54 protein-coding genes and 1 pseudogene (1 of these 55 cut by a window edge) are annotated in these 56992 nt (G+C 64.1%); 31 read left to right on the plus strand and 24 right to left on the minus strand.

Going from position 1 to position 56992, the window contains the following annotated elements:
• From GEV06_10115 to GEV06_10125, 3 genes are all read left to right on the plus strand, one after another.
• On the plus strand, positions 1–314 hold a 314-nt coding region (locus GEV06_10115; protein ID MPZ18252.1), incomplete at its 5' end, for an FtsX-like permease family protein.
• A gap of 270 nt (positions 315–584) precedes the next feature.
• Positions 585–911 (plus strand): type II toxin-antitoxin system RelE/ParE family toxin, encoded by a 327-nt coding sequence (locus GEV06_10120; GenBank protein ID MPZ18253.1) that lies wholly within the window; start codon positions 585–587, stop codon positions 909–911.
• Positions 908–1195, plus strand: coding sequence for a helix-turn-helix domain-containing protein (locus GEV06_10125; protein MPZ18254.1), 288 nt, complete (start codon positions 908–910; stop codon positions 1193–1195). Before GEV06_10120 ends, GEV06_10125 begins: the two co-directional genes overlap by 4 nt.
• A 151-nt stretch (positions 1196–1346) precedes the next feature.
• Here the strand turns inward: GEV06_10125 and GEV06_10130 are convergent, their stop codons facing one another.
• Genes GEV06_10130 through GEV06_10145 form a run of 4 tightly spaced genes read right to left on the minus strand, consistent with a single transcriptional unit; the run spans position 1347 to position 3248 of the window.
• Complete coding sequence (locus GEV06_10130) at positions 1347–1568, minus strand: hypothetical protein (protein ID MPZ18255.1); 222 nt, start codon at positions 1566–1568, stop codon at positions 1347–1349.
• On the minus strand, positions 1540–2007 hold the full coding sequence (locus tag GEV06_10135) for a hypothetical protein (GenBank protein ID MPZ18256.1): 468 nt from the start codon (positions 2005–2007) through the stop codon (positions 1540–1542). Before GEV06_10135 ends, GEV06_10130 begins: the two co-directional genes overlap by 29 nt.
• The gene (locus GEV06_10140) at positions 2008–2424 is read right to left on the minus strand and encodes a hypothetical protein (protein ID MPZ18257.1); all 417 of its coding nucleotides are present in this window, start codon (positions 2422–2424) and stop codon (positions 2008–2010) included. It lies immediately after the preceding gene.
• Entirely contained in the window at positions 2421–3248 is an 828-nt protein-coding gene (locus tag GEV06_10145; protein MPZ18258.1) for a Dam family site-specific DNA-(adenine-N6)-methyltransferase, read from the minus strand. Before GEV06_10145 ends, GEV06_10140 begins: the two co-directional genes overlap by 4 nt.
• Before the next feature lie 287 nt (positions 3249–3535).
• Between GEV06_10145 and GEV06_10150 the strand changes: the two genes are divergently transcribed.
• On the plus strand, positions 3536–3736 hold the full coding sequence (locus GEV06_10150; protein MPZ18259.1) for a hypothetical protein: 201 nt from the start codon (positions 3536–3538) through the stop codon (positions 3734–3736).
• A 71-nt stretch (positions 3737–3807) separates the two neighbouring features.
• On the opposite strand, the gene GEV06_10155 is transcribed toward GEV06_10150, so the two are convergent.
• Positions 3808–4674, minus strand: coding sequence for a hypothetical protein (locus GEV06_10155; protein ID MPZ18260.1), 867 nt, complete (start codon positions 4672–4674; stop codon positions 3808–3810).
• 441 nt (positions 4675–5115) lie between these two features.
• Here GEV06_10155 and GEV06_10160 point away from each other — a divergent pair, with 441 nt between their 5' ends.
• The 6 genes from GEV06_10160 (at position 5116) to GEV06_10185 (ending at position 10441) form a co-directional block, all read left to right on the plus strand.
• Positions 5116–5862 (plus strand): hypothetical protein, encoded by a 747-nt coding sequence (locus tag GEV06_10160; GenBank protein MPZ18261.1) that lies wholly within the window; start codon positions 5116–5118, stop codon positions 5860–5862.
• Positions 5863–6411: 549 nt separating this feature from the next.
• Positions 6412–7230 (plus strand): PIG-L family deacetylase, encoded by an 819-nt coding sequence (locus GEV06_10165; GenBank protein ID MPZ18262.1) that lies wholly within the window; start codon positions 6412–6414, stop codon positions 7228–7230.
• Positions 7231–7317: 87 nt separating this feature from the next.
• Positions 7318–8355 (plus strand): gfo/Idh/MocA family oxidoreductase, encoded by a 1038-nt coding sequence (locus GEV06_10170; GenBank protein MPZ18263.1) that lies wholly within the window; start codon positions 7318–7320, stop codon positions 8353–8355.
• Between the two features lie 70 nt (positions 8356–8425).
• Entirely contained in the window at positions 8426–8680 is a 255-nt protein-coding gene (locus tag GEV06_10175) for a helix-turn-helix domain-containing protein (GenBank protein ID MPZ18264.1), read from the plus strand.
• Positions 8677–9495: a TIM barrel protein gene (locus GEV06_10180; protein ID MPZ18265.1), complete on the plus strand. Its 819-nt coding sequence runs from the start codon at positions 8677–8679 to the stop codon at positions 9493–9495. The genes GEV06_10175 and GEV06_10180 overlap by 4 nt, the downstream gene beginning before the upstream one ends.
• Positions 9496–9541: 46 nt before the next feature.
• Positions 9542–10441, plus strand: a complete 900-nt coding sequence (locus GEV06_10185) for an NAD-dependent epimerase/dehydratase family protein (GenBank protein ID MPZ18266.1) — start codon at positions 9542–9544, stop codon at positions 10439–10441.
• 155 nt (positions 10442–10596) lie between these two features.
• Here GEV06_10185 and GEV06_10190 read toward each other — a convergent pair whose 3' ends face one another.
• The 3 genes from GEV06_10190 to GEV06_10200 form a co-directional block, all read right to left on the minus strand.
• Positions 10597–11964 carry a PQQ-binding-like beta-propeller repeat protein gene (locus GEV06_10190; GenBank protein MPZ18267.1) on the minus strand — a complete coding sequence of 456 codons (1368 nt, stop codon included), beginning with the start codon at positions 11962–11964 and terminating at the stop codon, positions 10597–10599.
• A 214-nt stretch (positions 11965–12178) separates the two neighbouring features.
• Positions 12179–12934 carry a fumarylacetoacetate hydrolase gene (locus GEV06_10195; protein MPZ18268.1) on the minus strand — a complete coding sequence of 252 codons (756 nt, stop codon included), beginning with the start codon at positions 12932–12934 and terminating at the stop codon, positions 12179–12181.
• 276 nt (positions 12935–13210) lie between these two features.
• Positions 13211–13882: a hypothetical protein gene (locus GEV06_10200; protein MPZ18269.1), complete on the minus strand. Its 672-nt coding sequence runs from the start codon at positions 13880–13882 to the stop codon at positions 13211–13213.
• A gap of 341 nt (positions 13883–14223) precedes the next feature.
• On the opposite strand from GEV06_10200, the gene GEV06_10205 reads away from it, so the two are divergent.
• Positions 14224–15951: a CHRD domain-containing protein gene (locus tag GEV06_10205; protein MPZ18270.1), complete on the plus strand. Its 1728-nt coding sequence runs from the start codon at positions 14224–14226 to the stop codon at positions 15949–15951.
• An 84-nt stretch (positions 15952–16035) separates the two neighbouring features.
• Here the strand turns inward: GEV06_10205 and GEV06_10210 are convergent.
• The 3 genes and pseudogenes from GEV06_10210 to GEV06_10220 all read right to left on the minus strand — a co-directional run bounded on the left by GEV06_10210 (position 16036) and on the right by GEV06_10220 (position 17830).
• A pseudogene (locus GEV06_10210) lies at positions 16036–16551 on the minus strand (hypothetical protein).
• The gene (locus GEV06_10215; protein MPZ18271.1) at positions 16548–17444 is read right to left on the minus strand and encodes an ATP-binding cassette domain-containing protein; all 897 of its coding nucleotides are present in this window, start codon (positions 17442–17444) and stop codon (positions 16548–16550) included. The pseudogene GEV06_10210 and the gene GEV06_10215 overlap by 4 nt, the downstream one beginning before the upstream one ends.
• Positions 17441–17830 (minus strand): GntR family transcriptional regulator, encoded by a 390-nt coding sequence (locus tag GEV06_10220; GenBank protein MPZ18272.1) that lies wholly within the window; start codon positions 17828–17830, stop codon positions 17441–17443. The genes GEV06_10215 and GEV06_10220 overlap by 4 nt, the downstream gene beginning before the upstream one ends.
• A gap of 152 nt (positions 17831–17982) precedes the next feature.
• On the opposite strand from GEV06_10220, the gene GEV06_10225 reads away from it, so the two are divergent.
• The 3 genes from GEV06_10225 to GEV06_10235 all read left to right on the plus strand — a co-directional run bounded on the left by GEV06_10225 (position 17983) and on the right by GEV06_10235 (position 21630).
• Positions 17983–20547: an FtsX-like permease family protein gene (locus GEV06_10225; GenBank protein MPZ18273.1), complete on the plus strand. Its 2565-nt coding sequence runs from the start codon at positions 17983–17985 to the stop codon at positions 20545–20547.
• A 148-nt stretch (positions 20548–20695) separates the two neighbouring features.
• Positions 20696–21100 (plus strand): PadR family transcriptional regulator, encoded by a 405-nt coding sequence (locus GEV06_10230; GenBank protein MPZ18274.1) that lies wholly within the window; start codon positions 20696–20698, stop codon positions 21098–21100.
• Positions 21097–21630, plus strand: a complete 534-nt coding sequence (locus tag GEV06_10235; GenBank protein MPZ18275.1) for a hypothetical protein — start codon at positions 21097–21099, stop codon at positions 21628–21630. Before GEV06_10230 ends, GEV06_10235 begins: the two co-directional genes overlap by 4 nt.
• Positions 21631–21782: 152 nt before the next feature.
• On the opposite strand, the gene GEV06_10240 is transcribed toward GEV06_10235, so the two are convergent.
• Positions 21783–22778: an AAA family ATPase gene (locus tag GEV06_10240; GenBank protein MPZ18276.1), complete on the minus strand. Its 996-nt coding sequence runs from the start codon at positions 22776–22778 to the stop codon at positions 21783–21785.
• Positions 22775–23962: a transcriptional regulator gene (locus tag GEV06_10245; GenBank protein ID MPZ18277.1), complete on the minus strand. Its 1188-nt coding sequence runs from the start codon at positions 23960–23962 to the stop codon at positions 22775–22777. Before GEV06_10245 ends, GEV06_10240 begins: the two co-directional genes overlap by 4 nt.
• Before the next feature lie 329 nt (positions 23963–24291).
• On the opposite strand from GEV06_10245, the gene GEV06_10250 reads away from it, so the two are divergent.
• The 4 genes from GEV06_10250 (at position 24292) to GEV06_10265 (ending at position 30038) form a co-directional block, all read left to right on the plus strand.
• Positions 24292–26265 carry a DUF1080 domain-containing protein gene (locus GEV06_10250; protein ID MPZ18278.1) on the plus strand — a complete coding sequence of 658 codons (1974 nt, stop codon included), beginning with the start codon at positions 24292–24294 and terminating at the stop codon, positions 26263–26265.
• Positions 26262–27059: an FCD domain-containing protein gene (locus tag GEV06_10255; protein MPZ18279.1), complete on the plus strand. Its 798-nt coding sequence runs from the start codon at positions 26262–26264 to the stop codon at positions 27057–27059. Before GEV06_10250 ends, GEV06_10255 begins: the two co-directional genes overlap by 4 nt.
• Positions 27060–27195: 136 nt before the next feature.
• Positions 27196–29517, plus strand: coding sequence for a molybdopterin-dependent oxidoreductase (locus tag GEV06_10260; GenBank protein MPZ18280.1), 2322 nt, complete (start codon positions 27196–27198; stop codon positions 29515–29517).
• 59 nt (positions 29518–29576) lie between these two features.
• Entirely contained in the window at positions 29577–30038 is a 462-nt protein-coding gene (locus GEV06_10265; GenBank protein MPZ18281.1) for a DUF4440 domain-containing protein, read from the plus strand.
• Positions 30039–30147: 109 nt separating this feature from the next.
• On the opposite strand, the gene GEV06_10270 is transcribed toward GEV06_10265, so the two are convergent.
• The 3 genes from GEV06_10270 to GEV06_10280 form a co-directional block, all read right to left on the minus strand.
• On the minus strand, positions 30148–30774 hold the full coding sequence (locus tag GEV06_10270; protein ID MPZ18282.1) for an HAD-IA family hydrolase: 627 nt from the start codon (positions 30772–30774) through the stop codon (positions 30148–30150).
• 126 nt (positions 30775–30900) lie between these two features.
• Positions 30901–31554 carry a cyclic nucleotide-binding domain-containing protein gene (locus tag GEV06_10275; GenBank protein MPZ18283.1) on the minus strand — a complete coding sequence of 218 codons (654 nt, stop codon included), beginning with the start codon at positions 31552–31554 and terminating at the stop codon, positions 30901–30903.
• A gap of 140 nt (positions 31555–31694) precedes the next feature.
• Positions 31695–32930, minus strand: coding sequence for a hypothetical protein (locus GEV06_10280; protein MPZ18284.1), 1236 nt, complete (start codon positions 32928–32930; stop codon positions 31695–31697).
• A gap of 458 nt (positions 32931–33388) precedes the next feature.
• Here GEV06_10280 and GEV06_10285 point away from each other — a divergent pair, with 458 nt between their 5' ends.
• A complete protein-coding gene (locus GEV06_10285; protein MPZ18285.1) occupies positions 33389–33607 on the plus strand; it encodes a hypothetical protein in 219 nt (72 codons plus the stop codon).
• A gap of 21 nt (positions 33608–33628) precedes the next feature.
• Here the strand turns inward: GEV06_10285 and GEV06_10290 are convergent, their stop codons facing one another.
• The gene (locus GEV06_10290; protein MPZ18286.1) at positions 33629–34339 is read right to left on the minus strand and encodes a thioredoxin reductase; all 711 of its coding nucleotides are present in this window, start codon (positions 34337–34339) and stop codon (positions 33629–33631) included.
• Between GEV06_10290 and GEV06_10295 the strand changes: the two genes are divergently transcribed.
• The gene (locus GEV06_10295) at positions 34284–34748 is read left to right on the plus strand and encodes a tetratricopeptide repeat protein (protein MPZ18287.1); all 465 of its coding nucleotides are present in this window, start codon (positions 34284–34286) and stop codon (positions 34746–34748) included. The genes GEV06_10290 and GEV06_10295 overlap by 56 nt on opposite strands.
• Here GEV06_10295 and rocD read toward each other — a convergent pair.
• Positions 34731–35963 carry an ornithine--oxo-acid transaminase gene (gene rocD / locus GEV06_10300; protein ID MPZ18288.1) on the minus strand — a complete coding sequence of 411 codons (1233 nt, stop codon included), beginning with the start codon at positions 35961–35963 and terminating at the stop codon, positions 34731–34733. The genes GEV06_10295 and rocD overlap by 18 nt on opposite strands.
• 163 nt (positions 35964–36126) lie before the next feature.
• On the opposite strand from rocD, the gene GEV06_10305 reads away from it, so the two are divergent.
• Positions 36127–36684 (plus strand): hypothetical protein, encoded by a 558-nt coding sequence (locus tag GEV06_10305; GenBank protein ID MPZ18289.1) that lies wholly within the window; start codon positions 36127–36129, stop codon positions 36682–36684.
• 28 nt (positions 36685–36712) lie between these two features.
• Positions 36713–37108, plus strand: coding sequence for an amidohydrolase family protein (locus GEV06_10310; protein ID MPZ18290.1), 396 nt, complete (start codon positions 36713–36715; stop codon positions 37106–37108).
• Positions 37109–37141: 33 nt separating this feature from the next.
• Here GEV06_10310 and menC read toward each other — a convergent pair whose 3' ends face one another.
• On the minus strand, positions 37142–38320 hold the full coding sequence (menC, locus tag GEV06_10315; GenBank protein MPZ18291.1) for an o-succinylbenzoate synthase: 1179 nt from the start codon (positions 38318–38320) through the stop codon (positions 37142–37144).
• 308 nt (positions 38321–38628) lie between these two features.
• On the opposite strand from menC, the gene GEV06_10320 reads away from it, so the two are divergent.
• On the plus strand, positions 38629–39630 hold the full coding sequence (locus GEV06_10320) for a hypothetical protein (protein MPZ18292.1): 1002 nt from the start codon (positions 38629–38631) through the stop codon (positions 39628–39630).
• A gap of 61 nt (positions 39631–39691) precedes the next feature.
• Here GEV06_10320 and GEV06_10325 read toward each other — a convergent pair whose 3' ends face one another.
• Genes GEV06_10325 through GEV06_10335 form a run of 3 tightly spaced genes read right to left on the minus strand, consistent with a single transcriptional unit; the run spans position 39692 to position 40972 of the window.
• The gene (locus GEV06_10325; GenBank protein ID MPZ18293.1) at positions 39692–40009 is read right to left on the minus strand and encodes a hypothetical protein; all 318 of its coding nucleotides are present in this window, start codon (positions 40007–40009) and stop codon (positions 39692–39694) included.
• 4 nt (positions 40010–40013) lie between these two features.
• Positions 40014–40658 carry a hypothetical protein gene (locus GEV06_10330; GenBank protein MPZ18294.1) on the minus strand — a complete coding sequence of 215 codons (645 nt, stop codon included), beginning with the start codon at positions 40656–40658 and terminating at the stop codon, positions 40014–40016.
• A gap of 53 nt (positions 40659–40711) precedes the next feature.
• Positions 40712–40972, minus strand: coding sequence for a hypothetical protein (locus GEV06_10335; protein ID MPZ18295.1), 261 nt, complete (start codon positions 40970–40972; stop codon positions 40712–40714).
• Positions 40973–41202: 230 nt separating this feature from the next.
• Here GEV06_10335 and GEV06_10340 point away from each other — a divergent pair, with 230 nt between their 5' ends.
• Together GEV06_10340 and GEV06_10345 are read left to right on the plus strand one after the other, a co-directional pair.
• On the plus strand, positions 41203–41814 hold the full coding sequence (locus GEV06_10340; protein MPZ18296.1) for a LysE family translocator: 612 nt from the start codon (positions 41203–41205) through the stop codon (positions 41812–41814).
• Positions 41814–42506 (plus strand): methyltransferase domain-containing protein, encoded by a 693-nt coding sequence (locus GEV06_10345; protein MPZ18297.1) that lies wholly within the window; start codon positions 41814–41816, stop codon positions 42504–42506. The genes GEV06_10340 and GEV06_10345 overlap by 1 nt, the downstream gene beginning before the upstream one ends.
• A gap of 72 nt (positions 42507–42578) precedes the next feature.
• On the opposite strand, the gene GEV06_10350 is transcribed toward GEV06_10345, so the two are convergent.
• Complete coding sequence (locus GEV06_10350; protein ID MPZ18298.1) at positions 42579–42941, minus strand: hypothetical protein; 363 nt, start codon at positions 42939–42941, stop codon at positions 42579–42581.
• On the minus strand, positions 42838–44847 hold the full coding sequence (locus GEV06_10355) for a TonB-dependent receptor plug domain-containing protein (protein MPZ18299.1): 2010 nt from the start codon (positions 44845–44847) through the stop codon (positions 42838–42840). The genes GEV06_10350 and GEV06_10355 overlap by 104 nt, the downstream gene beginning before the upstream one ends.
• Positions 44848–45362: 515 nt before the next feature.
• Between GEV06_10355 and GEV06_10360 the strand changes: the two genes are divergently transcribed.
• The 6 genes from GEV06_10360 to iolD all read left to right on the plus strand — a co-directional run.
• Complete coding sequence (locus tag GEV06_10360) at positions 45363–48914, plus strand: hypothetical protein (GenBank protein MPZ18300.1); 3552 nt, start codon at positions 45363–45365, stop codon at positions 48912–48914.
• Positions 48914–49921: a tetratricopeptide repeat protein gene (locus GEV06_10365; GenBank protein MPZ18301.1), complete on the plus strand. Its 1008-nt coding sequence runs from the start codon at positions 48914–48916 to the stop codon at positions 49919–49921. The genes GEV06_10360 and GEV06_10365 overlap by 1 nt, the downstream gene beginning before the upstream one ends.
• Positions 49918–51507, plus strand: a complete 1590-nt coding sequence (locus GEV06_10370) for a tetratricopeptide repeat protein (GenBank protein ID MPZ18302.1) — start codon at positions 49918–49920, stop codon at positions 51505–51507. The genes GEV06_10365 and GEV06_10370 overlap by 4 nt, the downstream gene beginning before the upstream one ends.
• Before the next feature lie 59 nt (positions 51508–51566).
• Positions 51567–53408 (plus strand): CRTAC1 family protein, encoded by a 1842-nt coding sequence (locus GEV06_10375; GenBank protein ID MPZ18303.1) that lies wholly within the window; start codon positions 51567–51569, stop codon positions 53406–53408.
• Positions 53409–53478: 70 nt separating this feature from the next.
• Complete coding sequence (locus GEV06_10380; protein ID MPZ18304.1) at positions 53479–54891, plus strand: FAD-dependent oxidoreductase; 1413 nt, start codon at positions 53479–53481, stop codon at positions 54889–54891.
• Positions 54892–55125: 234 nt separating this feature from the next.
• Positions 55126–56992, plus strand: partial view of a 3D-(3,5/4)-trihydroxycyclohexane-1,2-dione acylhydrolase (decyclizing) gene (gene iolD / locus GEV06_10385; protein MPZ18305.1) — the 5' portion only. The gene runs 59 nt beyond the window's last position; the window shows 1867 of its 1926 coding nt (coding positions 1–1867); the start codon lies at positions 55126–55128; its stop codon lies beyond the right edge, outside the window.

Consider the following 56992-nt stretch of genomic DNA (forward strand, 5'->3'; position numbering starts at 1 on the left):
TGGCGTTCCAGGTCGCGCGGCGCACGAACGAGCTTGGCATGCGGATGGTCCTTGGTGCCAGCCCACGGTCGATGATAGGCCTCGTCCTGAGGGATGTCGTGGGAATGCTCGTGCCTGGTGTCGTGATCGGCGCAGTCGTTGCTCTCATGCTGACCGGCCTCGCCCGCGGGATCCTGTTCGGCCTCACGCCAAGCGAGCCCGGCGTATTCGTCATCGCCGCGTCCGTCCTCGCGTTCGCCGCGGTTCTCGCGGCTTGGCTGCCGGCCCGTCGCGCCTCGCGCGTGAATCCGCTTGAGGCACTTCGCCACGAGTAGTGCGGATCAGCTGTCTGGACCGACGCGGGCCGGCGCTCGTTGCGCACCTGTCGTGGCCGGATGAGGTGCAGCGCCGCACGGTTCGATCAACTCTTGGGGATCGAGGTTCCGATCGTGCGGAATCGACAGCGTTGGAGCCGGTGAGCCGCATTTTCGCGAGTTGGAACCAGCTCGACGGGTGGCTGCGGCAGGTTGAGGCGCTGCGACGGGCGGCGTAAGCCTTCCGGTCCTTCTCGTGGCAGTCGATACCATATCTGGTATGATGCTCGAGTGGCCTGGAGCGTCGAGACTCTGAACGTGACCGTCGATGCCGAGCTGGCAGAGCTGCCGCCGGACATGCGAGCGCGACTCGTTCGGATTGCAGAGCTGATCGAATCGGTCGGCCTGCCGAACGTGAAGGAGCCGCACGTTCGCCACATCCGCGGGCCGCTTTGGGAGATTCGCCTCAAGGGGAAAGCCGGGCTTGCCCGCGCCCTCTACGTCACCGCCCGGGAGCAGCGTGTTGTCATCCTGAGAGCCTTTGTCAAAAAGACCGAGAAGACGTCGCCCGGCGAAATCGAGTTGGCGCTGCAAAGGACCAAGGAGCTGAAGCCATGACGAAGATCAGCGAGCTCCATCGCCGCTGGAGCAAGGACGCCGACTACAAGGACGCCTACGAAGGCCTGAGTGAGGAATTCGACCTCGCGCGGGCACTGATCGAGGCGCGGACGGCCGCGGGGCTGTCGCAGTCACAGCTCGCGCGGCGCATGAAGACCTCGCAGTCCTACATCGCACGGATCGAAGGTGGGAAGGTAAGGCCATCGACGGATGCGCTGGAACGGTTCGCGGAAGCCACGCGCACGCGATTGCGGATCGTCTTCGAACCGCAGTCTGCGCGGTGACTCTCGCTTGGGCGTGAGATCGTAGCGTCGCCTACGTGGCGCACTGACCATCAAATAGATGGAGAGCATTTCACCGAGACGTGTGCGGACCGCCCTCTGCGATCAAGAGGGCTTCTACCCATTTCGCAGCCTCCTGGCCGGTACACTCTCCTCACTCGATGAGCTCGCCCTCGCCGAGCGATTCGCCAGAGCCGTTGCCTTCCACGACGCGATAGCGATGGAGGGGCAGCCGATGCCGGCGCCAGAGGAGGAGGAGGACTGGACCGACGACCAAATCGCGGCGGGCGGCAGGCCGGTCATCGTAGCGTTCATGCCAGTGCTGTCCGGGTACGGCGAGCTCTTTGTCAACAATCTTGGGCCGGACCCGCTGCATGGCAAGAAGCTAGAACTGTCCGACTCGCTGCGAGCGTTAGCGAGGGAAATGTCTGGCGCTGGACCTGGCGACCCCTATCACGATGCTCACGAGCGCTACCTGTACAAGCTGACCCAGACACTTCGTGAGGGTAGAACTCGTACACCACGACCTCGTCGAACACGGTCGGTTCGTAGCTCGCGGGCGCGGTCTTTACCTGCGTGACGAGATTCTTGAACTTGCGCCAGTCCGTATAGAGACGGAAGCGCTCGCGCATGCGGAACGTGCTGTCGCCAGCCGGCTCGATGATGTTCTTGAACTGCTTGGACCAGTACGCGTCGGCACTGGTTTCCGCCCAGCCTGTCGCCTTCCTCACGTCCTCCTTGGTGAAGGTCTCCAGTGTCCGTAGCTTCTCCAAGAAGAACGCATGGACCTTTCGCTGGGTCGTCTCGTCCGCCATCTACAGCTTCCCGGCGTTCGCCTTCGCGACGAACGCCTCAAGGGTCATCACTTCCACCGACTCGGCGTGATTCAGGTACTTGTGCAGCCCGCCATCGGTGTAGAACTTCCGAAGCTTCCAACCTTCGCCGCCGAGCACGAGGTACGCCTTCTGATAGGCGCCGGTGGCAACGGCCTCCATCAGGCAGATCACCTCGAACGGCACCTTCTGCTCAGCCGTGCCGGACACCTGCTGCCACTTCATCGAGACAAGCACAGTGCGCCCGTCTCTTTCGGCGACGACGTCAACCTTGTGCGCCCCGAGACCGAGCCTCTTGCCGATGCGCTCCTGAACCTTGAACGCCCAGCCGCCGTGGCGCAGTGCGGGCAGCACCATGTCTTCCAACACGCCACCCGTGCGCGTGTTGCCAGGGCTCATCGCAGGTTACGGGTGGCGAGCACTTCCGGTGCCGGCGTACGATCGCCGGTGCAGCTGATGCGCCGGGGCGCATTGAGGAACTCTAGGTTGAACTTCAGTGAGCGGTACAGCTTCACGATGCGCGGTGTCGCCTGGTTCGACAGGATGACCGGCCCCTTGTGCCTGGCGAGCCACTCGGCGGCGCGCTGCTGTTCGTCCCAGTCGAAGCCGCCCTTCGAGTACTGCGTGAACGGGACATCGTACGGCGGGTCGGCGTACACGAAGTCGGACGGCTCGATCTCAAGCTGCTCGAAGTCCATGCACGTGAACATCCACCCGCGGAAAGCCTCGCGGTACTCCGCGAACTCCGTCCGGTAGTTGATGGTCCTGTACTTGCCAAACGGCACGTTGAAGCCGCCCTTGCTGTTGAAGCGGCAGAGGCCGTTGTAGCCGGTGCGGTTCAGGTAGTAGAAGAGCGTGGCGGCCTCGGCGGTCTGGCTCTTGCCTGTCGAGAGCAGGTCGTTGAACCGTTCGCGCCCGCGGTAGTACGCGCGGGAGTCGTTCACCATCTCGACGTCGCCGGGCAGGCCCTTCTTGAGCCATTGGTAAAAGTTGATGACGTGCGGATTGACGTCATTGAGCAATGCCCGGTCCGGCACCAGGCCCGTGGCGACGGCCAGCCCGCCGCAGAATGGCTCGACAAGCCGGCGCGACGAGTGCGGCAACCAGTACGGCACGAGTTCGGGGAGCTGCCAGCGCTTGCCGCCCGCCCACTTCAGCGGGGGCTTGACGGGCTCAGGCTCCGGCTGTGGCTCGGGACGGCGGAACGCGCGAACTACGCCCATATCAGGTGCTCAACATAGCATATGGGGTGCCACGCGGAGGGCCACACCAGAAAGTGTGGTGCGGGTGAGGCCGCCGTTTAAGACAAGCGGCAGATCCGCGAGTCGCGAACCGCGACTTCAGCCCATCGCGCCGCAATGCACCCGGATACAAGTGAAGTCGCCACGCACATGCGCGAGTTCGGTATGGCCATCGTCGGTCGAGCCGTCTACGACCTGACGCTCTCGGAAATGATGGCGCCGTACAAGCACTCGATGGCGGCCGGGATCGCTGCACACGGGCCGAAATCGTGATCAAGGCGCGCATCGCTCAGGAGCACCCACTCCTCCTGTTCAACCAGCCGCTTGTGCGTACGTTCTGGAACGAGTCAGTCGTTCCGTACGCGGCCGTCTGGGACGAGTACGTCTGGGAGCACGACGGCCTGAAGATGCAGTTGGAGCGTGGTCGACTTCGCGCTCGCGGCTCACGCCAGTTCGCCAGCTGCCTCTAACCTCTCACTCCTGTGAACGCCAGCTCAAGCAGGTTGCCCGACCCGACCGTGACAAATGCGTGGACCGCTCGTCAGCGCCAGCGCAACTGCGGCCTGAAGCGCCCAGCCCGTCGTCGTCGTTCGTTGTCGTAGGCCGCGGAGACTGGCCGCCAGCGGCCGCGATGGTCCCAGAGCCGCCGGCCGATCTCCTCTGGTCCCAGTTCGCGGAGACTGTTGTCGGTGAGCAGGCCTTGTGCCGCGTCGGCGATCTGGCGCACGACGACCGGATCCGTCATGCGGACCAGGGCCTCCACGTTGAGAAAGAAGCCTGACTTCGTGAAGTTCGCCGACCCAACGTACGCGACGGCTTCGTCGATCACATAGAGCTTCGCGTGCAGCATGGGCGTGAAAGACGGATCACCCTCCGAACGTGCGGCGATCGTCCGCTGCGCCGCGAAGCGCCAGTGATACTCGTAGCGGTACGGGTGTAGGTACGCCGCGTACGCGAGTCCTGCGGCTGCGAGCAGAATGCCGCCGCTCAACTCCAGGACGGGCGCCAGAGCCGAGACTCCCTGCGCGACGCTGAGCCAGGCGGTGCACAGCACGCCGACGAAGAGGCTCACACACGCGACAGTGGCTCGCCAACGCTGCACGCCTGGCCGGACGTGCCGGTCCTGCCGGAGCAAAGTGGCCGCCAGGGCAGGCTGCTCGCAGATCGCATCGCTCGCGATGAGGGTGATCCGAACGCCCGCCTGATGCCGCGGCTCGAGCTGCTCGACGAGCTCTCTGGTGAGGAACGGCGAGACGACGATGATGCTGGTCGTGGCGCCTTGAATCTCACGCCATGCGCGATCGCCGGCGCGGCGGCCGAAGATGAATTCCACCGCCGGACCGCTGGAGAACCGGCCGCGGCCCTGCTCGTCGCGTGACGGAGTGACGTGCATAGGGTTCGTCCCCATGACCCTCGTAATACGTAACAGGGTGCACGAAATTCCACGTCTTCGCCAGTCCTTGTCCTTTCGACTCCGGAATTCACATCTGAGTCAAGTTTCCGGGCTCGCAAGTGAGCGTCGGGGAGCGCGGCCGGAGGCCGCGGTCCGCTAGAACGAGAATCGGAACTGCAACTGCACTGAGCGGAGCGGCAGGGCATCGGTTGCCGCACCGAACCCGGCGGTCGCTGGCCTCAGCCGATCCTGGTTGACGGAGCCGTCCTCGTTGTCTGCGAGACAGGGAATGTCCTGCCTCGATTGTCGGCGTCATCGCAGGTGTCGCCGACGGCTTCTATCGTCTCCGGTGTCCACATCGCCGTAGCAGCCGCTCATTACAGTATTCCGTCGCCTGTGACAAAGCTTTGGTCGCGGCCTGGCGTCCCGCGTACGCTGCGCGAAAGGAATCCTGAAATGAGACCAATCAAACTCTTCACTCTCGTTTTCAGTCTTTGGGCAGGCATCTGCGCAAATGCTCAAACCCCCACACCGGCTAAATACCGCATCTGTATGGACGTTGCGCACCAGCAGAGATTCTGGCACGACCCCGCAGATATGGCAGGAATGGACGTGAAAGTGATCGAACGAGTGAAATACATGACGGGAGAGTTTGTAGAGACCGCCACCTCTGTAGACGCGAGCTTGTCCTACCTGAAAGAAGAAATAAAACCCAAAGACCTGGAAGAATGCGACCTGCTGTTCATCCATACTCCTTCGGCGAAGTACACACCCGGTGAGGTCAGCGTCATATCGAAACACGTCGGCAGCGGCGGTTCGCTCTTCCTGGTGATGGATCAGGACATGTGGTCGACCCTGGAGCAGACCAATGTGAACGACCTTATCCGTTCGTTCGGCATACAGTTCGGTGGCGAGAGTCCCGATTCGCTGGCGGGCGGTCACACCAGAGCAGGCCTCATTACCGATAAGAGCTTGAAGATCTCTTATCACGGCGCGAGGACGGTCACCGGTGGCACCCCGTTTTGCTTCAACGACCGGCCTGATGCCCATCCCTTCGGCACATTCATGGAGGTGGAGAACGGCGGGAAGATCATCGTGATGGGCGACGGTATGGTTTCGTTGTACATGACGAGCTGGGAAGGCGTTGACGATTATCAGTGCCAGGAATTCATGCAGGATGTGTTTCGGTGGTTGCTGAAGTGATCCTGTAAGGTTCTGTCTGCTATCTTCACGTGGTTGCAAACCGCTCGCGCGAAGTACCGGGTCCAACAACATCTGCAGGCGAGAGGCTGGAACGGTACTGTTCCGATAGGTCAGGTGCGACGCTTCTTCAGACCGTCTCTTTCCATCCGGTTCCTTCAATCTCCCACGGCATAGCTCAACTATGCCATGGGAATAATAATGCTGTAATGGTTATAAATGGTCGCCGCGCTGACCGCGCCATGTCTAGCTTGTCGTGCCAGTGGCGAGCCCTACCACTGCACCGCCGGGGCGGGATTCGGGCACTTGCCGACGGTCTTGCAGATGAACGCAAGGACAAAGATGCCCTCGTCTGGCGTCGGGCTCTTCCAGAGCGCCCCGACTGTCATGGAAGCTGCACCGATTGCCGCAAGGAATCACGTATGCTGAAGCGTTCGAGATCAATCAATATGGCCGCGTGCCCACCGATGCCGAGATTCGCGAGCTGTTTCCCTTCTTTCCTGCGGAGCCGTGAGACCATTCGGTGACGGCGACGCTGTTCGAGATAGCCCTATGGCGGAACAACATGCTCGTGTGCTGACCGTGATGGCGCACCCGGACGATGTGGAGATCCTAGTTGGAGGTATGCTGTTGCATCTCACGGGAGCCGGTTGGGAGGCTGCCGTCATCACCATGACGGCGGGCGATTGTGGATCGAGTGAGACGCCAAGCAAAGACGAGATCTCGCGCATCCGATATGCCGAGGCCGAGGCGTCGGCGGCGTCCATCGGTGCTCGATATGCGTGTGCAGGGCTCGCCGATGTGGAAGTCTTTGCCAATGCAGAAAGTGTGCGCAGAGTCGTCGAGCTTCTTCGGACATTTGTGCCGGACGTCGTGATCACGCACTCGCCGTCGGACTATATGCTGGATCATGAAGAGACTGCTCGCATTGTTCGGGGCGCCGTCTTTGCGGGGGCGATGCCCTTGTATCAAACGAGACATGCGCCGCCAGCAGCACCGCTGCCCTCGACGCCGGCTCTTTACTATGCAGATCCCGTCGAGGGCCTGGACCCAATGGGGCGGCGTGTCTACCCAGACTTCTACATCGACATTAGTGAGCAGATAGAGGGCAAGCGCAAGCTACTCGCTCACCATGTTTCACAGCGTGCCTGGCTGCGGCGTCAGCACGGTGTCGACGAATATCTTGAACGCATGACCGAGTGGGCCGCCATCTACGGCCGGGAGTGCGGCGTGGCGCATGCGGAGGGCTTCCGCCAGCACCTTGGTCACGGCTATCCTCGGGAGCCGAGGCTTCAGGACGCGCTCAAGTCGCATCTGCGTACACGCACGGATCATCGCGCAGGTCTGCTTGATCGTGACCAGGTGTCGTGACCTGGCAACGAGGCGCGTTCGCAGATGGTCGAGAGGTTCTGGCTGTGGCGGTTCATCCGATGCCGCCAATCCGTGGAGACGACAAGGATGAGTGATCTCAAGGTAGGTGTTGTTGGGCTCGGCTGGGTGGCAGGTGCTCACATCGAGACGTTCAGGAACATCGACGGTGCCGATGTGACGGCGGTGTGCACACGACGTCACGTCGATGAGGCGGAGCTAGCGAAGCAGTTCGGGATCCCGGTGAAGATGTACCGGAACTACGACGAGATGCTCAATGATCCGTCACTAGACGTCATCGATATTTGCACGCCTCACTCGCTGCATCCTGGCCAGGCGATCGCCGCTGCCCAGGCGGGGAAGCACCTGCTCATCGAGAAGCCGATCGCGCTCACCTATGAGGACACGAAAGCCGTCGGGGCCGCGGTTCGCAAGGCAGGAGTCAAGACGTGCGTCTGCTTCGAGCTCCGCTTCAGCGGCCAGGGCATGGCCATTCGCTCGATGCTCGACCAAGGCCTCGTGGGCAGCGTGTATTACGGAGAGGTGGATTACTATCACGGGATCGGCCCCTGGTACAAGCAGTTCTCTTGGAACGTCAAGAAAGCCATGGGAGGCAGTAGTCTGCTGACAGCGGGGTGTCATGCGCTCGATCTGTTGCTCTGGTACATGGACGGGCCGGTGGAGGAGGTGTCGAGCTACAGCACCAAGACGACGAGCCCTGACTTTCGAGACTACGAGTACGACACAACGTCGGTGACACTGCTGAAGTTCGAAGATGGCCGAGTGGGGAAGGTCGCCTCCGTGATCGATTGCCAGCAACCTTACTACTTTCACATCCATCTGGTGGGGAGTGAAGGAAGCGTGCTGGACGATCGATTTTACAGCGCCAAATTGAAGGGTACGACGAAAGACCGCTGGAGCCGCGCGGCCGTCCCGTTGATCGACTCGGGAGACGTTGCACACCATCCATACCAACCGCAGTTCCAGGCCTTCGTGGACAGCATTCGACGAGATGAGCCGATGCCGTTGACGGACTTCGACACCGCGTGTGCGTCACACAGGGTCGCGTTTGCTGCGGACCGGTCGGCTCAGGAGCGCCGCGCGGTCAAGCTGTCCGAGCTGGACTGACCTGTTTTCCGGAGGCGTGGTTCACTGTTGACACCATGCCGAGCAGATAAGCGTCGCGCAGGCTGCCCGTATGGTCGGGATGAGCGGATCGCGGTTCATGAAGTTCTTCAAGCAGGCGACCGGCCGCACGTTCGTCAGCTATGTCACGCACGTCCGCCTGGCGCAGGCGTGTGAGATGCTGCGACACACCGATCGCAGCGTGTCCGAAATCGCGGCGGCCGTCGGCTTGCCTGACCATCCATATTTCGACCGGAAGCTCAAGCAGCACTTCCGGACCTCACCGCGCGCGATGCGCGCGCAGTGGGCAAAGCCCACACGTGTATGAGCCATACTCGGACGACCATCGGCACCACCAGTTATGGGTTTCGTTACCTGCTCTTGGATGAGCGCCGGGCACCTCCGCTCAGTGCGGTCGTGCGACAGACGCGTGACGTGGGCTTGCAAGCCCTGCAGATCTGCGAGAACGCGCGGCCGCTGACGATGGGCGTCGCCGAGTGGCGAGACCTCCTCCAGTTGGCAGGCGATATCGGGCTGGCGCTGCACATGGGATGCATGACGCTGGATCTCGATACGCTCGCGCGCTATCTCGAGCGGGCGGCCACGATCCCGGGCGCGTCGGCGTTGCGCCTGGTGATGGAAGACGAGGTCGGCGAGCGCCCATCGGCCGATCGGATTGCACGGTTCCTGGACGACGCGACCCTCCGGGCACGCGACGCGGGGCTCACGCTGGTGCTCGAGAACCACTTCCACATCCCCTGTCGCGTTCTGGCGGAAGCGGTCCGCGGCTACCCAGAGAGCGCCGTGGCGTTCTGCCTCGACTCGGCGAATTCACTGCGCAACTGGGAGTCCGCTGACCAGGTCTTCGATCTGCTCGACCCTCGCGCGGCGTTCTATCATCTCAAGGATTATCGCGTGCGAGGATCGAACGTCGGATTCGAGGTCGGGGGTGCGCCGTTGGGCGAAGGCGCGCTCGACCTCCGCGCCTGCCTGCAGCGGATCCATGCTCGGCATGCTGCGCCGTTGATCTTTCTCGAGAACTGGGTGCCGGCCACCGGAGACTGGACGGCGGACGTCGCGGCGGATGCGGCGTGGCTGGCTCGCTCGCGGGCGAATCTCGAACGCGCGTTGATGTCCCCGTAACGTGTGCGTTCTTGTGCTCCGCACGAACGCAGTGAACAATACGCTCATGAAGGTATTCGTAATCGGAGCCACAGGCTATATCGGTGGCGCCGTGGCGCAGGGCCTGGTGGGGGATGGACATCAAGTTCTGGGGATGGCGCGCTCGGAGCAGAAAGCGGCGCAACTGCAGGCACGTGGCATCCAGCCCGTGCTTGCGACACTCTACGATCGGCGAGTCATCGAAAAGACCGCCGCGTCCGCCGATGCGGTTGTCAGCGCGGCTGACTCGGACAATGCGTACACGGTGACGGCACTGCTCGGTGCGCTCCGGGACAGCGGTAAATGGCTGATCCACACGTCGGGCTCCAGCATCGTTGGGGACCGGGCGGAAGGTCACGCATCGGATGCGATTTACGACGAGGAATCCCGGCCTGCTCCAAGACTGGAAAAGCGGGCGCGAGTGGCAATCGACGAGGCGGTGCTCGGTGCAGCGTCGGATGGCGTGCGGTCCGTCGTGATCTGCCCCACCATGGTCTACGGCGTGGGTCAGGGCCTGCATGAGCACTCGGTGCAAGTGCCGATGCTCGCTCGGCTGACACGCGAGTACGGTGCCGGTGTGCACATCGGTCCGGGTAAGAATCGATGGTCCAACGTGCACATCGAGGACCTCGTAAACCTGTACCGCATCAGTCTGACCGAGGTGCCAGGCGGAACCTTCCTGTTCGGCGCGAACGGAGAAGCCGCCCTGAGAGACATCGCCGCCGCTATCAGTCGCAGGCTCGGGTTCCAGGGAAGGACGGTCGGCATTTCCGCGGAAGAAGGCATTCATCGGGTCGGTGCCGAGGCTTCTGAGTTCGCGCTGGCGTCCAACAGCCGCGTGCGCGCCGTGGCAGCGCGCGCTCTGGGTTGGCGGCCGCGACATGACGATCTTCTCGAGGGAATCGACTCGGGAGCGTATCCCGTGTAATAAACGAGCGCCGCGTAGTGCAATCGTGTGAGCGTCGCGTCGGCTATTCAATTGCCGGGATCTCCTGAAGCCCGTCCATCCGGTACCGCGATAATGATCCTCGCCGGAGATCGCATCTGATCCGCAGACGATCGAAGACCAACGCGCCGCTCGCGTTAGTTTCCCACCGCAAACAACGTTCGATCACTCCGCAGGAACAGCCGTCCGTTCGAGATCGCCGGCGACGCGATGAAGCGTTCGGCGAGGTCGTTCCGTGCCAGAACATCCGGCTCGCGTCCCGCGCGCAGTACGATCGTTTCGCCTGTTTCACTCACCAGATAGATCTTGCCATCGCCCGCAACTGGCGACGCGAAGAACACGCTGTCGAGGCGATGCTGCCAGACACGCTCGCCGCTGCGCGCGTCGGCACATGTGACGACGCCAATCTCGTTCGTCAGGTAGAGCAACCCGTCGTAGTACAGGATTGAAGGCACATACGACGCACCGGCTGGCGCCCGCCAGTCGATGTGCGTCTTCGTCACGTCGCCTCGGCCGCCCGGCCGGATGGCCATGTAGTCGCTGTTGCGATAGCCGCGGCTCATGTAGATTCGCCCCTCGTGGAAGACGGCCGACGGAATTGGTGTCTGGCGGTCGCCGTCGGCGTACCACAGGAGCGTTCCCGTCGCCGGGTCGTAGACGTCGATTCGCTCCGAGGAGTTGACGAGGAGCTCGTCTCCCTCCGGTCCCGGGATCACCACCGGTGTGCTGTGTGAAACGCGACCTGCGCCGCGGTCCGCCTTCCAGCGCTCTTTCCCCGTGCGCGCGTCGAGCGCCAGCAGGTACGAGCTCGGCAGGTGGTCGCACAGCAGGAGGAGCAGATCGCCATGGAGCATTGGCGAGCTGCCGTGGCCCCATTGCGCCTCGAACGGCGAGTACTCGATACCGAGATGGCGCGTCCACACGACGCGTCCCTCCATATCGAGTGCCACGAGCTGGCCGTTGCCGAACCAGGCGTACACGCGCTCGCCGTCGGTGACCGGCGTGGGCGTGGCCAGATTGTGCTTTTCGTGAAGCTCGGGGAGCGGCCCCGTAGCGTCGGTGCGGTATTGCCACAGTCTGCGGCCGTCGGATCGCCGGAATGCCTCCACGACCAGCCAGATCTCTGCGTCCGAGGCGGATCGCCGGCCTCCAATGGCGCTTTCGCGCTCCGCAAGCGAGCGATTGTCGCGCGCCAATTGCGGATGAGAGCCTGGCGCGACCCGCGCGCTGCCGATCTGCGACGTGACGAACACCCGGTCGCCCCACACGATGGGAGACGAGGTCCCCAGTCCCGCGAGCGGCGCCCGCCATGCCATGTTCTCCGTGGTGCTCCAACGGGTGGGGAGGTTCGATTCAGGCGAAATGCCAACGCTGGACGGGCCACGCCACTGCGGCCAGTTCTGCCCGGCGGCTTCAGGAGCGGCCCATCCAAGCAGGCCCGCGGTCGTCAGGACGCTGAACGCCACGCGTGTCGCGATACTCCAGCGTGCGGCATCGGTCGTCATGGTGGTCCAGTATAGCGAGTTGATTCGCCAACCAATTAGCACCGGCAGGTGACCACCCGCCTGGGCCGGGCTGTGGCGCGCTCGAGGTGATCGGCCATCTCCTCCTGCATCTCCCGCGCGAGCCGGCGGCGCAGGACGACGACGTTCAATGACGCCGCTGGCCAGGCGCGGTCTGTTGGCGAGATCCGGAGGTCAACGCCGCTAGCGGAACCCCTCAGCGGGACGCGAGTGGGCGCTGTTCGGCCACGACCTTGTTGCGAAGCGTGCCGATGCCCTCGATCTCGACTTCGAACGTGTCACCCGGCTGCACGGCCTGCGTCGTGCCGGGCGTTCCGGTGAAGATCACGTCGCCGGGCTCCAGGGTGACATAGCGGCTGATGTAGCTCACCACGTTGTCGATCGAGAAGATCAGCAGATCGGTCGTCGTCTCCTGCACGACCTTGCCGTTGTGGCGACCAATCAGCTTCAGCTTGTTGTAGTTGGCCCCGCGGACCAGCGCCGGGCCGATCGGACCGAACGTGTCGGCGCCCTTGGCGCGGAACCACTGCAGATCGGCCTTCTGCCAATCGCGCTCGCTCACGTCGTTGCACGGCGCCACACCGAACACGTGGTCCTTCACCTGCGCCTCCGTGATGTTCTTCGCCTTCCGGCCCATCACGACGCAGATTTCGGCTTCGTAGTGAACGTTCGTGGCGTCCACCGGATACACGATGTCGGCGTCGTGGCCGATGAGGGAGGTGGGCAGCTTCGCGAACAGGCCGACGTACTTTGCCGGCGACTGCTGGCCGATATGGCTGCGGTAGTTCAGACCGGCTGCGATGACCTTCTTAGCCTCGGCAGGCGGTAGGAGCTTGACGTCCGCCAGGCGCACGGTGCGTCCGCTCGGCTTCGCGCAGGCCCTTGGCGACGAACGCGGCGATGGTCGAGTCGTCTTCCACGAGCAGCACGCGCATGATCCTGAAAGCAGCATACAACGGCGCGGTGCGCGCCCTCACTCGTTGGCACTCGTAGCGCAGGCCTTTAGGCCTGCCCGGCGCCGAGTTGGCAGGCCTAAAGGCCTGCGCTACGACTGTCAATGCAAGGCGTCGCGGAGGGCGTTCCTGTTGGCTTGCTCGACGGGCGAGTAATTGCCGCCCGTGCCGTGGTGTAGCCAGGTGCCTTCAGGAGGACTCGGACCGCGTGCCGCGCGTCACCAAGTAGATCCATGAACGTCACCTATGTGCAGGAGTGCGAGCGCACGTCCCGATCAGGAGCGGTCGCCCCCGTGCCCGAGGGGGCTGTGCCCGAGGGCGTTCGCGGCCTCGTCCATCCGCCTCTCGAGATCCTGTACGCGACGCTCGAGACCCGCGAGGCCTTGACCACTCGCCATCGCGTCTCCGCTCGGCAGCACCGCCACCGACCGACCGCGCACGAACCGAGCATAGCCGAGGCCCAGCGTAATCACGAGCGCGGCGGTCATGACGATGAACCGCACAATGGAGGTGTTCGTGGCGATGATCCACCCGACCCCGTAGACCATCGTGAAGACGCCGCCCAGCAGCAGGCCGTTGCTGATCACCGGCAACTGATCGGCGCGGACGAGCGAGATTGCCATGGTGAGGGTGGCGAAGATGATCAGGATGATACTCGTGTTCCGACCCCATACTTCGCGCACCGCCCGCGCGGCGTCGAGCAGGTCGTTGCGCTCGTCTGCGATCTGCTGGATCTGCGCTCGGTCTGTCGGCCTCGACGCTTCTGGCGCCACGGCGTTCTTGAGTGCCTGCTCCCGCCGGTTGAGCTCCCGGATCTGGCGATCGAGCTCCGGCTCTCGTGAAGGATAGAAGGTATACACGCCCACTCCAATGAACGCGGTCACCATCAGCCCCAAGAAGATCGCAAAGATGATCTGCAGGCCGCTTCCCTGTCTCATGTCGGTCATATTGAGCCTCTCGGGTTCGATGAGCCCTGATGCGGCGCCACCGGGGGATTACCAGACGTGTAATTGCGATTACGTCGGTCGTAACGATGGAAGCCCAGCCGGTCTCGTACGACCGCGGCCGATCTCCGATCGCGGCCCCCGCACTGCCGTGATATGCGCTCGCCAAGGAACGTTATCAGGGCACGTCCCTTGCACGATGCCAATGCCGACGCCTCGATGGAGGCCTCCCAGGTAGCGAGCAATCGGACACCCTGCTGGTCACCGACGAGCGGACGGCCAGCCATCACATCGGAGGTGCTTGAATGTCTGCACCAACTCGAGTGCTGCGTGTTGTTGCCTTGATGGCTCTGCTGACAGTACTGGTCGGTATCCCGCTCATCTCTCGAGACAGTCCGCCGTTGGAGGACCCTATTCCGGAACCAATCCGGACCGGCAACGTCGAGATCAGCCTGGCACCGGTCGCCGATGGCTTGACGGCCCCAAACTGGGGAACGTTCGCCCCCGGATGCGCCGAGCTGAGTGGCCGGTTGTACGTGACAGATCAGGATGGCATCCTGTGGGGCATCGAGCTGGCAACTGGCGAGAAGGACGTCATTCTCGACGTGAGCGCCATGCTGGTTAGCCTGGGCGTTGGCGGGCCGGGAACCTTCGACGAGCGGGGCTTCTTGGGTGTGGCCTTTCATCCGGACTACGCGCAGAACGGGCTCCTCTACACCTATACATCCGAACCGGTGGCCGGCCCAGCGGATTATTCCACCATGCCTGAAGGCGTGTCGGCCAACCACCAGAGCGTCGTGCGCGAGTGGCACGTTCCGGATCCCTGCAGTCCGGATTCGGTGGTCGACCCTTCGACCAACCGGGAACTCCTACGTGTAGATGAGCCACAGTTCAATCACGATGCCGGGGCGCTCGTTTTCGGTCCCGACCGTTATCTGTACATCGCGTTCGGTGACGGCGGCCAAGCAGACGACCAGGGTGATGGACACGTCGAGGGTGGGAATGGCCAGGATCCGAGCAATATCCTCGGGAGCATCGTCCGCATCGATCCGACCGGCAGCAACGCTCCCAATGGCAAGTACGGCATTCCGGTCGATAACCCATTTGTCGGCGTGGACGGCTTCCTCGACGAAATCTATGTCTATGGCCTACGTAACCCGTTCCGCTTCTCGTTCGACTCGCGGACCGGCAGGATGTACATCGGCGACGTCGGCCAGAACGACATCGAGGAAATCGATATTGGCGTCGCGGGCGGCAACTTCGGCTGGCGCATCAAAGAGGGCTCCTTCTGCTTCGACCCGAACGGGACGGAGCCGGGCTTTGTCTTCGCGTGCCGGCCCGGCGATCTGCCGGACGATCTGATTGACCCAATTGCTGAATACGACCATGACGAGGGCGTCGCCGTGGTTGGCGGTTTCGTCTACCGGGGCAACCGGATCCCAGCCCTGAAGGGCCGTTACGTCTTTGGCGATTTCGCCGGCCCGACCGGCGGAAGGCTGTTCTTCCTGCATCGGAACAACCGCATTCGCGAATTCCAGCTGGCCGATAAGGAGATGCTGGGGCTCTCAGTGCTGGGCTTTGGCCAGGACACTCGCGGTGAGCTGTACGTGCTGGCAAACGAGGAAGGCGTGCCCTTCGGCGAGAGCGGCGTTGTCCTCCAGATCACCCCGGCCAAGGGACGGCGAGCCACGTTCTCGGCTCACTTGAGCGGTGCCTCGGAGGTGCCGCCAGTAGGCACGCGAGCTCGTGGCCAAGCCCTTGTTCGGTTCAGCGACCGTACAGCGCTGAACTTCACCGTGCTCGTTGGCAACATCCGAGGTGTCACGGCTTCCCATATTCACTGCGGCCCTGAGGGCGTGAATGGCCCGGTCGGCGTCACCCTTTTCAGCGGTGGCCCGCTGGACGTCCACGGCATCTTGGTGCGGAGCTCCGCCACTTCGCCTGACACAGACAACGCCTGCGGTTGGGAAACGCTGGACGAGGTGGAGACCGCCATCTTGAGGGGAAACGCCTATGTCAACGTCCACACGCAGACCAACCCGGCGGGCGAAATCCGAGGCCAGGTCCGCTGATTCCTCGATAACCAGGATTGCGAGGATGTCCGCGCTCCAGACGGCCGCCGGGCCCTCCCTGTGCGCAGCCACGGATGGCAGGCCGAGCAGGAACGGAATGAAGAAGTTCAGCGAGACGTTACCCACGGTGATGACCGTCGCGTGCCATCCCATCGAATCGCTGAGGAGTGCGACGCCGTGCAGCACGCAGTAGTAAGCGAGGAGATAACCGAGGATCGCCGCCCAGGAGGGCAGCCAACCATCGGGAATCGACGAGACGTCAATGGCGAAAGCGGTGGCAGCGCTCAGCACGGCCCACGGCACGACGAAGGCGATGGCGTTGGCACCGAGCTTCGCCGCCGCGTACTGCGTCGTCGACACCGGCAGGCTCAGCACGAACTGCGCGACGTTGTCCTTCCTCTCCTGCACCACGCCGGTCATCACCAGGAAGATGTTCAAGACGATCAGGATGCAGATGAGCAGCACGCCGCCGACGTACGCGGATGTCGGGCCGAGCGGCATCACGGCAACCGCGATTGCGCCCGCGAGGACGGACCCGGCGACCAGCCAGCGGACGAGATAGAGATCCTTCAGCACCAGGTACCTAACGGTGGAGCTCATGTGTCGTTCTCCCGTCGATTGCTCATTACGGTGGCGACGAAGATCTCCTCGAGCGTCATACGCTGCACCTCGCGCACCGTGGCGCCGGCACGCTCGTAGACGGCGTCGAGCCCGTCTGCATACGTCCGAGTGGTGACAACGGCGATTCGCCCCGTCGCGGTCGTGTCGACCACGCCAGGTGGCTGCGGCAGGGGCATGCCCGACGGGACATCGAGGCGCAGGCGGCGCCAGCGATCGAGAAACGTCTCCTTGTCGCTCGAGTCAATGAGCCTGCCGCGATCGAGAAACGCGATCTGATCCGAGATCTGCTCGACGTCCTGCGTGTTGTGCGATGAGAAGAGGATCGCGCGGCGCTCGTCGCGGATCACGTCCATGAGCTCGGCGAGCACTTCATGCCGCGCCACCGGATCCAGACCCGTCGTCGGCTCGTCGAGCAGCAGCAGGCGTGGCCTCCGTGCCAGCGCGAGCAACAACGTGGCTTTCATCCGCTGGCCGTGCGACAGCGCCTTGACCGTTTGCGCCGGGTGCAAGTTGAAGCGTTGTGCCAGGAGCTCTGCATACGCGCCGTCCCACCTGGGACAGACCGAGGCCACCAGGCGCATATGCCACGCGAGTGTCGCCGACCCATAGAGGCGCATGTCCTCGGAGACGAAGCCGACCTCGCGCTTCGCGATAGCCGCCTCGCGCGGCATCACATGGCCCAGGACACGGACCTCACCGCGGTCCTGCCGCACCATTGCCATGAGAATGCGGATGATCGTCGACTTGCCGGCGCCGTTCGGGCCTACCAGCCCGAGGATCTGTCCGGGGTCGAGCTGCAACCGGATGTCCGACAACCGGAAGAAGCGGTACGACTTCTCGACACCTTCCAGCGCAATGACGGGCTCAGTCATCGTTGTTTTCCATCGCTCTTCAAGGCTTCCCGCAGCCGCGACTCGAGCTCACCTGCCGTAAGCCCGAGCACGCGGGCGATCTCAGCAGCGGCCGCCAGATGCTCGTCCAGCTCGTCATGCCGCAACCTCGTGGCGAGGTCGGCGCCATCGGCCACAAACGACCCCTTGCCGTGCCGCGTCACGATCACGCCGTCGCGCTCCAGCTCGAAGTAGGCGCGCTTGACCGTGATCACGCTCACCTGCACCGTGGCCGCCAGCGCCCGGATCGATGGCAGCTCGTGCCCAGGCGGCCAGTCGCCGACGGCAATTCGGTGCCTGACTTGCTCCATGATCTGGAGATACATCGGGCGCCGATCGGCCTGGGAGATCAGCAGGTCACTGTGCATGTTAATATGCACAGTATACACTGGATTGGAGCGATGGCAACCGTGAGGCTCGGGGGGTAGCGGTGAGCCCCTTCGGCGTCTTCGCGTCGATATCTGGAACCGTTGCCTCGGGTGAACGTATGTGATTGGATCCCGAGTGAGCGGGAGCTTCGATGATCTTGTTCGAAACCCTACTCCAGGACCTCCGTTATGGCGCGCGCACGCTGCGGCGCAATGCGGGCTTCACGGCCGTGTCGATTTTGGCGTTGGCGCTCGGGATCGGCGTCAACACAGCCGTCTTCACCGCCTATAAGGCGTTCATCGCGCGGCCGCTCGATGCGCGCGACCCCGACACGCTGGTCAACTTTTCGTTGCGCCTCCAGTCTGGCGCGACCAACGCGAGATTCAGCTACCCGGATTACGAAGCCTATCGGGACCGTCTCCAGTCGTTCAGCGGCGTCATCGCGTTTTCGATCGAACAACTGACGCTCACGGATGCGGGTGCCGCTATCGCCCGGCGCAGCGCGGAGAACGGGTCTCTGATGGGAAGACTCGGGCTGCTGAGTCCGTCCGCCAGCAACAAAGAGGTCGCCAGTGCCTTCATTGTTTCGGAGAATTACTTCTCGGTGCTCGGCGTGGTGCCCGTGCGGGGCCGCGCCTTCGACGGCATCAGTCTGTCTGAGCTCGCCACGTCGCCCTCAGTGCTGATCAGCGAGAACTACTGGCAGCGACGCTTCGCAGGCGATCCCGCGGTGTTGGGGAAGAGCATTCGCCTCAATGGTGGCGCCTTCACCATCATCGGGATCACGCCGGCCAACTTCACTGGCACGAGCGTGGCCGTGCCCAACTTCTGGCTGCCGCTCAGTCTCTATCCGCTGGTGCATCCTGACAGCAGCCGCCTGCGGGACCGCGAAGACTTGTGTTGTCGCCTGTTCGGCCGTCTCGCGCCGGGCGTCAGCATGAGCGAGGCGCAGGCAGAGACGACTGTGCTGGCCTCTCACCTGAGAGCGCTGCACGAGCCCGACTCCGAGCTGAGGAAAGACGTGAGCGCGGTGATTTCGCCCGGCTCGCCCTTGCCGGGGATCAGCGCCAGCCTGAGGCTGACCATCGTTTTGATCATGCTCGCGGCGGGCATGGTGCTGATCATCGCCTGCGCCAACGCCGCCGGTCTGCAACTGGCGCGTGCGACCGCGCGTCAGCAGGAGCTCGGCATGCGTCTCTCGCTCGGCGCCAGCCGATCGCGTCTGATTCGGCAGTTGGTGACCGAAAGCACGCTGCTGGGCGTGCTGGCGGGCTCGCTTGCGCTTCCTGTGACCTGGACGATGCTGCATCTGGCGGCCACCAAAGCGGCCGAAGAGCTGCCAGCCGAGTACACGCTTATCTTCGATGTGAGCCCCGACATCAAAGTCTTCGCGTACGTCCTGGCGATTTCCGTGCTTGCGGGCATGCTGTTCGGGCTCGCGCCGGCGATGGCGAGCTCCCGCTCCGCCCTGTTCTCGATCACCCGAGGAACGGGCACGTCGCTCGTGCGCAGCAGACTGCGTCATGGCCTCATTGCCGCCCAGGTCGCCGTCTCGCTGACACTGATGATTGCCGGCGGCCTGTTGGTGCGCAGCGCCAGTCAGGCGCTCAGCATGGACACGGGCTACGACGGCGAGCGCGTCATCAATGTGAGTCTGCAATTCCCCGAGGAGCGGACCTACACCGCCGACTACAGGGCGGCCCTCGTGCGCGACATTCGCAGCCGTCTCACGGCACTGCCCGGAGTGGCAGCGATGACCAGTGCGCGAGCGCCGAACGACAACGGCGGGCGCCGCGCCGCGGTGTCACTGGATGGCGAAGCGCCGTCACCCCACAATATGCGCGCGACGCTCTATTACACGTGGGTGCAGCCGAACTACTTCGAGACGCTGGGCATTCCCCTTTCCCGGGGCCGCGGCTTTCGAGCACAGGCCGGACCGCCGGACCACGCCGTGATCCTCAGTGAATCCGCCGCGCGGCGCCTCTGGCCGGAACAAAACCCGCTCGGCCGCAGCGTGCGCCTTGGGACCGACGGACAATTCCAAGGCAAAGGTGAACTGTTGCCCGACGGCCCGACTTGGCAAGTCATCGGCGTGGCCCGCGACACACGCGGCGTCACGCTCGATGGCAGCGACTCCCAACAGATCTACGTCCCGCTGCCGGAGGACCGACTCCAGGATTACCCGATTCTCCTGCGGACGAACGCGGATCCAACCCTGGTGATGCGCGCGATGGAACCGGCGATCGCGGCGGTCGACCCTGGAGTGAGCGTCACAACCTCGACGCTGCAGGCGATGCTTCGCCGCACGGACGCGTTTCTCATCGCGAGCATGTCAGCCGCGATCGCGTCCAGCATCAGCCTGTTCGGGCTCCTGCTTGCCTCGATGGGGATCTACAGCACCGTCAGCTACGACGTCGTCCTTCGCGCGCGCGAAGTGGGCATCCGCATGGCGATCGGCGCTCAGAAGCGCCACGTGCTGGCCCTGGTGATGCGAGGGAGTCTCCGTCCCGTGGTCGCCGGATTACTCCTCGGGATGGTGCTAGCTGTTGGCGCGTCGCACCTGCTGCGAGGTGTGCTCTATGGCCTCGGCGCCGTCGATGTGGTCTCCTTCGCGGGCGCGTCCTTGCTGTTCCTGACCATTGCGCTTGCCGCGAGCTGGCTGCCATCCCGGCGAGCGATGCGCGTCGATCCGCTCGTGGCGCTCAGACATCAGTAGCCTGTCTTAACGGTTCTTCTCGCCCTCGTCCCAGACATCCAGCTCAACAGCACCAGGGTCGCCGGTCCGGTTGGTCTCCTTCGCTGGCGGAACCCGCCAGAGGCTGGTTTCGTATGATATCTTGTGTGACCAGATATCTGCCTCTAACATGACTCTCGTGACACCTGACGCTGATCGCGCCGACGACCGGAAGGGCATCCTGAGGGAGCTCAAGCGGGGATCGCTGGAGCTGATCGTTCTCCACCTGCTCTCGCTCTCTCCGGGTGAGGCCTATGGCTACGAGATCGTCACGAAGCTCCCCGCGCAGACCGACGGGGCCCTCGAAGTGACAGACGGCACGCTCTACCCGGTCCTGTACCGGCTGGAGCGGGCCGGGTACGTCGACGTGCGCTGGGATACGCCGAAGCGCGGCGTGCCGCGGAAGTACTACCGGCTCACCGCGGAGGGCCGAGTCGAGCTCGCACGGCTCACGCGCGAGTGGACGACGTTCGCGGAGGCGATGACGCGCCTGCTTGGTCAACAGCCGGGTGCCACATCGGAGACGACAGAATGACTACTACGACCAGTGCCATGACCGAACAGGAGCACTACATCAGCCAGGTCGTCGACTGTCTGCCGCAGGCCTCGCGTCTGCGCGCGAGCATCGCGATGGAGCTGCGCGACAACCTGCAGGCGCGCGTCGAGAGCGGACAGCCGGTTGACGAGGTCCTGCGGCAGCTCGGCGATCCGGTGGCGCTCGCCGAGTCGTATCTTGCCGCGGTGCCGCTCGTCAGCGCGCCGTTCTGGAGCCGGGCCGCCGCGAAGATCATCGACGTCATCGCGATCGCGTTCGTTGTCGGCCCCATCGCCGGTCTGGTCGCGCTGCTCGTGCGTGCCGAGTGGGTTCCGCTCCTCATCGTGATGATCATCTTCCTCGGTGGCAGCGTGCTGTTCGGCGCCTACACGACGCTGTCCGAGTGGGCCTTCGGCCAGACGCTCGGCAAGCTCGCGCTCGACCTGCGTGTCGTTCGCGAGTCGGGTGCCCGCATCAGCCTGGCACAATCGGCCGTGCGCCAGCTTCCGATGCTCTTGAACATCTATTGATCGATGTCTTCTTCGCGCTCTTCACCGAGCAGAGCCAGCGTGCCTTCGAGCTCCTCTCCAAGACGCGTGTGGTTGTCGCCGCCGACGATCACGCGTGAACGCGGCTGTTGGATCTTGGAAGCGCGCTGTCAACGAGCCTGGCCGGGTACCTGTCAAGCGGGAAGTTGCTGACTCAGATGGCACCGCTGTAGCAGCCGTTCGCCTAGTTCTACAAAGTTTCTCCTCGCTTCCGCCACGGCCTTCGTGTGTGCGCCGATGGCTCCGTCAGCGGCCGTGAGATGAAACATTGGCTTCCGCGCTTCCTGCGCCATCGGCATCAGGCTTCGGTAGTGCTTCACCCGGGCGAGGAGGTGGCCGTTTGACATAACAGGAGCCGATTCTCCAAGCACTTCACGACTGTAGTCCTCGGGGATACGCTTTTCCCACCGCTCGTAGGCACGAACGGGTCGATTCAGCCGCTCCGCGTGTTGCATGATGATGTAACCTGCTGGCTGAATGTGCCCGGCTGGTAGTTCAAGCGCCGGATCGGGATTCAGTTCAATCCGAATATGCCAGTCCTCGCGCCAGCGACGAATCATTGGGCCGAGGTTCTTCAGCCCTTGGAGCGAGAACAGATCCGGGACCAGCGGAATGGCCAGGTAGTCGGACGCAACGAGCGCAGCTCGATTGATCGCGCCAAGATTAGGGCCGAGATCGACAAGCACGAACTCGGCGCCATGACTCCGTGCTCCATGCTGCAGCACCCGCCAGAACGCAGACATGACGCGAAACGCACGCTCCTGCCGGTCAAGGCATCGTGGCCACTGCTGCGACAGCTCGTCTTCGAATCGCGCAAGGGCGAGATCGCCAGGCAGCAAGCCCAAGCCACCGGCAATATCTTCCACATGAGGCTTTTCGACGATATCGCCGGTTCCCTTGAGCAACGGCTCGATCGCGCCGAAGACAGTCCTGGCATGAGGACTATCAGACCAGAGCTGCTCCAGTCGATCTTCGTCCAGGAATGCAGCCGTGAGATTCGCCTGCGGGTCGAGGTCAGCGACCAGGATACAATGCCGCTGATCCCGGTACATCCAGGCGAGATGGTACACAAGAGACGTCTTTCCTACGCCTCCCTTGTTGTTGAAGAATGCGATGACAGGGACTCTCACGGCCTTCTCCTGAGGGTAGCAAGCACTGCAGTGGGTTGAACGTCGAACTCGAGCGGAGGGTTGCCGTTCTTTTCAAGCTCCCGCCGCGCGATTGCAATTCCCACTCCGAATCGCTGCACAAACCCAAGGGTCCTCATCGCCTCGGCGATGAGCGGGTTTCGGTAGTCACTCACATACGGCTCGCCGAAGTTCTCAGCCGTTACCTGACCGTAGGGTCCTCCAGGGCTGTGAACCTCGATCCGGTCGTCGAACCAGTACACACGAACCGGAGCGCCTGTGCCTTCGTAGTTGCGATGCATGACGGCGTTGCGAATAATCTGCTGCAGCGCTGCGAGAGGGTACGCTGGCACGCGAACCTCTGTCTCGTGGCTCGTGAAATCGACTGTAACCTCGTTGTGTGCCTTGATCACATCGTCAACCCCGCGAAGGACGTCGGCAAGACGCCCGGAGAGTAGCTTCTCGTCTCTCACGGAGTCGCTCAATTCTGTGCCAGCGAACCGCACGAACTGCACGTACGCACCCGGCATCCATGCGGTCGAGTCGATTCCCGCTACCAACAGGCCAGCGTATGTGGGGCTGCCGCCCGGTCCCTGGAAATGGATGGCTCGAAGTTGGTGCTCAATCGGCCGGCGGTTCTCCGCGAGCACGTCAGGATCGATAGCCGCTGGCAAATACTCGTCGCGCAGGTACCCGACGTCCAAGTCTGATAAGGTGGCGCCAACCGTCTCTCTGGCGTCGAACGGTAGGTTGAAGCCACGCTGTCGTTCAACCAACTGCCGTTCTTCATCCCCGGTCGCGGTTGCACGCCTCGGCCCTACCCGTATGCAAACCCGACCGCGGTAACGGACAGGAAGCGTCCGAGACGGCTGCACTATCGCCACCGCAAGCTCGCATCCGACGATCACACGTTTCTGTACGATCATGGACGGTAAGGGCAGGATTGTCCCGTCATCGCGCATCTGAGCAAGCGAAATGAGCAGCTTGTCGGTGATCGGCTCCCCTGCACAAGAGCCGTCATTCCTCACGCCGATGAACAGCACGCCTGGCTTGGCATGGCCAGGCATGTCGTTTGCGAAGGCGCAGATCGCTTCATGGATCTTGTCTGGATCCGACAGCGACTGTTTCCGCTCGACTCGGTCAGATTCGATCTCGGTCAGGAGCTGTTCCAGCTGCTCGTCGGTCAGCATGCAACCCCCGCCTCGGAGGCCATGCCTCGTGAAGCGGCCCAAACGGGTACCACCACGCCCACGCGCTGGCCGAGCTGCCGAACGTTATCGTCCCAGATATTAAGGCAAACCTTCACGAGCCCAGTATAGGTGCAAATAAGAACGCCTCTAGCACGCGCGACGGGGGGCCATCTAGCCTGGTGCGCAACCATGCTCAAGGCCAAGGTGGTGATGGCCGAAGGAGTGGTGGTCCGTCATGGTTAGCATTTCGACTATTTCAAGCATCTTCGAAATGTGGTAAATACGGGAGCTCCGTCAACGAGGGGGGCGGCCCGAGGAGGGGAGTCATGACGCCCCCGTGGTTCATTCGGCTCGGCGCGCCTGGTAGTCGGGAGACCTTCCAGATGAACAACACCCGCCGCTCATCGGTTGCCATCATTGCCACGCTCTCGACATTAGGAGCGGTAGTCGCCGCGCAGAACTATCAGACGGAGACGACGTATCAGGGAACCTCGCTCGCGGGCTGGCGCGTCGTCGGCGACGCTGCCTGGCGCGCCGAGAACGGCGAATACGTCGGGGCGCTGAAGGGTCCTGGAGGCGGATGGCTGATGCTCGACAAGTCGCTGCAGGACGTTGGCGTCTTCGCGCGCTTCCGCTGTACCGGAGGCTGCAAAACCGGTGTCCTGCTCCGCGCCGAGAAGACCGCGAACGGTACCAAAGGCATTTACGTCGCGCTCGCTGGCGACGAGCCAGGTAGCTATGCGGTGACGCTCGATTCGAACGGCAAGGAGCTCTCACGAGAGAGACTCCGGCCCGCCGGAGGCCAGATGCGCTTCGCTCCTCCAGCGACCAGTCCCCCTGAGGGCGGCGGTGCGAGCCGCGGTGCAGGCGGCGGGCGCGGCTCAGAGCCGACCGGGCTTCCTATCGTCCCGCCCGTCGGCGGACTCCACGCGGACGACTGGAATCTTGCTGAAGTCCTGCTCGATGCGAGCATCGTCCGAGCGTTTCTGAACGAGGTCGCGGTTCCGGGCGGTGCGGCGGACGAGACCCTCGGACGTTTCGGCGCAATCGGCTTCTACGTCGGAGGCACGGGTGAAGTGCGGTACACGGATGTTGCAACCAGCGATCTTGCCATCAAGACGTTGCCCGCCGAAGAGGTATCGCGGAATTTCCGAATGCAGCGCCTCACTGACTTCTATTACAGCTGGGGTGCGGCGGTAGGTGACTTCAATCAGGATGGCGTCTCTGACATTGCTGCGGGTCCGTATTTCTACGCGGGACCGACATATACGACCTTCCGGGAAATCTACCCGGCGCAAACGGTCAACCCTTCAACGGAGTACCCGGCCGACTGCATGCAGAGCTTCGCGGGCGATTTCACGGGCGACGGCTGGGACGACGTGATCTGCATGGGTGCCATAGGGCAGCCGCTGCATCTCTATGTGAATCCAAAAGGGGAGCCTCGGCGGTGGGACATGGTCGATGTGCTGCCGCAAGTGCGGAAGGAAGTTTCCGTGATGAGAGACATCGATGGCGACGGTGAGCCTGAGTATGTCTACGGCGACGGCGAATTTCTCCGATTCGCCAAACCTGATCCTACGAACCCCACAGGACAGTGGAAGGTCCACGACATCTCGACTCAGGGCCCCTGGGGAGCTGGGCATGGTCTCGGCGTCGGCGACATCAACGGCGACAATCGGGAGGACGTTGTCGATCCGTATGGCTGGTGGGAGCAGCCCTCAGCCGGTGCAGCGAGTGGCGTCTGGACGTATCACCCTGAGGCGTTCGCGAGATGGACCGGTCATGCCGGGCCGGGCGGAGGCGAGATGGGTGTCTATGATGTGAACGGCGACGGGCTCACCGACGTGGTCACTGTGCTCCAGGCGCACGGGTTTGGTCTGGCGTGGTTCGAGCAGAAGCGAGATGCGTCGGGGAAGCGCACCTTCCAGCGGCACTCGATTGTCGATAACTTCGCTTCGGAGAATGCGGGCGACGTGACGATTTCGGAAATGCACGGATCGACCGTTGCTGACGTCGACGGTGACGGCATTCCAGACTTCATCGTCGGCAAGCGACACTGGTCGCATTTGGACAACTATTCGGATCCGGATCCGTACGGCGCACCGGTGCTCTATCTATTTCGCACAGTGCGTGACGCGAAAGCGCCGGGCGGTGCGGCTTTCGTACCCGAGCTCGTGCACAACCGATCAGGTGCAGGAAACGCCGTGACGGCCGAGGACATCGACAAGGATGGCCGGATGGATATCGTGACTTCCACGAACCGCGGTTTGTTCCTGTTCTCGGGACGGCCACGCACGTGACGGCGCCGCCACGTGTCTTGCGTACGCTCAGCACGGACCTCTTCGAGCAGTTGCGCGCGGACATTCTCCACTGCCGGCTCGACCCGGGGGCGCGCCTGCGGTTCAAAGAGCTCCGCCAGCGCTACAAGTCTGGGCTGAGCCCGCTCCGGGAGGCGCTGATGCGGCTTGTCGCAGAGGGGCTTGTCGTACTGACGGACCACAAGGGGTTCACCGTCGCGCCCGTGACGAGGGAGGAAATGATCGACATCGCGCGGACGCTCTTCGAGCTCGAAGCGCTGGCGATCCGGCTTGCGATCGAGAAGGGTGACGACCACTGGGAAGCCACTGTCGTGGCGCGCTGTCACGAGCTCTCGAAACGGTCAGTGTTCACGGAAGGTGGCGAGCTCGATGTTGAATGGGAAGCACGCAACGTGGCGTTCCACAAATCGCTGTACGCCGCGTGCGGATCGCCGTCACTGATCGAGCTCACGCGGCAGCTTTCAGAGCGTTTCTCGCGCTACCGCAAGCTATGGGCGCGCGAGGCCGACGGCACACGCGATGTCGCCAGGGAGCATGAGGAGATCATGAAGGCCACGATAGGGCGCGACGCCGCGCGGGCCGTGGCACTGCTGCGCCACCATCGCGAGACGACCATCGACGACATCGTGATGAATTGGGACCGCTCGCTGGCGGCGGCAGCGCCGCCGCCGCGGTCGAGAGCCGCACGAGCGGCCGGGAGACGTCGCCCGCGGGCGGTTGGGCGATCACGGCGCGCCAGAGCGTCTGCGACGTCCTCTCGTGCCCGACCTCGTTGACCGCGCCGGTTTCTGCCTCGAGCGCGCTGTCTCTCGCCAGCATGTGGTGTTGGGAAAACAGACTGTCTCGGAGTTGTTCGATAATTGAAATACACTTCGAACATCTGTAATATGGCCGCATTCTGAGACAACAACCATGAGCGACTCGATCGTCGGTCAGTCCGTGAGGCGCGTCGGTGGCGTCGAGCGCGTCACCGGTCAGCAGCGCTACACGGCTGACATCCGGTTCGAGCACGAGCTGCATGTCAAGCTCGTGCATCTCGATTGCGCCCGCGCACGAATCAAGGCCATTGATACGGCCGCGGCGGCACGAGTGAAAGGCGTCCACTCCGTGTTGACGGCCGACGATCTTCCGCAACCGATGCCGCGATACGGTCCGGTGGAGATGGATCGTCCCGTGCTGGCGGTGGAGGAGACGAAGTTCTTCGGCGAGCCGGTCGCGGTTGTCGCAGCGGAGACGCTCGATGCCGCCGAAGCTGCGGCAGGACTGGTGCGCGTGGAGTACGAGCCGCTGCCTGCCGTGCTGACGGTGACCGACGCTCTCGACCCTGCGTCTCCCTTGGTACGCGATCCTGCGCTGCGTCCCAACGATCCCCTCGCGCACACGAACACGCTCAGAGAGTGGGATTTCGGCTGGGGCGATCCAGGCCACGCGCCCACTGACTGCATCGTGGAGAACGAGTACACGTTCCCAATGGTCACGCACTTCGCCATCGAGCCACACGCGTTTCTAGCCGTGGCAGACCACGATGGCGTCTCCATCTGGAGCCCGACGCAGCATCCCTTTGTGCTGCAGCGGGTGGTGGCCGCCGTATTGGGATGGCCGCTGTCCAAGGTGCGCATTGTCGCCCCGGACCCGGGAGGCGGGTTCGGTGGCAAGGGGTGGCCCAAGTTCGAGCCGCTGGTCGCCTTTCTGGCGCTGAAGACCCGGCGGCCGGTCCGGTTGGTGCTGACGCTCGAAGAAACGTTTCAGGCGGCGCGTCGTACGTCCGCCGTTGTCCATGCGCGTACGGGCTTCGATCGCGGCGGGCGGATCCTGTTCCAGGATCTGACCGCCAATTTCCTGCTCGGCGCATACGCGGACATCGGCGTTCGCGTGGTCAGCAAGGCGAGCTACGCGGGCTGCGGTCCCTATCGCACGCCACACGCACGCGTCCGCGCGCGCGCGCTGCTCTCGCATACGACCTCGAGCACCGCGTTCCGTGGCTTCGGTACCCCACAGATGTCGTGGGCCACCGAGTCGCAGCTCAATGAGGCGGCTCGTCAGCTCGGCCTGGACCCGCTCGAGATCCGGCTTCGAAACGTGGCGCAGAAGGGAGAAGCGTTCATTCCGAACGACACCCCGTGCGACGGGGACTGGGCAGGAGCGCTGCAACTCGCCGCAGACGCCATCGGCTGGACGACGCCCCTCCCCAAGCATCGCGCGCGCGGCATCTCGCTGGGACTGAAGAGCTCGTCGACCGCGTCGGCGTCGTTCGCACAGACGCGTCTCCACTACGACGGCAGTGCCACGATCCTCTCGGGCACGTCCGACATGGGGCAGGGCGCACGCACCATCTTCGCGCAGATCGCGGCGGAGGAGTTGGGGATCCCAATCGAGCGAATCTCGATCGTCATGGGCGATACCTCGACGGTTCCCTATGACTCGTCGACATCCGCCAGCCGATCGTCAGTCTTCATGGGACAGGCGGTGCAGAACGCGTGTCGCGATATCAAGGCGCAGCTCAGGACCATGGCGGCTGAAACGTTCTCCCTGTCGGAGGAGCTCATCTCCGTCGAGCCGGGCGTCGTGCGCGTGCCCGATCATGTGCTGCCGTATGCGGAGCTCTTGCGCCGGTACTTCGCGTCCACACGCGGCGAGGTTGTCGGCCTGGGCCACAAGCGCAGCCGATTCATCGAAGAGCATCCACTCGGTGGGAAGCCGGTGTTCTGGGAGCTGATGTGCGCCGCGGTGGAGGTAGAGGTCGATGTCGAGACTGGCATGAGCGGCGTTCATCGGCTCTTCCTGGTCAGTGACATCGGCAAGGCGCTGAATCCCATGCAGGTCGAGTCCCAAGACGAGGGCGCGGCCATCATGGGACTGGGACATACGTTCATGGAGCAACTGTTGCTCGACGAACGCGGGCGCATCCGGAATCTGGGGGCGCTCGACTACCGGATTCCGACGATTCAGGACACGCCCCGCCATCTCGAGTCCATTTTGATTGAGAACGGCGACGGCCCGGGGCCATTCGGCGCCAAGGGGGCCGGTGAGGGTGGCATTCTCGCGATTGCCGCCGCGGTCGGCGCGGCCGTCAACGAGGCAGCTGGCGTCACGATTCGTGACCTGCCACTCACGCCGGAACGCATCTGGCGGGCGGTCAGGGACAAGGCGAGTCCCGAGAGCGTCGCGCCCGCGCCCGCCGATACGACCAGCGCCGTTCCCGTCGGCGGCGCGGGCGCCAAGAGTGCCCGTTGAGCGTCCAGGAGGAGACTGTGCAGAAACATCTGAAGAGTTTTGGTCCGTTGGGGACCGTTATGCTGACGGCGTGTCTTGCGAGCGGGTACGGATCGCCGGCCAATGCGCAGGTCGCCGCCGCGCCGGTTGCCGACGTGTCGCCTCCTGCTGCAGCCGACGGGGACGCCACGACGGACATCACGCGGGAAGTGGTGCAGCGCCACCTGAAGACATTTGGCGCCGGCGATCTCGAAGGCGTGCTGGCAGACTATGCGGACGATGCGGTCATGTTCACGCCGAATGGTCCCATCGAGGGGAAGGAAGCACTCCGGTCGACGTTTACCGAGCTCATTGCCGAGTGGGGCCAGCCCGGCACGACCTTCAACCTGCAGCAGGAGCGGTACGAGGGCGAGCACGGGTACACCCTGTGGACGGCTGAAACGAGCGCCAATGTCTACGAGCTCGGGATGGACGGCTTCGTCGTGCGCGATGGCAAGATTGTCGCGCAGTTCTTTGGTGCCAAGGTCACTCCTAAGAAATAGGCCGTGCGCCTGTCAACAGCAGCTTGGCACAAGCGCACGTCAGCGGACGGTGAAATCGATCGCAATGGAGACGAGAACGGGCACAGGCGCCAGGCGTGATGGCAGCTGATCAACGTCCGGACCTCGCGACCTCCACGCCTGCGTCGAGCAGCTGCTCAGCGAGGCCGCGGGGATCCGTCACATGGACCGTGTGCATGCCGAGGGCCCGCGCCGCGAGCACGTTCTCTTCCCGGTCATCCACGAACAGGCTGGTTGCGGGCTCCGCCTGCATGACATCGAGGGCCATCTCGTAGATCCGCGCGTCAGGCTTGCGGCCCCCCAGGTAGCAGGAGCTGAAGAACGCGCGGAAGATGTCGCGGAGCCGAAACGTGTCAATGCGATAGCGATTCAGCTCGCGCGACTCGTTGTTGATCGTGGCCAGCCTGTAGGATCCCGCTGACGCGAGGTTTCGGAGCAGGCTCAGCACCGAGTCGTGGGGCTGCGATTGCGCCTGCATGAATCTGGTGAAGGCGTCGCGCGAAAATGATCGATGCCGGTGGAAGACCACGTGATCGAGATACCCATCCAGCGACTGCTCGCCACGCTCGAAGGCGTCGATCAGCGCCTGGTGTCGTTGCTCGATCTCCTCGAGGTCGAGAGAAAAATGTAGCGCGGCGGATCGACGGGCGTCGGTGTCCCAGCCGTTCGTGAGGCAGACGCCGCCGACGTCGAAGAAGATCGTGGCTATGCGACTCATCGAACGTTCGTCACCTCGCGCGCCTTCTGCCAGAAGTGGTAATAGAAACTCGGTGTCTCGATCGTCGTGCCCGACTTAATGGCCTCGATGAACAGGGCGCCAAGTGACGGCTCGCGCGGCGGCGCGTCAGTCGTGCAAAACGACGCTGATGAGGGAGTCGTTGATTCTGAGCTCGCCGTTGTACTCGATGAACCCAAGCTTCCGGAACTTGTTCATGAAGAAGTTCACGCGTGAGCGTGTGGTGCCGACCATCTCCGCAAGCGTCTCCTGAGGGATCTTTGGCAGCACTCGGTGTGGCTTGTCCTCCTTGCCGTAGCGTGCCAGCAGGAGGAGCGTACGGGCCAGCCGTTTCTCGCTGGAATTGAACAGCTGATCGACGAGATCGGCTTCCACGCGGCTGTTCCGCGCCAGCATGTAGGCGATGAACCGATCCGAGAGATCAGGCTGGTCGTGCAGCAGGTGAATCATGTGCTGTGTGTCGATCAGGAGGACGGTGGTCTTTGCCATGGCGGTCGCGGTCGCCATGCGGAGCGGTTGACCCGCGAGGGCCCCTTCACCCAAGAAGTCGCCAGGCCCCAGCATCGCCACGACGGCTTCCTTACCCGTCTTGGAGAGCACCGAAAGCTTCACACTGCCTTTCTGAATGTAGTTGACGGTCTCGCAGGCGTCACCCTGCGAGAAGATGACGTCTCTTGGTCGGTACGCCTTGATCCTTCTCGCCACGCCCGCCGAATCGAGAAACGCCTGAACGTCGAAGGCGCGCTGCTGCTGTGCCGTCACAGAGCCTCCCGGATCATCGAGATCTCATTCTAGCGGACCGCGACCTCCGGCCGCGCTCCCCGACGGCGCGCCCGGCGAGCGCGCCCTAGCATTTCGAGCCCACACACGCGCCGGTCAGCGCCGCGGCGAAGGCCTTCGGTTCATCGGACGGCGCCGAGGAAGCCCCTCACGGCGATAGCCAGCATGTAGAGCGTGTACAGCACCGTCACCGCCATGCCCAGGTTCATCCAGCGGCTGTTGGGGCTCCCGGCCGAGAAGCCCTTCTTCAGGAGCAAGAGCCACGTGAAGAGCGCGATGAGCGGCATGATGAGCGGGCTGACCGCCTGGGACGCAATCATGATCTGCACGGGGCTGCCGCCGAACACGGGAATCACCAAGCTGACCGACGCGGTGGCGAGCACGAGCAGGCGGTACCCGGGGGCCGTCAGGTCGCGATGATAGCCGAAGAAATCTGCGATCATCCATGGCCCGAGAATCATGTTGGCGAACATCGAGGAGAGCCCGGCGGCGAGAATCCCGACCACGAACGCCGTCGCCGCGAACGGGCCGGCCAGCGGTTGCAGCGTCCGCACCATGTCGATGGCGCGCTCGACCGGCAGGCCTTCGTCGTGCAGCGTTCCCGCGGCGCAGGCCATGATGGCGGCGTTCATCACGAGGAGGAGGATCGCTGCGACCAGGGAGTCTCGATACACGATGGGCAGCTCGGCCGGACGCCACCCTTTTTCCAGGACCACGATGCTGCGCGAGAACAGGCACACCGAGGCCAGCGTGGTGCCCACCATACCGGCGACGAGCAGGTGCGGGCTTCCTGTGGCCGGAAAGCTCGGGACGAGGCCGTGCAGCACGTCCCCCGGTGAAGGCGGCACCGCCGAGGCCGTCAGGAAGAACGACAACCCCATCATCGCCACCAGCCCGGCGGCCGCCTTCAGGAAGAGCTCATGACGCCCGTTCCAGAAGAGCCATAACAGGAGCAGCATCAACGCCACGGCGGACGGCAGACGCCCGATGCCCTCGCCGCTGGTCGTGAACGGCCGGGACCATTCCCGGAGGACGTCGCTCATGATGCCCATGACACCGATGAGCGAGGCGACCTGTGTGATCACCATCGCGAGGATGATGCACGCCGTGATCGGGGCGCCGAAGCCATCGCGGAAGTTACTCAGGATGCCCCGGCCGGACACCACCGTCACCTTGCTGATCGCCGAGAACATGATGTGAGTGAACAGCGAGGCGAGCACCAAGGTCCAGAGCAGCGTCATCCCGTGGCTGGCACCGGCTGAGGCCATGGTCGTGACGCTGCCCGTCCCGATGACGTAGGCGACCATGAAGATCCCGGGCAGGATCGACGAAACGAGCGTGCTGCGGTTCGATGACACGGTACGAAGAGGAGCTCAGCATACCATCTGGATGGTAGGCGCCGGGCGGAGTACTCGAGGGGTGTCCTCCCTTTGTTCACAAACGCGTCAATTGACGTTGTTCAATAAGTCAGCGTCGCCCGCGACGAGCGATTCTCGGGTGCGACATCCGGGCGGCCTGGGAGGAGGCCTCTGGGAGTGAGCGCGCTCTCGACAGCCATCAGCCACGATCGACCTGGTCTAACCGACCTGATCCATCGCGCGGGGAACGGCGATGCGGCTCGTGGGACTGATCGCGGCGGCCGAGCCCGCATGGCGCGGGTTGCGAATTCAGCCGACCGAAGCGCTGAGAGAGGAGTAGCGCTAGAGGGCGAGGCCGCCAATTCCCGGCTGCACGAAGACCTAGAGTGGACTCGTGCGGTAATGTCGGGCGCCCGCCCCGCCCGCTCTCGACATCTCGTGACTGCTAGAATATGACAATGGTGATTGCCTCCGGAAAAGTCGTCGATGGCCGGGTCGAGCTGGATAGCGAGCTGCCCGAAGGAGTGTCCGTCACCGTGCTCGCGCGTGAAGGCGACGAGACGTTTGAAGCCGACGCAGAGACCGAGCGCCTGCTCCTCGACGCCATCGCGCAGTGCGAACGCGGTGAGACCATCCCGATGGCGCAACTGTTAGGTGAACTCCGCGATCGCGAGTGAACGAACCGCTTCCCATCGTCGTCAGCCGTCAGCGAAGATCAAGGACCGATGTGCTGCGATTCCAGCCTGGGCGCCGTCACCGACCGCCATCGCCACACTGCCGGTTGCCCGTGCGACGTCTCCACAGGCGAAGACGCCCGCCACTGTCGTTTCCTTCGATGCGTCTGTGCGAATGAACGGACCGACCGCTCCCTCGTCGAATGCGCAACCCAGTTGTTCGGCGACAGGACTTGCCGCGCGAGTGCGGCTGGACGCGAACAAGCCGTCGAATGGTAGCAGCCTCCCATCGGCAAGCTCGATGGTTGCGGTATCCACGATGCGCACGACGCGTTCCGCTTCGATGACGACGCCCCGCGCCGACAACGCGGCGGTCTGGGCCTGGTCGGGAACAAACAGGCCGTTGGTGAACAGCGTGACCTGCCCCCAGTCCGGCAGCATCATCGCATGATGATGTGAGACGGGGCCGACCGCAAGCACGCCGATGCGGCCATTGTGCAATTCGTAGCCGTGGCAGTACGGGCAGTGGAAGACGCTTTGCCCCCAGCGCTGCGCAAGACCCTCGACCTGCGGCAACTCGTCCACGACGCCGGTGGCGAGCACTGCGACCTTCAGCTTCGAGCCACACGAGCTCGATCCCCTGTCGCTCATCATCACCACGGATCTCGGTTGGGCGTTGATGTCGGCCGACGAGTACCATCGCGCGGTCCCGCAGCTGCAGCATGCGGCCAGCATGGATCCGACGTTCTTCTTTGCCCCGTACTATCTCGGCTTGGCCTACAGCCTGCAGGGTCGCTACGAAGCCGCGATCGGCGAGTTCCGGAAAGCGGAGCAGATTGAGCCAAACGCCCAGGTGGCCGGGCAGCTCGGCTTCCTCTATGGCGTCACCGGCCGGCGGAACCAGGCAGTGGCGCGCCTGCGCCGCCTCGAGGCGCGGTCGCAGAAGGACTATGTGTCACCGTATCTCATCTCGCTGGTTCATGCCGGTCTCGACGAACAGGACCTGGCACTCGGCTGGTTCGCTCGCGCCATCCGCGAACGATCGGCCTCGCTGCTCTGGCCGGGCGCCAAGCTGATCAGCCGGCACCTGCGGGTCGGCACGCGACTGGCGCGCCTCCTCGATGCTTCAGGCATCCCGCGCTGATGCCACCACGCGTCGAGCGGGAGCCCCACCGAGCACCCGCGCCAGTCGTGCCACGGCCCAGTCGATCTCCTGTTTGGTGATGACCAGTGGTGGCGCGAGCCGAATCACATCCTCGTGCGTCTCTTTGCAGAGAATGCCCTCGGCGACCAGCGCCTCACAATAGGACCGAGCGGGCTCGGTCAACTCGACGCCAATCCAGAGCCCGCGACCACGGATCTCCCGGACGAGCGGTCCGCTCAACGCCCTTCTCAGCTGCTCGAGGAAGTACGTACCTAGCTCCTCGGAACGCTCCGCGAGCCGTTCGTGTTGAATGACCCGGATCGCCGCACGCGCGATGGCGCAGGCAAGTGGGTTGCCACCGAACGTGCTGCCATGGTCGCCTGGCTTCAGCACGTCGAGAATCGGCGCCGAGGCGAGCACCGCCGACACGGGGTAGAAGCCGCCGGACAGCGCTTTGCCGAGAACGAGCACATCGGGCATGACGGCGTCATGCAGGCAGGCGAACAAAGCACCCGCGCGGCCCAGCCCCGATTGGATCTCGTCGGCAATCCAGAGCACGTTACGCTCGGAGCAGATTTCGCGAACGGCGGTCAAGTACCCTTGCGGCGGTATGAGGACGCCCGCCTCGCCCTGGATCGGCTCGACGAGAAACGCACAGGTGTCGGCCGTGATCGCCTCAGCAAGCGCTGCGGCGTCGCCGAAAGGAATCGCCCGGAAACCGGGCGTGAGCGGACCGAAGTCACGCCGATACGCCTCCTCTGTCGACAAGCTCACCGTTGTCGTCGTCCGCCCGTGAAAGTTCTGGCGGCAGACGATGATCTCAGCGCGGTCTTTGGCAATGCCCTTGACCGTGTATCCCCAGCGCCGCGCAACCTTGACGGCCGTTTCAACGGCCTCGGCACCGGAGTTCATGAACAGCACGCGCTCCATGCCCGCGAGCTCGGTGAGCTCCTTGCAGAGCCACGGGAGCTGATCATTGCGGAACGCGCGCGAGGTGAGCGTCAACCGCTGCGCCTGGTCGCGACAAGCCTCGAGGATCTCCGGATGGCAATGGCCTTGATTCACCGCCGAGTATGCCGACAGGCAATCGAGATAGCGCCGGCCCTCGACGTCGTAGAGCCAGACCCCTTCGCCGCGGTGGAGGACGACATCGAGTGGCAGGTAGTTGTGCGCACCATGTCGCTGCTCCATGTCGATGAGCTCGTGCGGTGTCATCTATTTCCTCCAGATGTGCCTCCAGGAGCCTACATCGCTTGCCCCATGGAATTCATGAGGAGATCCTGAAGCCCGTACATTTCCGCCGAGGTCATGACGCACACGGAATCACGGACGCGACTGAGGCATCGAAAACTTGACTCGCTGAGTCACGTGCCTCGAGATGGTAGGGCGCGTCAGCCTCCCGCGCCGTCACGGCCGCCTCGGCGAGGCGGCCCTACCTAGACCCTTGAGGTACCATTTGGCAGGCCCGCGCTCCGAGCCCGTGCCCACCATCATGCATGTTCGCGATCTCTATATCTATCCGCTGAAGTCCTGCGCGGGGGGGCGCCTGGACGCCGCCCAGCTCGACCGGTTCGGGCTCGTGGGGGACAGACGCTGGATGCTGGTCGACCGAGCCGGTCGGTTCCTGTCGCAGCGCGAGCTGCCGCGGATGGCGCTGCTGCGAGTGACCGCGTACTTTGGCGCGCTGGCAGTGTCGGCGCCGGACAGGTCGACGCTGACCGTCAGTGTTCCGGCTGCGCAGGCGCCGCGTGTGCCGGTGACCGTATGGCGGGACCGGTGCGAAGCGCTGGATGCCGGCGATGAGGCGGCGCGCTGGATGTGCGCGTTCGTCGAACGCGAGTGCCGGCTCGTGTACGCGCCGGATGACTTCCTGCGTCCGGTCGATCGCGCGCACGTGTCCGGCCGGGAGCTGATGGGCGTCAACTCGAGGTTGTAATGATCCGAACCGCTCTGTTCTCCTTCCGGTGGGTGCTCGCATCCGCCGCCGCCCTGCTCGGTGCCCTGCTCGGGGGCCGCGAGGCGTGCGGCGTGGCGCGCGCGCGCAGGATCCGGGTGCCCGCTACGACCTCGTGCTCAGCCTGGAAGACGCCATCCGGCGCATGACGTCGTTCCCGGCCCAGCGACTCGGCCTCCGCGATCGGGGGCTCCTGCGTCCGGGCCAGATGGCGGATATCGCCGTCTTCGATCCGGCCACCATCGTCGACCACTCCACGTTCAGCGATCCGCACCAGCTTGCCGAAGGCATGCGATATGTCCTGGTCAACGGCGTGCTCGTCGTGGACGGCGGCCGGCACACGGGCGCCCGGCCGGGACGTGCGCTCCGCGGCCCCGGCCAGGCGGTTGCCGGCTCGACCCCCTGAGGGGCCGGGCACGGCTCCGACTCGGCCGTGCGGTCAGCGAGTCGTCCGATCGATTCGCTCGATCGTCACGGTCTGCCGCGCGATGTACTCGACATCGATGTCGAAGCCAAGCCCCACGCCGGATGGAACCGCGATCGTGCCGTCCGACGCCACCTCGACGGCCGGCACGATCACGTCGCGTGCGAAGTAGCGCGCACTGGCCGAGATGTCGCCCGGCAGCACGAACCCCGGCAGGCTGGCCAGCGCGAGGTTATGGGCGCGGCCGATACCGGATTCGAGCATACCGCCGCACCAGACGGGCACGCCCCGGGACAGACAGAGATCATGGATTGCCAGCGCTTGAGCATAACCGCCCACGCGCCCCACCTTGATGTTGATGATGCGGCACGCGCCGAGCTGCAGGGCCTGCCGCGCGCTTCGCACACCCACGACGCTCTCGTCCAGGCAGATCGACGTGGACAGATGCGCCTGCAGCGCCGCGTGATCCACGAGATCGTCGCGCTCAAAGGGCTGCTCGATCATCAGCAGGCCGAACTCATCGAGCCGCCGGAGATGGTCGACGTCGGCCAGTGAGTACGCAGCGTTCGCATCCACGGACAAGAGGATGTCCGGATATTGCCGCCGCACCTCGCGGACGATGTCGACGTCCCAGCTTGGCTTGATCTTGAGCTTGATCCGCTGGTAGCCGAGCGCGAGATGCCGTTCGACGCGGTCGAGCAGATCCGGTAGGCGCGGCTGGATGCCGAGGCTCACGCCGACGGGCACGCGGTTGCGCTCGCCGGCGAGCGCAACCGCCAGGGAGACGCGCTCTCGCTGCGCCGCCAGGTGCGTGTACGCCAGTTCCAGCCCCGCTTTGGCCATGTTATGACCTGCGACATGCGCGAAGCGTCCCGCGAGATCCTGGAGACCGGTCACCGGCTTGGCGAGGGCCGCAGGGGCGAGAAAGTCGCGGATGACGTGCCGAGCCGTTTCCACGGTCTCATAGCTGTACGCGGGCGCTTCGCCGGCGACGATCTCACCCCAGCCGACCAGGCCGTCCGCCCTCATCGCGACGAGCACGACCAGGCGCGACTCGAGACGCTCGTTGCTTGTCTCGAAGGGCTCGACCAACGGCAGCCGCACCAGGCGGATCTCGATGCCTTCGAGCGCGAGCGGCTCCCGCGTCGCAGGCAGCAGGCGGCCACGTGGCTCGTACGTTCGTTCCGTCGGCATGGGCATCTCTTTGGGTCACAACACGGCGACGAGACGATGGCAGGTCGCGTATGAGGAAGCACACCACCGCATCATGAGCCAAGAAGGAGCCAAAAATCATCAATCGCCGATCAAGTGTTCTCAGAACTCGTCAGTGCGGCACGTCATCTCGTCTAGCAATGGAATCCGTGCGCGTGGAAATCTCTTGACGCCTCCTTCTCGTAGTGCTAATTTTTATCCACTAGGCTAAGTTTTTAGCATAGACGCTATCCGAATCCAAACCCGAATCCTGGACCACCCGGAGCCTGACGCCGGGGGAGAACCGTGTCATGAGGATGCCACTTCGCACGATGTTCGTTGGCTTGGGGCTCTCGACCGGCGCACTGATTCTCGCGACCGCGTCGGCACCGAGAGCCGCGCAGACCACCGTCGCAGTCGATGATTTGATTGCTCAGCTTTCGTCCGCCGATCCGGCGGCTCGAGTGCGCGCCGCTTGCGAGCTCGAGGATCTGGGCTCTCGGGCAGCTCCCGCGATTCCCGCGCTCGTCACGCTTCTCGCCGACGACGCATCGGTGGACCGGCGCGAGTGTCATCCCGAGTGGCACTGGGGCAGAGCGGACGACGATCCGACGAGTCCTGGGCGGGAGGGCGCCTGGGCGTTGGCGGGCGTGGGCCGCGCTGGATACGAGGCCCTGCTCGGCGCGCTGGAGGATCCACGCTGGATTGCGCGGCGGCATGCGGCGGCTGGGCTCGGCCGATTCGAAGACCCGGCCGCCATCGAGCCCCTGCAGGCGGTATTGAAGGATCAGGAGCCGGGCGTGCGCGAGTCGGCGGTTTGGGCGCTTGGAGCGATTGAGCATCCGCGCGCCATTCCGGCCGTGTCGGCCGTGCTCGGCGACCAGGATCCGCGTGTGCGCCGACAGGCCGCGTGGGCCCTCGGCTCGATCGAGGATATCGCGGCCATCGACGCGCTGGCCCGCGCCCTCTCGGATCCCGACGCGGACGTTCGTGAGCAGGTCGCCTGGGCACTTGGGTCGATTGAAGATCCTTCCGGGATCGAGCCGCTCGTCACGGCGATCTCGGACAGCGACGCGAAGGTGCGATCGCAAGCCGCCTGGGCGCTCGGATCGATCGAAGATCGCGCGGGCGTTCCAGCCCTGATCGACGCGCTGCGCGACGCGGATCCGGACGTTCGGAAGCAGGGGGCGTGGGCGCTCGGATCAATCGGTGACTTGCAGGCGCAGGACGCGTTGATCGTGGCTGCGAAGGATCCGGCTGCGACTGTCCGGCGCCAGGCGATTTGGGCGCTCGGTGAGCTGGACGAGCGGTAAGCCGACGGGAAGCCAGCACGTCAAGGGACAACGGCTCGCCGTACGATCAGCGAGCCCGTGCTCACGTCTCCTCTGTGGGGCTGTCGTCCGCCTCGAGGTTGATCGGCGTGCTCGCCAGTACCTCGGCTGCCTTTTCGGCGTCCTCCGATCGAACGAACAGCTCGATCCCGCCCAGCCAGAGATGCGGCCGCATGCCGCCGCAATCGTCGGCCCTGACGAGGACCGGCACGCCGGCCGCCTCGAGCGTCGTCTTGGCGAGGTCTGCCTCGAACCGATTCACGTAGGTGGCGGCGCGGACGAGATCCGTATCAGACATGCCTTGTTCACTCCTGGCCACATGATCAGGGTCGCGCATCGCCGGCTTTCGCACAATGATCATGCTATCACCGCAAACGTGCTAAGCGAGGCGTCTCGGAGACGAAGAACTGGGTAACTGCCGGCCAGGCGAGCGGAATGAGCATGTCAGGCAAGGGCTCCTCTTCCGCGTCGCGAAAGTACGTGAGCGCCTTCAAGATGTGGGTGCGGCTATACGACACGGCTGCGTACTTCTTGGCAAAGCTCTCGAAGAGCTCTCGAAGCCCATACTCTTGCGCAACCACGTAGAGGTCCACGAAGTCCCGGCGGACACCGCGACTTGCGATTGCCTCGATCTTCATGCACGCAATGTCGCGTGGGTCGGCGACCTCGACATTCCCGTACAGACGGAGCGGAAAGAGCAGCGGATACGGGTAGTGGAGAAAGCTGACCTTCACGCCGTGGAGGGTGAGATGCGCGGTACCCTGTGCGAGTGCAACGCGCGCGAGACCCTTCTGGCCACGTAGCCGGTCGCGAAGCACGGCGCTGTCGAATTCCGCTTCCCGGAAGAGATCGAGATCGACGGAGCGGCGATGACCGTACTGGAGCGCCACGCCGGTGCCGCCCGCGAGGTAGAAGCCGGCGAGCAGGGATCGCTGGGCGAGATTGCTGGTAGTCTTCGCCCACGCTTCGGGCAGCACTTCCGGATGCCATTCAGACGGACGTTCGGCCATGGCGATTCCTCGAGTGTGGCCCTGGAGCGCCGACCAAGTCCGGGGACTTGCGACTAGCGCTGAAGAGCGGCGACGTCGCCGATGGGCAGGTCGAACACGAGTGCCCAAAAGTTCGCGGAGCGGGGAGAGAGATGGCGATCGGTGCGGAGCACGTCCTGGATCTGCTCCCTGCTGAACACTCGGGTGAGCCAAGCCACGTCTTCTTCCTCCCCACGTTCCAGAACCCGCTCGATGGTGTAGCGCGGGTGGGCGGCGGGACGAAAATCCTGAGGATTCACATCCCAGAACAATGGCCGCAAGTGGTTTGGAATCATAAGTTTAGATACTAACACGCAAGCGCGCCGGCGTCAAATGCTGGAGCCTTCGTTGCGACTGACGGAAGGAAAGAGCATCAATGAGCACGGTAAGTGGTCGAAGAGGAGCACCGTGTCATCGTGCGGCTCGGGAGGCTGGCAGATAGAGAGCAGATGTGACAGCGCGAGACTACCTGCTAATGTCTTAGGGTTCGACTCGGAGGGCCGCTGATCATCGGAGGGGAGCTCTCATGGACGTATCGTCGCTGTTGATCTTTGCCGGAGCGCTGGTTGTCGCCGCCGGGTCGCCAGGCCCGAGCGTCGCGGCGCTGGTCGCGCGCGTGCTTGCCAAGGGCTATCGCGACGTGCTGCCGTTTCTGGCGGCGATGTGGCTCGGTGAGGCGCTCTGGCTGTCGTTCGCCGTGTTCGGGCTTGCGGTCGTCGCCCAGACCTTCCACCTTCTATTTCTCGCCGTCAAGTATCTGGGTCCCGCCTATCTGTTCTATCTTGCTTGGAAGATGTGGTTCGCGCCGGTCGCGGTGAAGGATGACGCGCTGCCGCGCGAGAGATCGGCGGGAACGCTGTTCATCGCGGGCATGACCGTCACGCTCGGCAATCCCAAGATCATGCTGTTCTACGTGGCGCTGCTGCCGACGATCATCGATCTGACCCATGTGACGGCCCTCGGTTGGACGGAGCTGACGGTGACGATGTTGGCCGTGCTAGTGGTTGTCGACATGACATGGGTCATGTTGGCAGTGCAGGCGCGGCGGTTTCTCAGGAGTGCGCGAGCCATGCGCGCCGCCAATCGCACCAGCGCTTCTGTGATGGCGGGTGCGGCGGCTGCGATCGCCGTCCGCTAATGTTTCGTGTAGGTTCCTCGCCGAGTGCTTGGATCGCTGATCGTCATCCCTTGCGGGCGCGGTATGATTGGCCGGTGTCCGCCGGCGTGTCCACCGAAGTCCGAACGCAGTTCGGAGAGATCGACATCTACCTCTTCGATCAAGTCCTTCGCGGCCGATTTGATTCTCGCCGGCGTGTCCTCGATGCGGGCTGCGGTGCCGGGCGCAATCTTTCCTTCTTTCTGCGTCACGGCTTCGACGTGCGCGCCGTGGATGCCGATGCCGCCGCGATTCGTTCGGTGCGTCAGCTCGTGGCCTCATTGAATCCAGCGATTCCACCCGAGCAGATTCACCAGGGGTCGCTCGAGGCGCTTCCCTGGGAAGACGACTCGACAGATGCGGTCATCAGCAGTGCCGTTCTCCACTTCGCCCGCGACGAGAGGGAGTTCGGGGCGATGATTCAGGAAATGTGGCGCGTGCTGGCGCCCGGCGGCCTCTTCTTCGCGCGTCTCGCGACCAGCATCGGCCTGGAACGTCACCTTCCGTCGGCGACAGGTCGCATGCGGTTGCCCGACGGCTCGGAGCGCTTCGTGACCGACGAGCAGACTCTTCTGAACTGGACGTCGACGCTGGGCGGAACGCTTGCCGATCCCCTGAAGACGACAAACGTGCAGAACGTGAGGTGTATGACGACGTGGGTGCTGGAGAAGTAACCTCCTACCGCTTCGGTCACGGTGTGGCTGGGTCATCCCGTGGTGAAAAGGCAGTCCCCATAGAAGCGCGATTCATTCGAACCGGTACAGCTTGACCCGGAGGATTGAAGCCTCGGGAGCGTTGAAGCGCAGAGCGGTGCCCGTCTGCTTGCTGGCGGCCTGCGTCTCCATGTCGTAGGAAATCATGATTGCGTCACCGTTGAGGGTGCGACCAGGAACCCATTGGCCGCTCTGGTAAACCCCCTCCTCCACGGTGGCGAGTCCGACCGTCTCGTCCGCGTTCGTCCGAGAGGCGAACGTGACCTGGATGGAACCGCCAAGCACGACGAACTCATCGGGGCCGGTCTGCATCATGACGGCGTAGCCCTGCGCCGGCAGATCCGACGGATCCCGGCGATTCGTCACGAGCGCGGGCGTCAGAATGTAGTCTCCCATCTCCACTTTCGCGCTTGGATTTTCCTGCGTGAGCGACACGCCGCGGATCGTGCCGGCCGCCTGATGCTCCAGAATCTGCGGCGCAACCGCCTGCCGCTGCATTCGCGTATGCGTAGCCCGTATCCAAGGGGTTATTCGCGTTGGTGCCGAAGTTGAAAGCTCCAAAGGGAGATCCACCCTGCGTCCCCATCTCGCGAGAATTACGTTCAAACGAAACGCCAAATTTCAGATTGTGGGACCCGCGGACGATGGAGAAGCGATCGCTAATGAGTATCGTTTGGAAGGACGACTCGAACGGATAACGGTCGAGATACTCGAGGGTTGCGGGCGTCCCTGGGACGCCTCCAAACTCTGCCCACGGCAGCAGGTCGAGCGGTTTACCCTCTGGAAACAGGGAGCCTGCGGTGAAGCCTGCCGAATCCCTCTGATTACGAGCCAAGGCGTCGGCGGGGCTTGTTGTATCGAAGTTGCTCCGCGTCCATCCGACATGGAACTCGTTCAGCACTGTAGGCGACAAGACACGTGTATAGCGCACAGAAGATGTCTGGTCGAGGGAATCGCCGTTTGTCGGCAACTGTGGCCAGTTCGCACGGCCGGGGCCCGTGCTCGATCCCGTCGCGCCCGTGTAAGATACTGTCAAAAAGTTGTTGGAATTGAAGTTGTAGTCAATCTTCAGGGCGTCATAACGGCTCTTGTTGCTCGTGGGGAATTCGCTGACGAAGTGATAGTTGCCGCCCGAAATGTTATCGTCGAAGAAATTCGGCTCCGGAAAGGCATTCAAGAGAGCCAAACCGCTCGAGTCCAGCTGGCTTCGAGGAATCCTGTTTCCCGCATACGGCTCTTGCGTCACCGGGTCTGTCACCGTGATGAGGTTCCCGTCGAGGTCGAACGATTGAGAGAAGTCTCCCTGCCGCTCGAGCACCGTCGGCACCTTGACTTGGTCGATGTCGACGCCTTCGCGAGGCCAATGTTCCTGACTGAAGAAGAAGAATAACTTGGATTTGTCCGTATTGAACTTTCCGGGAATGTAAATCGGGCCGCCCAAATTGTATGTCCACGTGTTGTACCTGTACCGCGGCTTGTCTCTTCCTTCCCGATTATCGAAGAAGTTCGTGGCATTGAACTGCTCATGGCGTGTGAAGTAGGAGCCAAGCCCGTGAAAATCCCTGGTCCCGGATTTGGTCACGACTTCCACGTTGGCTCCCGACAGGCGGCCATACTCTGCCTGATAGTTACTGGTTAAGATCTTGACTTCTTCGATCGAATCCACACTGACGTTAGCGAAGTGCTCTGCCGGATAGTCAGTGCTGGTAATCGGTGTGCCGTCGATCGTGATGTTGTTGGTGGTATTGCGCATACCAAGCGCATTGAAGCTCACTCTCGCTCCTGGCTGTGCCGGATTCGAGAAGTTCACGATGCCAGGCACCAGCTGCACGAGGGTCTTGAAGTCGCGCCCCATGTTGCTGAGGTGGGCAATCTGAGAAGTGGAAATCGACAGGGAGCGTTCGCCGCTCTGAGTCTCCACGACTGCACTCTTGGCCGAGACGGACGCAACCTCTGAAAGTGCACCGACTTGCAGGACGATGAGTCCGACTGGATATCGTTGGCCAGTCTCCACAACCACGCTCTTTCTCTCGGCTGTCGCAAACCCGTCCTTGGCGACGGTGAGGAAATACTCTCCGGCTTCAAGCGCCGTATACACGAATGTGCCGTCCGAGCCGGTGACTGTCGTGCGTTGCCGGCCGGTCGCCACTTGTGTCAGCGTCACCGCGGCTTCGGGTATCGCAGCGCCGCTTGCATCCTGAACTGCGCCCGACATGGAGCTGGTGATGAACTGTGCAAACCCGACGCTCGCCAATGGCGAGAGCAGTAAGAAGAGCGCGGCCAACGGCGAGACCGTGGACAAGAGAACCCGTAGAGGAGAGCTCACACGACACCTCCTGCGTTGTGAGGAGCACTACTGAGTTGGCTTGAAGAAGATCAAGAAGACCATCAGGGTCAACGCAAGAATAAATGCGCGTTGAGGGTCGGATAAGTCATGGGAATGACGCACAGTTTCAGTGACATCGGCGTCAGCGGTGGCCGCCCGTGCCGCGCCCGGAGAACGGAGCTGCAGCGCAGCTTACCGATGCGTTTCGGTTCGCACGCGCGCGGAGGTGAACCCGGCCAGGTGTTCGATGCTCTGTAGTGGATGATCTATCATAGAGAGTTAGCGCTGTCAACAGTCAAATGTTTGGGAGGGCCCACAAAAACTGGGGGGGCAAGGTCTTCCCGCACTTTGACAGACTCTCGGCGAAGTACTAGAATCCACTCTCAATTCTCAAACGCGTGAGGTGGATCCACACGCCAGACGAGGTCGTCGGGCGAGGCGGACGGGACGCGCCTTCGCGATCGCCACCGGTAGCCGAGGGGGAGGTTCCGATGCAGGGATGCGGTCGTCTTCTAGCGTTGCTGGTCGCGTTCGTGGCGCTGGCTGCCACGGTGTGGGGCCAGAGCTTCAACGGCGCGATCACCGGTGTCGTCACCGACACGAGCGGCGCCGTCGTGCCAGACGTGGCGCTCACGCTCCGGAACCTCGCCACCGACCAGGTCGTCGGCGCGACCGTCTCCGACCCTGACGGGGCGTACGCCTTTCGCAACCTGACGCCCGCCAGCTACGAGCTGCAGGCCATCAAGCCCGGCTTCCAGGAGGTGGTGGTGCCGGGCATCGAGGTCACGCTGAGCTCCCTGCAGCGCATGGACATCGAGCTCCAGGCGAGCGGGCAACAGGAGCGCGTGGAGGTGACCGCGTCCCCCTCGGTGCTGAGCTACAACAGCGGCACACAAGCGCACGGCATCACGCCAGAGACCCTCCAGCAGCTTCCGCTGCTCTTTGGCTCCGGTCCGCGCTCGGCGGCGACCTTCGCCACCTTGATGCCGGGCGTGTCGACAGGAGGACGCGCGAACGCCTTCGACGCGAGGATCAACGGCGGCCTGCAGTCGGGCGACGAGGCGACCCTGGACGGCGTCAGCATGCAGCAGGGCTTCATGAGCCAGGGCGGGATGGTCTCCATCTTTCAGGACTTCCCGATGTCGCCGGACATGGTGAGCGAGGTGAAGGTGCTCACCTCCAACTACGCGCCCGAATACGGCAACTCCACCTCTGGACAGATCATGGCGGTCACCAAGTCGGGCGGCAGCGATTTCCATGGCGCGCTGTTCGAGTACCACCGGAACGATGCGTTGAACGCGACGCAGTGGGGGGCTGATCACAAGGCGCCGCTCGAGCGCCACAACTTTGGCGCGAACATCGGCGGACCGGCAAAGGTGCCCGGGCTCTGGGGGGACCGCTGGCAGACCTACTTCTACTTTGACGCCGAAGGGTACCGACAGAAAGGTGGAACGAATCTTCCCACCATCTCCATCCCCTCAATGGCGCAGCGCAATGGCGACTTCAGGGACTGGCGCGACTCGAGCGGCCGGCTGATTCCCATTTTCGACCCTGCCACGTTGCGGCCCGACGGTCAGGGCGGCTTCACCAAGGACCAGTTCATGGGCTGCGACGGGCGGACGCCAAACGTGATCTGCCCCGATCGCATCAATCCCATTGTCCGGTCGTGGCTGGACGCGCTGCCGACCCCCACCAACGGCCAGGCGCTGAACAACTACCAGCCGCCGGCGCCGATTCCGGACACGATTCTCGGCGATTCGAACTACTACCTCGGACGCGTCGACGTGCAGGTCGGCGCGAACAACCACTTCTTCGCGAGCTTCTGGCATCAGCGCGCACCCGCCAAGTTTCTGTCGTTGCTGCCGCAATCTGTCGCCAACGAGACGTATTCCGATCCCCAGAACTCGTGGGTGAACCGGTTCAACTATGACCGTATCTTCACGTCCAGCGTGCTCAATCACTTGTCGATGGGGTACCTGAACCGAAACGAGGGCTACGGCTGCGTCAACCAGGGCTTCGTCGGCGACTTTCCGCAGATTGAAGGCGTGGCAGGCTACAACGTGCCCCCGCAGATCGAATTCTCCGACGACTACGAGCAGCTTGGCTGCAACGCCGGTGTCAACGTGGGCAATGTGACGACGCGCCCGACGTTCATCATCAACGACATCGTCACATGGATGAAGGGCAGCCACACCGTGAAGATCGGGATGGAGTACCGCAGCATCATGGGAAACATCCACACCAACAGCAACCTGGCGGGCGCGTTCTCCTTTGGTCGCGGCTCGACGGGCCTCCTCGGCGTCAACAGCGGCAGCCCCATCGCCAGCTTCCTCCTGGGCGCGGTGGACAGCGGCGACGTGACCTATTACGACGTCAGCACGACCTACGCGCGGCAGTCGGCGTGGGTCTTCCATGCTGGCGACACCTGGCGGATTGGCAACAAGCTGACGCTCGACTACGGGTTGCGGTGGGACTACTTCTCGCCCTCTCGCGAGAAGTATGACCGCTTCTCCTTCTTCGACCCGGAGGGGGCCAATCCCGGCGCCGGCGGGCGGCCAGGGCGCCTGGCGTTCGCCGGCGACGGCTACGGCGCGGCAAGCTATGGCGCGCCCTACCCGGAGGAGCCGTGGTACGGGGGCTTGGCACCGCGGCTGGGCGCTGTCTATGCCCTCAACGAGAAGACGAACGTCCGCGCGGGATGGGGCGTGTTCTTCACGCAGGCCTTCTACCCCGGATGGGGCGGCGGCATGTCACAAGACGGCTTCTCGAACAACGTCACGTTCAACACCTCGCTGGGCGGCATCCGGCCGGCCTTCTTCCTAGACGAGGGGTTCCCGCAGAACTTCCAGGCGCCGCCGATCATCGAGGCCGATTACCGCAACGGCCAGGACATCCTGTATCGACCGATCGATGCCAACGAGCGTCCCTACGCGCACCAGTGGAACCTCACGGTCGACCGCGAGCTTCGCGACGACCTCGCCCTGACTGTCGCCTACGTGGGCACGCTCGGTCGGCGGCTTCCCTCGAGCATCGAGCCGTTGAACGCGCTCGACCCGGCGCTGCTCTCGATGGGCTCGGCGCTCTACGACGAGTTCGAGCCGGGCATGACGAGCCTCCATGGCGTGCAGGTGCCCTACGCAGGGTGGGCGGAGCAGATGGTCGGCTGCGCGCCATCGGTGGCACAGGCGCTGCTGCCGTATCCGCAGTACTGCAGCAACCTGCAAGGCCTCAACGAGAACTACGGCGAGTCCAGGTACCACTCGCTGCAGATGAAGCTCGAGAAGCGGTTCTCGGGGGGCACCTACGGACTCGTCTCTTACACATTGTCCAAGACCGTCTCGAGTGGGTCTGACAACGTCCAGCGGGGAAACGCGGCGACAGCAAACGACGCACAGGGTGTCATCTCGCCGTTCGAAAGAGAGCGCAACGAAGCGATCACCGTGGACGATACGCCGCACGTCCTGTCGGCCGCGTTTGTCTATGAGCTGCCGCTCGGACGGGGTAGGCGGTACCTGAACGATAGTCGCCTGGCCGATGCGCTGCTCGGCGGATGGCAGGTCAGCACCATCTTCCGCTATTCCTCCGCGCTGCCGTTCTTCTTCCGCTCCGGCTTCTGCAACGTTCCCGATCAGTTCCAGGCCGCATGCATCCCGGCGATCCAGGACGCCTCTGCAGTCTTTGGCCAGGATCCGGGAAGCTTCGATCCGGGGGAAGGGCCGCTCTTCAATCGCGATGCGTTCGAATCAGAGGACGCGTTCAACTTCTATTACGGGCAGGGCAACCGCATTGAAGAAGAGATTCGGGGATTTTCCTATCGCAACCAGGACCTTTCCTTGATCAAGAACACGAGGTTGCCGGGCAACACGAACCTCCAGATACGCATAGAAGTGTTCAATCTCTGGAACTGGCACATGTTTACCGACTCGGGCGCGTACGGCAGCTCCGCCTTCAACACGGATCTCGCGAGCCCGGACTTCGGTGTGTGGAACGGGGCGGTATCGGACCCGCGGAACATCCAGGTGGCGGCGCGCTTCGAGTTTTGATGTGCCTCACGTCACACGCCGGAACAGACGCCCTGCTGAAGATGCGCACGTGGATCGTGCTCGCGGCGCTGCTCTTCCTGGCAACGCCGCGCGCCCAGACGCAACCGCAATCACCGGCTCTGCTGGACGTTGAGCGGTTCGGCGCCCGATCTACGCTGCGCGTGCCAGACATCCCCCGCAAGGAGGACGTCAACCGTGCCATCCACGCGCGCGACTGGGCGCGTGTCGAGCGTCTGCTGGTGGAGGAGATCGACCGTCGTCCGAACGCTCCAGAAGTCCTCAAGCTTCTCGCGCGCGTGTTCTTGATCGACCAGAAGCCGCTCAACGCCGCGATTGCCATCAAGAAAGCCGAGGCGCTCGCGCCCCTCGATGAGGAAACGCGGTACACCCTCGTGCTGGCCTACGTGGCGATTGAGCGGCACGATTGGGCGCGCGCCGAGCTCAATCGCCTGGTCGCCTCGGACTCCGATGACCCCAGGTATCAGTACTGGCTCGCACGACTCGATTACGACGGCGGCTTGTACGCCTCGGCCATCGAGCGGCTGGAGGGCGTCATCGCTCGGGATCCCGATTTCATCCGTGCGCACGACAACCTGGGTCTCTGCTACGAGGCGCAGAATCGGCCGGACAAGGCGATTGTGCACTACCACAAGGCCATCGACCTGAACCGCCGGGCGGCGACGAAATCAGTCTGGCCGCCACTGAATCTGGCCGTGTTGCTGCGCAGTCGCGGCGAGCTCGGCGAGGCCGAAGCGCTGCTGCGAGAGGCGGTTCGATACGACCAGGCCTCGCCGCGCGCACACTACGAGCTGGGACGCGTATTGGAAGAGTTGGAGCGCGCGGACGCCGTGGAGGCGTTGCAGCGTGCCGTGTCGCTCGACGCGTCGTATCCTGATCCGCACTACGCTCTGGCGCGAATCTATCGCGTGCAAGGGCGCGCGGAGGAGGCGCGTCAGGCGCTTGCGACCTTCAAGCGGCTCGACGCCCAGCAGGAGGCGAGACCGTGACGGTACGCAGGCTCGTCGTGCTCCTATCGCTGCTGGTCGCGGCGGCCTCGGGAGCGGAGGCTCGGCAAGCGACACCGGCGGCCGCTCCGGCTGCGGCGGCGCCGCCGGCGACGTTGCAGCGGATTGCAGATCTTGTGGGCGGCGACGATCTCGCGGGCGCCAAGGCGGCGGTCGACGCCGCCCTCGCGTCCTATCCCTCGGACGCCGCGCTTCGCAACCTCGCCGGCGTGGTTAGCGCACGCCAGGACGCCTATGTCGCTGCCGAGTCGCACTTCAAGACGGCTATCCGCCTCGCGCCGCACGCGGCAGCCGCGTATGAGAACCTTGGCCGCTTGTATCAGGAGCGGTCGGGCGTAGACGATGCCGCACGGGCAAAGGCGATCACGACCTATCGGCAGCTTCTTCGCGTCGATCCAACCAACCTCGAGGGGCTCTATCAGGCGGCATTCCTGCTCGCCCTCGAAGGCCAGTTCGCAGAATCACGCGAGCTCATCGGCCGGCTGCCCGACGATGTGCGGGAGCGACCGCAAGCGCTGGTGGTGCTGGCGGCCGATCTGGCAGGACTCTCGGACGGTGCGGCCGCAGCCAAGGTGGTCTCCAGACTGGCCGCGCATCGGGATCTGTCCGCAGAGGATGTCACGAGCGTGCTACCGGCGCTCGATCGCGCGTCCGACGACCGGGCCGCGCAAGCGTTGTTCGAGGCACTCGATGGTCGTGGTCTGGCGACGCCTCAGCTGTTACATCGACTGGGTCGGATCCACGCGGGACACGGCCGGTTTGCCGAAGCCAACGCGGTGCTCGACCGTGCCGCGGGCGGGGCGCCGTCGGTGCCGATCCTGCTGGACCTGGCGCGCGTGAACGACAAGCTGGGCGAGAGCCAGCGAGCCCTTGGGTACGTCGCGCACGCGCGGGCGCTGGATCCGGACAACGCCACCACGCACTTCCTCTTCGGCGTCATCTGCGTGAAGCTCAATCTCGGCGCGGAGGCCTACGACGCGCTCACGAAGGCCGTCGCGCTCGAGCCCGATAACGCCCTCGCGAACTACGCCCTTGGCGCGGTCGCGATCCATCGTCACGACCCGTCCGAGGCGATCACGCATTTCGAGACGTACGTCCGGCTCGTACCGGATGATCCGCGTGGCAAGTTTGCGCTCGGTGCCGCGCGCTTCTACAGCAATATGTTCGATGAAGCACGGCAGGATCTCGTGCAGGCGACGCAAGCCCCCGAGACCGCCGCGGGTGCACATTATCTGCTGGCGCGAATTGCGCGTCAGACCAACAATCTGGACAGGGCCAGGCGGGAGCTGGACGAGGCGCTCCGGGCAAACCCGGACTACGCAGATGCCTGGGCCGAGCTCGGGCTCGTGCGCCTTCGGATGCGGCGCTACGCGGAAGCAGAGCAATCGCTCGAGAGAGCGCTCGCGATCGATGCGGAGAACCATGCGGCTACACTGCACCTGGCGGCGCTCTACGCCCGCACGAAGGATCCGCGGCAGGAAGAACTGAAGCGGCGCCTGAAGGTTCTGCAGGAGAAGCGCGCCGACGCGGCCCAGGATTTCCTGAGGATCATCGAGGTGGTGCCGTAGCGAGGGCTTCAGGCCCTTGGGCGCGCAGACGTCGAAACTCCAGGCTTCAGCGTACGCCTATGTGTCGGTTGCCAACGGCTCTCGCGATTCTTCTCGCACTGGCAGGTCTGGCGGCTCAAGATGTGCCGCCGACCAAGGGCGCTCCTCCTGCGTCTGCGCACGCCGCGCCAGACGTGCGCTATGTCGACGTCACGGATGACGCCGGGCTCTCTGGGTTTCGTCACGTGTCGGGTGGCGCAGAGAAGGACTACATCATCGAGACCACGGGCTCGGGCGTGGCGATGGTCGACTTCGATCGTGACGGCTTCCTGGATCTCTACTTCGTCAACGGCTCGTCGCTCGACCGGATGCGTCAGGGTGTGAGTGCGCCGAAGGCCGCGCTCTTCCGCAACACCGGTGACGGCACGTTCCGCGACGTGACGGACGAGGCCGGTGTGGCCAACGAGCGTTGGGGACAAGGGGTCTGCGCGGGAGATTTCGACAACGACGGTGCTCTGGACTTCTATGTCACGAACGTCGGGCAGAATCGCTTGTACCGCGGCACTAGCGGGACGGCCTTCGTTGACGAGGCGGTGGACGCGAAGGTCGGCGTGGACGGCTGGTCGACGGGATGCGCCTTCGGTGACTACAACGGCGATGGGTGGCTCGACCTGTATGTTGCCGGTTACGTGGACCTGGACATCGCGGCGCTTCCCCCTGTGCCGGAGCGCAGCACGGCAGGGGACGCGGGGAAGGCGCCCACGGCAGCTACGCCTGCGACCTCCCAGGGCCGCGGAGTCGGCATGGGCGCCTCGTACTCGGCGGACGCTGCCGTCTGCACTTACCGAGGGGTGCCGGTCATGTGCGGCCCCCGCGGGCTGAAGGGTGCGCGTGATTATCTCTTCCGCAACAACGGCGACGGCACGTTCACCGATGTCACGCGTGAGGCGGGTGTGTGGGCCGAGCCCGCACGCTACGGACTGGGGGTCGCCTGGTTCGACATGGACAATGACGGGCAGCTCGATGTGCTGGTCGCCAACGACTCTGGTCCGAACCATCTCTTTCGCAATCTTGGCACGGGGCGCTTCGAGGATGTGAGCTACGTGTCCGGTGCGGCGCTCGACGGCGACGGCCGGTCGCAGGCGCACATGGGCGTTGCCATCGGCGACTTCGACAACGATGGTCACGACGACATTCACATCACGAACTTCGCGGACGACTTCAACGCGCTCTACCGCAATCATGGCGACGGAAGCTTCACGGAGGTGAGCGCCAGGTTCGGCGTCGCGGCGGCGTCGATTCCCTTCCTCGGCTGGGGCACCCACTTTGTCGACTACGACAACGACGGCTGGCGCGATCTCCTGGCGGTGAACGGACACGTGTATCCGGCGGCGGACGCCCTGGAGTGGAACAACTCGTATGCGCAGCGCGCCTTGCTCTATCGCAACCTCGATGGTAAGAAGCTCGAGGAGATCGGATCGGCTGCCGGGCCGGCGCTCCTCGAACCGCGGGCAGCTCGCGGGTCCGCCGTTGGCGACTTCGACAACGACGGCGGAGTCGATGTTGCCGTCAACACGCTCGACGGCCCGCCGCTCGTCGCGCGGAACGCGGGCGATGGTCGCGGTCACTGGCTCACGGTGGAGCTCCGCGGCGACCCAGAGCAGCAGTGTCCGAGGGACGCCATCGGCTCGGTGGTGTTCGTGACCGCCGGCAAACGCCGGCTCCGTGGCGAGGTCGCGAGTGGGCGCAGCTACCTGTCACAGTCGGACCTGCGGGTGCACTTCGGTCTCGGCGCGGCCACCACGATCTCGCGCATCGAGGTCCGCTGGGCGAACGGTCCTGCCGAGACGTACCCAGGACCAAGCGTCGATAGCCTGGTCGTGGTCGATCAGGCGCGTGGTGTGCTCTCCGGCAATCGGTGAGCGGGTTATGACGTGGTGTAACCGGAAAGGTGACCGTGTGAACAAACCACAGGAAAGGCCTGGACGCACGATGAGTCGCCGGGAGGCGCTCCGGCTGACCGGAGCGGTCATGGCCGCCCCTCTGGTCGCCGGCCCCACGGCGTCGTTGCAAGCCCGCAGAACAAAACGGGTGGTCATCATCGGGGGAGGCATCAGCGGTCTTTGCACGGGCTACGAGCTGGCGAAGCGCGGTCATGACGTCACCGTCCTGGAAGCCAGTGGGCGGCCCGGAGGTCACGTTCGCACGATTCGTGATCCGCTGGCCGACGGGTTGTATGCAGACGGTGGCGCGGAGCACTTCACTCGGCCTGGATACGAGCGGTTCTGGGGCTACGTCCAGGAGTTCAATCTACCGGTGTCGCACTGCGCCCAACGTGACGAGACTTCCCGTTACATCGAAGACCGGTGGTATGCGGAAGAAACGTTGCACGATGCTCGCGTTCTGGAGCAGATGGGTTTCAATCAGAGGGAACGCAAATATCTGGCGGACCATCCGTGGCCGGAGCTGGGCCTGCTCTATTACCAGCCCTATCTGGACCGTTTCACGGACGAGTATCGTCCTTTCGAAGCCGGGCTCGACGAGCTGGACGACATTTCCATTAGCGATCTGCTCGAAAAGGATGGCGCTTCAGCGGCCGCAATCAATTACTTGGGCGGGCCCAGCTCGGCCCTGCACGTCTTGTGGCATGCCGCCATCCTTGCACTTCGTGGCGTCGCGCTCTTCCCGCAAGAGGTCTTTCGCATCACCGGCGGCAATCAGCGCATGACCGACAGCTTCGCCGAAAGGCTGGGCGACAGTCTGTTACTGGGCTGCCCCGTGAGCGCCATCGAGCACGGCAACACAGGGGTAACGGTTACCTACAGCGGCTTCGGCCGGACGAGACAGTTGGAAGCGGACTATGCAGTGGCCTGCATCAATCTCTCGATGCTCCGGAAGATCTCGGTCACACCCGCGTGGCCGCAGAGCAAGAGCTACGCGATCCGGAACGTTCCGTACTATTCCAACACTCGTATCATCTTCCAGTCCCGGAGCCGCTTTTGGGAAAGAGACGAGTTGAGCCCGAACCGGGCGCTCGGGCAGCCTGGCCTCTCCACTGTCTGGCAAATGGCTGCGGAAGTGGAGACGGGAAGGGGCTTACTGGAAGGCGCAGCGCCCGGCGTCGTCTCGGCGGAGCAAGCGCTGAAGACCTTTCGGGGACTCTATCCCGGGAAATCAGAGAACATCGAGCAGGCGTACGTCGTCAACTGGGCGCTGGACCCCTGGGCCGCGCTGTGTGAGACGACGCTTTACGCCCCGGGGCAGCTTCGCAGAATCTGGCCGCACGTGATCGAGCCGGTCGGGCGAATCTACTTCGCCGGCGCGTATGCTGACAATCTGAATTGGGGGATGGAAGCCGCCACGAGATCTGCCAATCGGGTGGCTGATGCCATCAACGAAGCTTAATCCCAAGATCGAGCGGCCGGTCCTGAGGCGCGCGCGGACCCATCGACACCTCCATGGCGAAGCGCTTCGTTCACCGGAATATTGCGGCAAATCCGCGATCGTTGGCCGCTCTCATGACGCCAACTAGCGAATCGCTTTGCGAACAGCGAGATTGTTGCTAGACTGACGCGCACCCGCGGGACCATCGCCACAGTCGGGCACCAGATCTGCGCGCCCGCGGGTTGAGGAGGAGTCGTGTCCAGCACGCGGCGTCTGACGGTCGCGCAGGCGATTGTCGAGTTTCTCGTTCAACAGCACACGCGTCGCGACGATGTCGAACAGCCGTTGTTCGCTGGCGCCTTCGCCATCTTCGGCCATGGCAACGTCGCCGGGCTGGGAGCGGCGCTCCTGGAGCGGACCGATCGGCTCCGCTGCATCCTCCCGCGCAACGAGCAGGCGATGGTGCACAGCGCTGTCGGCTTCGCCAAGATGCAGAACCGGCTCCAGGCGATGGTGTGCACCACCTCGATCGGCCCCGGCGCGACCAACATGATTACCGGCGCGGCCGTCGCGACGATCAATCGGCTCCCCGTGCTGCTCCTGCCGGGCGATCTCTTCGCCACGCGCGCGCCCGCCCCGGTGCTTCAGCAGCTCGAGTCCGCGCAGTCGCAGGACGTGTCGGTCAACGACTGCTTCAAGCCAGTCTCGCGGTACTGGGATCGGATCAACCGGCCGGAGCAGGTGATCGCCGCGCTCCCTGAGGCCATGCGCGTGCTGACGTCCCCTGCCGAAACCGGCGCGGTGACGCTCTGCCTGCCGCAGGACGTGCAGACCGAGGCGTTCGATTTCCCCGAGGCGCTGTTTCGCAAGCGCGTCTGGACGATCCCACGTCTCCGGCCGGACGCGACGCTGCTCGCCGAGGCCGTCGCGCTGCTGCGGCAGGCGACGAGGCCGGTGATCGTCGCCGGCGGCGGCGTGCACTACAGCGGCGCCATCGACAGCCTCCGCGCGTTTGTCGACGCCACCGGGATCGCCGTCGTCGAGACGCACGCGGGCAAGGGCGCGCTGCCGTACGACCATCCACAGGCGCTCGGCGCCGTCGGTGTCACCGGCACGCCGGGCGCGAACCGTCTCACGCGCGAAGCCGACGTCGTGCTCGTGGTGGGCTCGCGCCTCAGCGACTTCACGACCGCGTCGAAGAGCGCGTTCCAAAATCCGGCCGTGCGCTTCATCGGCCTCAACGTCACCGAGCTCGATGCAGGCAAGCACCAGGCGCTGCCGCTCGTCGCCGATGCGCAGGTGACGCTCGACGAGCTGCGCCCCGCGCTCGCCGGATGGGAGACCTCCGCCGCGTACCGCGAGCAGGTCACGCGCGACCGTCTCGACTGGGAGCAGGAGATCGATCGGATCGTCGCGGGCCAGCAACAGGCGGACGAGCTTGCCGCCATTCCATCCGATCGGCAGGGCGCGGAGGCTGGGCGTCGTGCCATCAGCCAGGGCGAAGTCATCGGCCTGCTGAACGGGTTCGTCGGGCCGCGTGACGTCATCATCAACGCGGCGGGCAGCCTCCCGGGCGATCTCCACAAGCTCTGGCGCGCGCGCGATCCGAAGCAATATCACCTCGAATACGGCTACTCCTGCATGGGCTACGAGATCGCGGCGGGCCTGGGCGTGAAGCTGGCGGCCCCGGATCGCGACGTCTACGTGCTGGCGGGCGATGGCTCCTACCTGATGATGGCGCAGGAGATCGCGACCGCCGTGCAAGAGGGCATCCGTCTGACGATCCTCGTGCTGGACAACCACGGATTCGCGAGCATCGGGGCGCTCTCCGAATCTGTCGGCGCGCAGGGCTTCGCGACGGAGTATCGCTATCGGACCGAGTGCTCCGACCGGCTCGACGGGCCGCCCGTGCAGGTGGACTTCGCGGCCAACGCGGCCTCGCTCGGCGCCCACGTGTGGCGCGCCGAGTCCCGCGACGCGATCCGTGAGGCGCTGCAGGCGGCCAAGGCGACGGAGGAGGGTGTCACGGCTATCGTCATTCCTGTCGATCGGCACGCGCAAGTCGGCGGACCGCCCGTGTGGTGGGACGTACCCGTCGCCGAGACCTCCACGCTCGCCAGCG

Source organism: Luteitalea sp. (assembly GCA_009377605.1).
GTDB lineage: Bacteria > Acidobacteriota > Vicinamibacteria > Vicinamibacterales > Vicinamibacteraceae > WHTT01.

Excerpts from the sequence above, each read along its gene's own strand:
- GEV06_10235 (MPZ18275.1), top strand. The coding sequence starts at position 21,097 with ATGACTACTACGACCAGTGCCATGACCGAACAGGAGCACTACATCAGC.
- GEV06_10305 (MPZ18289.1), top strand. The coding sequence starts at position 36,127 with ATGGTAGGGCGCGTCAGCCTCCCGCGCCGTCACGGCCGCCTCGGCGAG.
- GEV06_10270 (MPZ18282.1), bottom strand. The coding sequence starts at position 30,774 with ATGAGTCGCATAGCCACGATCTTCTTCGACGTCGGCGGCGTCTGCCTC.
- GEV06_10380 (MPZ18304.1), top strand. The coding sequence starts at position 53,479 with ATGAGTCGCCGGGAGGCGCTCCGGCTGACCGGAGCGGTCATGGCCGCC.
- GEV06_10250 (MPZ18278.1), top strand. The coding sequence starts at position 24,292 with ATGACGCCCCCGTGGTTCATTCGGCTCGGCGCGCCTGGTAGTCGGGAG.
- GEV06_10205 (MPZ18270.1), top strand. The coding sequence starts at position 14,224 with ATGGCTCTGCTGACAGTACTGGTCGGTATCCCGCTCATCTCTCGAGAC.
- GEV06_10125 (MPZ18254.1), top strand. The coding sequence starts at position 908 with ATGACGAAGATCAGCGAGCTCCATCGCCGCTGGAGCAAGGACGCCGAC.
- GEV06_10350 (MPZ18298.1), bottom strand. The coding sequence starts at position 42,941 with ATGGGAGACTACATTCTGACGCCCGCGCTCGTGACGAATCGCCGGGAT.
- GEV06_10230 (MPZ18274.1), top strand. The coding sequence starts at position 20,696 with ATGACTCTCGTGACACCTGACGCTGATCGCGCCGACGACCGGAAGGGC.
- GEV06_10175 (MPZ18264.1), top strand. The coding sequence starts at position 8,426 with ATGGTCGGGATGAGCGGATCGCGGTTCATGAAGTTCTTCAAGCAGGCG.
- GEV06_10290 (MPZ18286.1), bottom strand. The coding sequence starts at position 34,339 with ATGCTGGCCGCATGCTGCAGCTGCGGGACCGCGCGATGGTACTCGTCG.
- GEV06_10375 (MPZ18303.1), top strand. The coding sequence starts at position 51,567 with ATGTGTCGGTTGCCAACGGCTCTCGCGATTCTTCTCGCACTGGCAGGT.
- GEV06_10145 (MPZ18258.1), bottom strand. The coding sequence starts at position 3,248 with ATGGGCGTAGTTCGCGCGTTCCGCCGTCCCGAGCCACAGCCGGAGCCT.
- GEV06_10265 (MPZ18281.1), top strand. The coding sequence starts at position 29,577 with ATGCTGACGGCGTGTCTTGCGAGCGGGTACGGATCGCCGGCCAATGCG.
- GEV06_10225 (MPZ18273.1), top strand. The coding sequence starts at position 17,983 with ATGATCTTGTTCGAAACCCTACTCCAGGACCTCCGTTATGGCGCGCGC.
- GEV06_10160 (MPZ18261.1), top strand. The coding sequence starts at position 5,116 with ATGAGACCAATCAAACTCTTCACTCTCGTTTTCAGTCTTTGGGCAGGC.
- GEV06_10135 (MPZ18256.1), bottom strand. The coding sequence starts at position 2,007 with ATGGCGGACGAGACGACCCAGCGAAAGGTCCATGCGTTCTTCTTGGAG.
- GEV06_10320 (MPZ18292.1), top strand. The coding sequence starts at position 38,629 with ATGAGGATGCCACTTCGCACGATGTTCGTTGGCTTGGGGCTCTCGACC.
- GEV06_10130 (MPZ18255.1), bottom strand. The coding sequence starts at position 1,568 with ATGCAGCGGGTCCGGCCCAAGATTGTTGACAAAGAGCTCGCCGTACCC.
- GEV06_10195 (MPZ18268.1), bottom strand. The coding sequence starts at position 12,934 with ATGCTGCTTTCAGGATCATGCGCGTGCTGCTCGTGGAAGACGACTCGA.
- rocD (MPZ18288.1), bottom strand. The coding sequence starts at position 35,963 with ATGACACCGCACGAGCTCATCGACATGGAGCAGCGACATGGTGCGCAC.
- GEV06_10180 (MPZ18265.1), top strand. The coding sequence starts at position 8,677 with ATGAGCCATACTCGGACGACCATCGGCACCACCAGTTATGGGTTTCGT.
- GEV06_10345 (MPZ18297.1), top strand. The coding sequence starts at position 41,814 with ATGTTTCGTGTAGGTTCCTCGCCGAGTGCTTGGATCGCTGATCGTCAT.
- GEV06_10295 (MPZ18287.1), top strand. The coding sequence starts at position 34,284 with ATGTCGGCCGACGAGTACCATCGCGCGGTCCCGCAGCTGCAGCATGCG.
- GEV06_10165 (MPZ18262.1), top strand. The coding sequence starts at position 6,412 with ATGGCGGAACAACATGCTCGTGTGCTGACCGTGATGGCGCACCCGGAC.
- GEV06_10190 (MPZ18267.1), bottom strand. The coding sequence starts at position 11,964 with ATGACGACCGATGCCGCACGCTGGAGTATCGCGACACGCGTGGCGTTC.
- GEV06_10185 (MPZ18266.1), top strand. The coding sequence starts at position 9,542 with ATGAAGGTATTCGTAATCGGAGCCACAGGCTATATCGGTGGCGCCGTG.
- GEV06_10170 (MPZ18263.1), top strand. The coding sequence starts at position 7,318 with ATGAGTGATCTCAAGGTAGGTGTTGTTGGGCTCGGCTGGGTGGCAGGT.
- GEV06_10155 (MPZ18260.1), bottom strand. The coding sequence starts at position 4,674 with ATGGGGACGAACCCTATGCACGTCACTCCGTCACGCGACGAGCAGGGC.
- GEV06_10285 (MPZ18285.1), top strand. The coding sequence starts at position 33,389 with ATGGTGATTGCCTCCGGAAAAGTCGTCGATGGCCGGGTCGAGCTGGAT.
- GEV06_10260 (MPZ18280.1), top strand. The coding sequence starts at position 27,196 with ATGAGCGACTCGATCGTCGGTCAGTCCGTGAGGCGCGTCGGTGGCGTC.
- GEV06_10335 (MPZ18295.1), bottom strand. The coding sequence starts at position 40,972 with ATGATTCCAAACCACTTGCGGCCATTGTTCTGGGATGTGAATCCTCAG.
- GEV06_10340 (MPZ18296.1), top strand. The coding sequence starts at position 41,203 with ATGGACGTATCGTCGCTGTTGATCTTTGCCGGAGCGCTGGTTGTCGCC.
- GEV06_10325 (MPZ18293.1), bottom strand. The coding sequence starts at position 40,009 with ATGATCATTGTGCGAAAGCCGGCGATGCGCGACCCTGATCATGTGGCC.
- GEV06_10330 (MPZ18294.1), bottom strand. The coding sequence starts at position 40,658 with ATGGCCGAACGTCCGTCTGAATGGCATCCGGAAGTGCTGCCCGAAGCG.
- GEV06_10220 (MPZ18272.1), bottom strand. The coding sequence starts at position 17,830 with ATGCACAGTGACCTGCTGATCTCCCAGGCCGATCGGCGCCCGATGTAT.
- GEV06_10200 (MPZ18269.1), bottom strand. The coding sequence starts at position 13,882 with ATGACCGACATGAGACAGGGAAGCGGCCTGCAGATCATCTTTGCGATC.
- GEV06_10365 (MPZ18301.1), top strand. The coding sequence starts at position 48,914 with ATGTGCCTCACGTCACACGCCGGAACAGACGCCCTGCTGAAGATGCGC.
- GEV06_10140 (MPZ18257.1), bottom strand. The coding sequence starts at position 2,424 with ATGAGCCCTGGCAACACGCGCACGGGTGGCGTGTTGGAAGACATGGTG.
- GEV06_10215 (MPZ18271.1), bottom strand. The coding sequence starts at position 17,444 with ATGACTGAGCCCGTCATTGCGCTGGAAGGTGTCGAGAAGTCGTACCGC.
- GEV06_10360 (MPZ18300.1), top strand. The coding sequence starts at position 45,363 with ATGCAGGGATGCGGTCGTCTTCTAGCGTTGCTGGTCGCGTTCGTGGCG.
- menC (MPZ18291.1), bottom strand. The coding sequence starts at position 38,320 with ATGCCGACGGAACGAACGTACGAGCCACGTGGCCGCCTGCTGCCTGCG.